At 70.3% G+C, this 43,741-nt stretch carries 41 protein-coding genes (1 of these 41 only partly in view); 12 read left to right on the top strand and 29 right to left on the bottom strand.

What is annotated here, in order from left to right:
• The 4 genes from AB0M83_RS12905 to AB0M83_RS12890 form a co-directional block, all read right to left on the bottom strand.
• The coding region (locus tag AB0M83_RS12905) for a hypothetical protein (RefSeq protein ID WP_364516393.1) at positions 1 to 1,213 on the bottom strand (1,213 nt) is incomplete at its 3' end.
• A gap of 10 nt (positions 1,214 to 1,223) precedes the next feature.
• Positions 1,224 to 1,805: a DUF3558 family protein gene (locus AB0M83_RS12900; RefSeq protein WP_364516391.1), complete on the bottom strand. Its 582-nt coding sequence runs from the start codon at positions 1,803 to 1,805 to the stop codon at positions 1,224 to 1,226.
• Between the two features lie 4 nt (positions 1,806 to 1,809).
• Entirely contained in the window at positions 1,810 to 2,256 is a 447-nt protein-coding gene (locus AB0M83_RS12895) for a hypothetical protein (protein ID WP_364516389.1), read from the bottom strand.
• A 130-nt stretch (positions 2,257 to 2,386) separates the two neighbouring features.
• The gene (locus AB0M83_RS12890) at positions 2,387 to 3,151 is read right to left on the bottom strand and encodes an ESX secretion-associated protein EspG (protein ID WP_364516387.1); all 765 of its coding nucleotides are present in this window, start codon (positions 3,149 to 3,151) and stop codon (positions 2,387 to 2,389) included.
• 99 nt (positions 3,152 to 3,250) lie between these two features.
• On the opposite strand from AB0M83_RS12890, the gene AB0M83_RS12885 reads away from it, so the two are divergent.
• Positions 3,251 to 3,496 carry a hypothetical protein gene (locus tag AB0M83_RS12885; protein ID WP_364516385.1) on the top strand — a complete coding sequence of 82 codons (246 nt, stop codon included), beginning with the start codon at positions 3,251 to 3,253 and terminating at the stop codon, positions 3,494 to 3,496.
• A 53-nt stretch (positions 3,497 to 3,549) separates the two neighbouring features.
• Here AB0M83_RS12885 and AB0M83_RS12880 read toward each other — a convergent pair whose 3' ends face one another.
• Together AB0M83_RS12880 and AB0M83_RS12875 are read right to left on the bottom strand one after the other, a co-directional pair.
• Positions 3,550 to 5,469: a glycosyltransferase gene (locus tag AB0M83_RS12880; RefSeq protein ID WP_364516383.1), complete on the bottom strand. Its 1,920-nt coding sequence runs from the start codon at positions 5,467 to 5,469 to the stop codon at positions 3,550 to 3,552.
• Between the two features lie 8 nt (positions 5,470 to 5,477).
• Complete coding sequence (locus AB0M83_RS12875; RefSeq protein WP_364516381.1) at positions 5,478 to 5,945, bottom strand: GtrA family protein; 468 nt, start codon at positions 5,943 to 5,945, stop codon at positions 5,478 to 5,480.
• A gap of 125 nt (positions 5,946 to 6,070) precedes the next feature.
• Here AB0M83_RS12875 and AB0M83_RS12870 point away from each other — a divergent pair, with 125 nt between their 5' ends.
• The 4 genes from AB0M83_RS12870 to AB0M83_RS12855 all read left to right on the top strand — a co-directional run bounded on the left by AB0M83_RS12870 (position 6,071) and on the right by AB0M83_RS12855 (position 9,571).
• Entirely contained in the window at positions 6,071 to 7,444 is a 1,374-nt protein-coding gene (locus AB0M83_RS12870) for an FAD-binding oxidoreductase (protein ID WP_364516379.1), read from the top strand.
• Entirely contained in the window at positions 7,441 to 8,196 is a 756-nt protein-coding gene (locus tag AB0M83_RS12865) for a decaprenylphospho-beta-D-erythro-pentofuranosid-2-ulose 2-reductase (RefSeq protein WP_364516377.1), read from the top strand. Before AB0M83_RS12870 ends, AB0M83_RS12865 begins: the two co-directional genes overlap by 4 nt.
• 89 nt (positions 8,197 to 8,285) lie before the next feature.
• Positions 8,286 to 8,900 (top strand): VC0807 family protein, encoded by a 615-nt coding sequence (locus AB0M83_RS12860; protein WP_364516375.1) that lies wholly within the window; start codon positions 8,286 to 8,288, stop codon positions 8,898 to 8,900.
• 50 nt (positions 8,901 to 8,950) lie between these two features.
• Positions 8,951 to 9,571 (top strand): VC0807 family protein, encoded by a 621-nt coding sequence (locus tag AB0M83_RS12855; RefSeq protein ID WP_364516373.1) that lies wholly within the window; start codon positions 8,951 to 8,953, stop codon positions 9,569 to 9,571.
• On the opposite strand, the gene AB0M83_RS12850 is transcribed toward AB0M83_RS12855, so the two are convergent.
• The 5 genes from AB0M83_RS12850 to glf form a co-directional block, all read right to left on the bottom strand.
• Entirely contained in the window at positions 9,553 to 11,070 is a 1,518-nt protein-coding gene (locus AB0M83_RS12850) for a hypothetical protein (RefSeq protein WP_364516371.1), read from the bottom strand. The genes AB0M83_RS12855 and AB0M83_RS12850 overlap by 19 nt on opposite strands.
• A 126-nt stretch (positions 11,071 to 11,196) precedes the next feature.
• The gene (locus AB0M83_RS12845; RefSeq protein ID WP_364516369.1) at positions 11,197 to 11,844 is read right to left on the bottom strand and encodes a hypothetical protein; all 648 of its coding nucleotides are present in this window, start codon (positions 11,842 to 11,844) and stop codon (positions 11,197 to 11,199) included.
• A gap of 108 nt (positions 11,845 to 11,952) precedes the next feature.
• The gene (locus AB0M83_RS12840) at positions 11,953 to 12,948 is read right to left on the bottom strand and encodes a decaprenyl-phosphate phosphoribosyltransferase (RefSeq protein ID WP_364516367.1); all 996 of its coding nucleotides are present in this window, start codon (positions 12,946 to 12,948) and stop codon (positions 11,953 to 11,955) included.
• Complete coding sequence (locus AB0M83_RS12835; RefSeq protein WP_364516365.1) at positions 12,945 to 13,463, bottom strand: phosphatase PAP2 family protein; 519 nt, start codon at positions 13,461 to 13,463, stop codon at positions 12,945 to 12,947. Before AB0M83_RS12835 ends, AB0M83_RS12840 begins: the two co-directional genes overlap by 4 nt.
• Entirely contained in the window at positions 13,456 to 14,679 is a 1,224-nt protein-coding gene (gene glf / locus AB0M83_RS12830; protein ID WP_364516363.1) for a UDP-galactopyranose mutase, read from the bottom strand. Before glf ends, AB0M83_RS12835 begins: the two co-directional genes overlap by 8 nt.
• 79 nt (positions 14,680 to 14,758) lie before the next feature.
• Between glf and AB0M83_RS12825 the strand changes: the two genes are divergently transcribed.
• Positions 14,759 to 16,768, top strand: a complete 2,010-nt coding sequence (locus AB0M83_RS12825; protein ID WP_364516361.1) for a DUF6541 family protein — start codon at positions 14,759 to 14,761, stop codon at positions 16,766 to 16,768.
• A gap of 147 nt (positions 16,769 to 16,915) precedes the next feature.
• Here the strand turns inward: AB0M83_RS12825 and AB0M83_RS12820 are convergent, their stop codons facing one another.
• A complete protein-coding gene (locus tag AB0M83_RS12820; RefSeq protein WP_364516359.1) occupies positions 16,916 to 17,812 on the bottom strand; it encodes an LLM class flavin-dependent oxidoreductase in 897 nt (298 codons plus the stop codon).
• A 96-nt stretch (positions 17,813 to 17,908) separates the two neighbouring features.
• Here AB0M83_RS12820 and AB0M83_RS12815 point away from each other — a divergent pair, with 96 nt between their 5' ends.
• Positions 17,909 to 18,706, top strand: a complete 798-nt coding sequence (locus AB0M83_RS12815; RefSeq protein WP_364516409.1) for an HAD family hydrolase — start codon at positions 17,909 to 17,911, stop codon at positions 18,704 to 18,706.
• Here the strand turns inward: AB0M83_RS12815 and AB0M83_RS12810 are convergent.
• From AB0M83_RS12810 to AB0M83_RS12800, 3 genes are all read right to left on the bottom strand, one after another.
• Positions 18,703 to 19,431 (bottom strand): lysophospholipid acyltransferase family protein, encoded by a 729-nt coding sequence (locus AB0M83_RS12810; RefSeq protein ID WP_364516357.1) that lies wholly within the window; start codon positions 19,429 to 19,431, stop codon positions 18,703 to 18,705. The two genes, AB0M83_RS12815 and AB0M83_RS12810, sit on opposite strands and share 4 nt — an antisense overlap.
• 1,176 nt (positions 19,432 to 20,607) lie before the next feature.
• Positions 20,608 to 22,194: a hypothetical protein gene (locus AB0M83_RS12805; protein ID WP_364516355.1), complete on the bottom strand. Its 1,587-nt coding sequence runs from the start codon at positions 22,192 to 22,194 to the stop codon at positions 20,608 to 20,610.
• Positions 22,191 to 23,930, bottom strand: a complete 1,740-nt coding sequence (locus AB0M83_RS12800) for a hypothetical protein (RefSeq protein ID WP_364516353.1) — start codon at positions 23,928 to 23,930, stop codon at positions 22,191 to 22,193. The genes AB0M83_RS12805 and AB0M83_RS12800 overlap by 4 nt, the downstream gene beginning before the upstream one ends.
• A 164-nt stretch (positions 23,931 to 24,094) precedes the next feature.
• Here AB0M83_RS12800 and AB0M83_RS12795 point away from each other — a divergent pair, with 164 nt between their 5' ends.
• Positions 24,095 to 25,981, top strand: a complete 1,887-nt coding sequence (locus AB0M83_RS12795; RefSeq protein WP_364516351.1) for a DUF6541 family protein — start codon at positions 24,095 to 24,097, stop codon at positions 25,979 to 25,981.
• An 827-nt stretch (positions 25,982 to 26,808) separates the two neighbouring features.
• Here the strand turns inward: AB0M83_RS12795 and AB0M83_RS12790 are convergent.
• From AB0M83_RS12790 to AB0M83_RS12760, 7 genes are all read right to left on the bottom strand, one after another.
• The gene (locus tag AB0M83_RS12790; protein ID WP_364516349.1) at positions 26,809 to 27,786 is read right to left on the bottom strand and encodes a lysylphosphatidylglycerol synthase transmembrane domain-containing protein; all 978 of its coding nucleotides are present in this window, start codon (positions 27,784 to 27,786) and stop codon (positions 26,809 to 26,811) included.
• Positions 27,787 to 27,893: 107 nt separating this feature from the next.
• Positions 27,894 to 29,135 carry an acyl-CoA reductase gene (locus AB0M83_RS12785; protein WP_364516347.1) on the bottom strand — a complete coding sequence of 414 codons (1,242 nt, stop codon included), beginning with the start codon at positions 29,133 to 29,135 and terminating at the stop codon, positions 27,894 to 27,896.
• Positions 29,132 to 30,184 carry an acyl-protein synthetase gene (locus AB0M83_RS12780; RefSeq protein ID WP_364516345.1) on the bottom strand — a complete coding sequence of 351 codons (1,053 nt, stop codon included), beginning with the start codon at positions 30,182 to 30,184 and terminating at the stop codon, positions 29,132 to 29,134. The genes AB0M83_RS12785 and AB0M83_RS12780 overlap by 4 nt, the downstream gene beginning before the upstream one ends.
• Positions 30,181 to 31,575 carry an AMP-binding protein gene (locus AB0M83_RS12775; RefSeq protein WP_364516343.1) on the bottom strand — a complete coding sequence of 465 codons (1,395 nt, stop codon included), beginning with the start codon at positions 31,573 to 31,575 and terminating at the stop codon, positions 30,181 to 30,183. Before AB0M83_RS12775 ends, AB0M83_RS12780 begins: the two co-directional genes overlap by 4 nt.
• Positions 31,572 to 32,303 carry a glucose 1-dehydrogenase gene (locus AB0M83_RS12770; RefSeq protein WP_364516341.1) on the bottom strand — a complete coding sequence of 244 codons (732 nt, stop codon included), beginning with the start codon at positions 32,301 to 32,303 and terminating at the stop codon, positions 31,572 to 31,574. The genes AB0M83_RS12775 and AB0M83_RS12770 overlap by 4 nt, the downstream gene beginning before the upstream one ends.
• Positions 32,296 to 32,541, bottom strand: coding sequence for an acyl carrier protein (locus AB0M83_RS12765; RefSeq protein WP_284744421.1), 246 nt, complete (start codon positions 32,539 to 32,541; stop codon positions 32,296 to 32,298). The genes AB0M83_RS12770 and AB0M83_RS12765 overlap by 8 nt, the downstream gene beginning before the upstream one ends.
• A gap of 10 nt (positions 32,542 to 32,551) precedes the next feature.
• Positions 32,552 to 33,271 carry a UDP-N-acetylglucosamine acyltransferase gene (locus tag AB0M83_RS12760; RefSeq protein WP_364516339.1) on the bottom strand — a complete coding sequence of 240 codons (720 nt, stop codon included), beginning with the start codon at positions 33,269 to 33,271 and terminating at the stop codon, positions 32,552 to 32,554.
• A 149-nt stretch (positions 33,272 to 33,420) separates the two neighbouring features.
• On the opposite strand from AB0M83_RS12760, the gene AB0M83_RS12755 reads away from it, so the two are divergent.
• Positions 33,421 to 34,527 (top strand): DegT/DnrJ/EryC1/StrS family aminotransferase, encoded by a 1,107-nt coding sequence (locus tag AB0M83_RS12755; RefSeq protein ID WP_364516337.1) that lies wholly within the window; start codon positions 33,421 to 33,423, stop codon positions 34,525 to 34,527.
• Positions 34,524 to 35,480, top strand: a complete 957-nt coding sequence (locus tag AB0M83_RS12750; RefSeq protein ID WP_364516335.1) for a Gfo/Idh/MocA family oxidoreductase — start codon at positions 34,524 to 34,526, stop codon at positions 35,478 to 35,480. Before AB0M83_RS12755 ends, AB0M83_RS12750 begins: the two co-directional genes overlap by 4 nt.
• Here AB0M83_RS12750 and AB0M83_RS12745 read toward each other — a convergent pair.
• Genes AB0M83_RS12745 through AB0M83_RS12735 form a run of 3 tightly spaced genes read right to left on the bottom strand, consistent with a single transcriptional unit; the run spans position 35,477 to position 38,149 of the window.
• Positions 35,477 to 36,868 carry a M20/M25/M40 family metallo-hydrolase gene (locus AB0M83_RS12745; protein ID WP_364516333.1) on the bottom strand — a complete coding sequence of 464 codons (1,392 nt, stop codon included), beginning with the start codon at positions 36,866 to 36,868 and terminating at the stop codon, positions 35,477 to 35,479. The two genes, AB0M83_RS12750 and AB0M83_RS12745, sit on opposite strands and share 4 nt — an antisense overlap.
• Positions 36,869 to 36,923: 55 nt before the next feature.
• On the bottom strand, positions 36,924 to 37,640 hold the full coding sequence (locus tag AB0M83_RS12740; RefSeq protein ID WP_364516331.1) for a hypothetical protein: 717 nt from the start codon (positions 37,638 to 37,640) through the stop codon (positions 36,924 to 36,926).
• The gene (locus AB0M83_RS12735; protein ID WP_364516329.1) at positions 37,637 to 38,149 is read right to left on the bottom strand and encodes a SigE family RNA polymerase sigma factor; all 513 of its coding nucleotides are present in this window, start codon (positions 38,147 to 38,149) and stop codon (positions 37,637 to 37,639) included. The genes AB0M83_RS12740 and AB0M83_RS12735 overlap by 4 nt, the downstream gene beginning before the upstream one ends.
• Positions 38,150 to 38,297: 148 nt before the next feature.
• On the opposite strand from AB0M83_RS12735, the gene AB0M83_RS12730 reads away from it, so the two are divergent.
• Entirely contained in the window at positions 38,298 to 38,882 is a 585-nt protein-coding gene (locus tag AB0M83_RS12730; protein WP_364516328.1) for a hypothetical protein, read from the top strand.
• A 1-nt stretch (position 38,883) separates the two neighbouring features.
• Here the strand turns inward: AB0M83_RS12730 and AB0M83_RS12725 are convergent, their stop codons facing one another.
• The 4 genes from AB0M83_RS12725 to AB0M83_RS12710 all read right to left on the bottom strand — a co-directional run bounded on the left by AB0M83_RS12725 (position 38,884) and on the right by AB0M83_RS12710 (position 42,856).
• Positions 38,884 to 39,507 (bottom strand): acyltransferase, encoded by a 624-nt coding sequence (locus AB0M83_RS12725; protein ID WP_364516326.1) that lies wholly within the window; start codon positions 39,505 to 39,507, stop codon positions 38,884 to 38,886.
• Positions 39,494 to 40,690 carry a glycosyltransferase family 4 protein gene (locus tag AB0M83_RS12720; protein ID WP_364516324.1) on the bottom strand — a complete coding sequence of 399 codons (1,197 nt, stop codon included), beginning with the start codon at positions 40,688 to 40,690 and terminating at the stop codon, positions 39,494 to 39,496. Before AB0M83_RS12720 ends, AB0M83_RS12725 begins: the two co-directional genes overlap by 14 nt.
• A gap of 70 nt (positions 40,691 to 40,760) precedes the next feature.
• The gene (locus AB0M83_RS12715; RefSeq protein WP_364516322.1) at positions 40,761 to 41,690 is read right to left on the bottom strand and encodes an NAD-dependent epimerase/dehydratase family protein; all 930 of its coding nucleotides are present in this window, start codon (positions 41,688 to 41,690) and stop codon (positions 40,761 to 40,763) included.
• A gap of 23 nt (positions 41,691 to 41,713) precedes the next feature.
• Positions 41,714 to 42,856 carry a DegT/DnrJ/EryC1/StrS family aminotransferase gene (locus AB0M83_RS12710; RefSeq protein ID WP_364516320.1) on the bottom strand — a complete coding sequence of 381 codons (1,143 nt, stop codon included), beginning with the start codon at positions 42,854 to 42,856 and terminating at the stop codon, positions 41,714 to 41,716.
• Positions 42,857 to 42,983: 127 nt separating this feature from the next.
• On the opposite strand from AB0M83_RS12710, the gene AB0M83_RS12705 reads away from it, so the two are divergent.
• Positions 42,984 to 43,741: the start of a BTAD domain-containing putative transcriptional regulator gene (locus AB0M83_RS12705; protein WP_364516318.1), read on the top strand. It continues 2,341 nt past the right edge of the window; only the first 758 of its 3,099 coding nucleotides appear in the window; the start codon lies at positions 42,984 to 42,986; the stop codon falls past the right edge of the window.

Raw genomic sequence — 43,741 nt, 5'->3', positions numbered from 1 at the left:
CGGCGCCGCCCGAGCCGCCGGGGCCGAAGCCACCGCCGCCCCCGCGGCCGGCGCCCCCGCCGACCTTGGAGTTGTAAGCCTCGTCGCCGCCGAAGTTCATGCCGCCCATGGGCATCGGGCTCATCGGCGGCATGCCGCCGAAGGACTGGTTCGGGTTCGGCGTCGACCCACCCGGGATCGAACCCGGCGTGAAGCCGGACGGCGTGGTCGTCCCGGCCGGGAGCAGACCCGCGCCGGTGGTCGACCCGGGACCGGAGAACTGCGGCGTGCCGGTGGTGCCGGGGATGTTGCCGGTGGTGAAGTTGTTGGTGCTGCCGCCCGGCGTGTTCACCGAGTTGGAGCCCGGCATGTCCACCTTGGAGGGCGTGTTGATGCCGTTCTTGTCATCGGGCCCGTTGGGATCACCGGTACCACCGCCGGTGCTGAAGCTGGGCGGCGGGGCGAAGGCGGGCTGCTTCGACGCGGCCTCGTAGAGGTTCTTGTCGTAGGTCGACATGACGCTGGCGGCCTGGTCGTGCGCCGCCTGGCTGTCCTGCTGCTTCTGGAGGGACTTGTCGACGTTGTCCGGCAGGCTGAACGGGTTCGACGTCGCCCAGGACTTGAACTCGTCACCCCAGGAGAACGGGATGGGGGCCGGCATGGAGTTCTTCGCCGTGGCGGCGGCTTGGCCCTGGTCGTAGATGGTCTCCGAGGCGAGCTTCGCGTTCTGCGAGTTCGCGTCGGACCACTTGCCGAGGCTGGTGAAGTACTGCTGGGCGTTGGTCGCAGCGGTGCCTTCCCAGGTGCCCTTGGAGGCGTTGACCGCGGTGTTCATCGACGTGGCGAACTTGTCGAAGACCTGGTGGACCTTGTGGTAGGCCGTCGAGACCTCGGACACCTGCTCGACATCGAGATTGCTCTCCAGGTACGCCTGGAGCTGGGTGTGCTCGTTGCCCTTGTAGTCCGCGTTCGGCGCGTTCAGGCCTTGGACGTACTCGACGTCGCGCCCCTTGGTGGCGTCGGCGACGTTCTTGTCGCCGAGCTCCTGGGACTGGTTCTTGGCCTTCTGCTGGGCCATCCACTGCTGGAGCGGCCCGAAGAGCCAGTTGCCCGGGTCGACACCCTCGTCGGCCTTCTGCTGCAGGTAGGCATCGCGCTCGGCGGGCGCCATGTCCTGGACTTCCTGGGGCGTCTTGTCCGCGGTCTTCGGCGGCGGACCCTGTCGCGTCGTCATCTGGGTTCCCCTATCCCTTCGGCAACCGCGGTTCGACAGCGGCCTTGGCGACCGCTTCCGCAATCTGGCAAGCCTCGTCCGCCGAGCCGACGCCGATCACCGCTACGTCGACCCGCGACGATTCGCCCACCGGCAGCGCGAGCGTGCACCCGTCGACCGAGCCGCCGCCGGGCGCCTCCTTCGCCTGCCGCCCGTTGATGTCCTTGTCGATGACTCCGCCACCCGTGTCGTTCACCTGCGCGACCGACGCGGTGTCGCGGATGTTGGCGCCGATCACCATGGACTTGTCGCTCGCGGAGGCGATCTTCTTCTGGTACTTGCAGCTGCGCGCGCCACTGATCGTCTGGCTCTGCGGTGGGTTGAACTCGCCGTAGCTGCTGAGGTCGCTCGTCTCGATGAGCGAGCAGGCATCGGTGATCGACTGGGTCCCACCGCCGGCCGAGGACGACGAAGAGGTCTCCGGGGCCCCGGATTCACTGGCCGAGGGCGGCTGGGCGGGAGACGCCGTGCCGCCCTGGGTGCTGGTGCACCCGGCCAGGAGGGCCCCGCCGGCGAGGAGCGGCAGTACGACTCGGAGGAGAAGTTTGGTCATTACCTCAGGCCTGCTTGGTCTGGAGCGCGGCGAAAGCGTCGTTCTCGGTGCCCTTGTACAAGCCCGCGGCCCTGGCGAGTGCTTCGTCGGCCTGCTGGGCGACCTGCCTGAGCTTTGCCAGGACCTGAGTGGCCGAGCCGTCGGCCTCCGAGGCGCTCTTCTGGTCGTGCGAAGCGACGGTGTGCCCGTAAGGGTGGTTGCCGAGCTTCGGGGCCTGGTCAAGCGCCATCGTGTCGAAGCTGAGGTTCGCGAGGTCGTTGACCAGCTCGGTCAGCGCGTCCCGCAGCGGCTTCACACCTTCGGGGGTGATCTTGAAACCGCCACCCTTGGCCGCGTCGACCAGCTTCTGCGTCTCCGCCGTGACGCTCTTGACCGCCGCGCTCATACCGGCGGAAGAAAGCGGGTTGACGATGTCCGACATCGAGCCGCCGCCGCCGTCAGCTATCAACATCGCTGTTCCACCCCGAATCGCTTCGCCCGTGCGTGTGCACCCGGGAGTCTACTAGCCGGGCACCCTGCGCAACGGCTGTTCACCGATCTTCACTTTTGGACGTCGCAAGCCCACGGCGGGTTCCCGACCGTCAGAACTGGCCTTCGAGCTGGGCGTACAGCTGCTGGGCCAGGCGGGCGTTGTCGGCCGGGGCGTAGGTGATCCAGCGCTGGCCGTCCGCGGCCGCGCGGGAGGACATCAGCCAGCGGCCGGACTCCGTGTCGAACCAGGCCAGGGGCGGGAACGTGCCGCCGCGGGTCTGGGCCGTGAACTGGCCCACGCGCTTCTTCGGCTCCTGGAACACCCGCTCGATCATCCGGAGCTGCGGGCCGCCGCCGCTGCTCGGGGAACGCGGGCCGCTCACTCCCGCGAACGGGTCGTACGCGTCGTCGCGGCGCTGGTGGCGTGGCTGGGCGGCCGGGCGCGAGATGGTGACCGACTGGCCGGGCGCCGCCGGGGTCAGCGGGAGGAGGTCGACGATCGCCGGGACGATGCCCGTCGGGCGGACCTCCTCGAAGACGATCAGGTTTTCGTCCTGGCGGGCGAGCACCGCGAACTGGCCGTCGGACGCCACCCGCGCGAAGAGGTGGCGGTCGCCCAGCTCGGCGGCCGCGTTGATCACCACGCTGCCGCGGACGAACGTGGCCAGCGCCAGCTCGGCGTCCGCGTCGAGCCGGCCGCGGCTCCACAGCCCGCGGCCGGTCAGGTCGCGGACGACGGCGTCCCGGATCATCGCGCGCTGCTCGACGGTCGTGCCCACGTGCGGGACCTCGAACGGCGTCGGCGCGCGGCCGAATCCCAGGTGCTCCAGCAGGATGTCCACCGCTGCCAGTGACAGCGAGAACGAGTGCGGCATCGCTTCCATCCCCCGTTTCGTCGGCCCCACGGTAGACCACGGCTCCGCCCTCAGCGAACCCGCTTGCCGCGGCAAGATCGCCGCTGGTCCGATGGACGCATGGCCGACCCGAAACCCGCACTCGTCCTGCACCTCGCCACCGGCGGGGAACCGCTGCTGTTCGCACTGAAGACCGAAGGATCCGCCGAGCTGGCGGGCAGGCTCGCCCAGCTCGTGCGGACCGGCGCGGTCGAGACGGTGACCACCAAGGACCACTCGGAGGTCGCGATCAACTTCGCCCACGTGGCCGCCGCGTACGTCGACGACCTCACCCGGAAGAGCACGGTGTTCGGCATGCACGGCTGACGCACGAAGGCCGCCTCACGACGAGCGTGAGACGGCCTTCGCGGAGCCTGGACTCAGAGCTTGTAGAGGCGCTGCCAGTTCTCACGCGACGTGAGCTCCGGCATGGCGCGCTTGTACTGCTCCTGCACCGCCGCGCCTTCCTTGCGCAGCCGCTGGACCACCTTCGCGCCGCGCTTGGCCAGGTCGAACATCTTGACCTTGTCGTACGAGCGGACGCGGACGCCTTCCTGGTTCGCGTCGGTGACCACCGCGGTGTCGAACAGGGCGATGTGCCACCAGTTCGCCTCGTCGATCGGCACCGCGCCGAGGCCGAAGCGGCTGCGGCCGAGGACGCGGTCGAGGACGCGCTTGATCAGCACCAGGCGCTGCATGCTGGGCCGCGGCGCGCTGTTGATGATGCCGATGTCGTTGGACGCGATACCCGGGACGTCGGTGGCCTTGTGGCGCTTGGTCTCCGGGTACTGGTCCCGGATCCGGCGGATCTCCTGCATCGCCTCCACCCCACCGTCACGCAGGATCTCCGGGCCTTCGAGGAAGTCCTCGACGGCCTTGATCAGCGTGGCCGACAGCCCGTACTGCATGCCGAGCAGGTAGCGCACCAGCTGGGCCAGCAGGACCCGGGAGAGCAGGTTGAGGTTGAACGGCGAGTGCAGCGCCGCGGTGATGATCGAGTTGCGCAGGTTGAAGTACCGGTGCCACTCGTCCCAGTCCTTCATGTGGAAGTCCGCGTGCCACACCCCCGCACCCGGCAACGTCACCGTCGGGAAGCCGTGCGCGCGGGCGCGGTAGGAGTACTCCGCGTCGTCCCACTGGAAGAAGAACGGCATCGGGTAGCCGGTGGCCTGCACCACCTCATACGGGATCAGGCACGACCACCAGCCGTTGTACCCGGCATCGAGGCGCCGCTCCTGCCGGTTCGGCTTCAACGTCTCCTCGTCCACGCCGAGCAGGTCGGCGGTGGTGAGGGAGTGCTCGACCGGCTGACCGGGTTCGAGGGTGTTGAGGCGGGCGTATTCGGCGCCGACGTGCAGCTGGTTGGGGTGGAACAGGTTCAGCATCTGGCCGCCGACGATGATCGGGTTGGCGGCGCGGTTGGAGAACGCCGTCATCCGGATCACCAGGTCTGGCTCCAGCAGCACGTCGTCGTCCATGAACAGCACGTTGGCGTGTTCGGTGGTGGTGTGCCCGGCCACCTCGTACAGCCCGCGGGTGAACCCGCCGGCACCGCCGAGGTTGGGCTGCTTGATGTAGTGCAGCTTGTCGCCGAGGTCCTTGGCGACCTGCTCGAACCCGTCACGGGACTCGACGAGGTCGGTGCCCTGGTCGGCGACGTAGATCGCGTCCAGGGTTTCCAGCGACGACACGTCCGCGGCCAGGGCTTGGAGGTTTTTGAGGCAGTCGTCGGCGCGGTTCATCGTGCAGATGGTGACCGCGGTCGGGCGGATCTTCTCCGGCGCTTCGACCGTCCAGCGGACCTGCTCCACCCGCAGCGTCTGCCCACCCTCGGTTTCCAGGTCGAGCCAGAGGGCGCCGCCGTCGTAGAACTTGTCCAGCTTCGACGTCAGCGTGACCTTCGCCTGCTTGGCGTTCGCGACCTGCTCGGCCTCGACCACGCGGGGTTCGCCTTCGACGTCGGAGGCGCCCATCGACAGCAGGCCGGTGCCGGTCACGACGGCCTCGACCGACACCTCGGTGACGGTGGACCAGCGCTGCCAGTAGGAGGCCGGGAAGCGGCCGAAGTACGTGTTGCCCGACACCTTGGAGGCGGGCTCCAGGGTGATCACCGCACGTTCCCGCACGGCCGAGCCCCACTCGAGCTCGGCGTAGAGGTCCTTGCTCACGATCGGCGCGGGGCCGGCGTAGAGCCCGCGCTGCGCCGTCAGGCGGCCCTGCGGAGTGTGCTCGGTGAACCGCGTCTCGGCGGCCGCGCCGGCTGTGGTGGTCGGCGCCGGGGTGGCTGTTTTACCGGGCATCAGGTTCCTCAGTTCTCCTCAGTCGACGGCTCGCGGAAGACGACCCACTTGAGCATCACGAAATTGATCACCGTGGCAGTCGCCTGCGACACGGCCCAGCACAGGGTGTGCTGCCACGCGGACTCCGGCAGCACCTGCAGCATCAGCTGGTTCACCCCGACCGCGACGAAGAACGTCACGGTGTAGAGCAGGACGAACGAGCCGACCTGCGCCTTCCCGTCGCGCCGTCCGCCGGAGAAGGTGAACTTGCGGTTCAGGAAGAACGCCGTGGTGGTGCCCACGATGAAACTGATAGCGCGAGCGACGTCGACCCACGGTGAAGTGGCCATCCCGGCCACCTGGGTGAGCAGCGTGTACGTGCCCAGGTCGACCAGGGCGCAGAAGCCGCCGATCAGGGCGAAGCGAATGAGCTGCCCCAGCAGTCCGATGGACGGCTGCGCAGCTGCTACGTCGGCTTGCGGATCGGTCGCCACCACTGCTTTACCTCGTTGCCTGAGTCATGGTCACCCGCGCGGGCGCTTGTGCCTTGATGCGCAAAGTGTAGAAGCGAGCACTTCAGGGTCACGTTCCGGGCGTCGTTCGGCGTGGCTACCCTGGTCGGGTGACCCAAGCACCCGACACACAGCGTCGCACGCTCACGGGCTGGGCGCGGACGGCACCGACCACCGCCGACGTGCTGAGCACCGCGGACGTCGAAGTCATCGCACGCGCCGTCACGCAGGCCGGCGAGCGCGGCGTCATCGCCCGCGGGCTCGGCCGCTCCTACGGCGACCCGGCGCAGAACGCAGGCGGCCTCGTCGTCGACATGACCGCACTGAACCGGATCCACTCGATCGACCCGGACAGCGCGCTCGTCGTTCTCGACGCCGGCGTGAGCCTCGACCAGCTGATGCGGGAGGCGCTGCCGTACGGCCTGTGGGTCCCGGTCCTGCCCGGCACGCGCCAGGTGACCATCGGTGGCGCGATCGCCAACGACATCCACGGCAAGAACCACCACAGCGCGGGCAGCTTCGGCAACCACGTCGTGTCGATGGACCTCATCACCGCAGACGGCAACGTCCGCACGCTGACGCCGGAGGGCCCGGACGCCGAGCTGTTCTGGGCGACCGTCGCCGGCATCGGCCTGACCGGCATCATCACCCGGGCCACGATCCGGATGAAGAAGACCGAAACCGCCTACTTCTCCGTGGACGCCGACCGCACGGCGAACCTCGACGAGACGCTCGGGCTGTTCACCGACGGCTCGGACCTCGGGTACGACTACTCGATGTCGGTGCCGGACCTGATCTCGTCCGACGGCCGGCTTGGCCGCGCCACGTTCTCGCGGGGCTCGCTGGCGACGGTGGACCAGCTGCCGCCGAAGCTGCGCAGCCAGCCGCTGAAGTTCGACGCGCCGCAGCTGCTGACCCTGCCGGACGTCTTCCCGAACGGCCTGGGCAACAAGCTCACCTTCGGGTTGATCAACGAGCTGTGGCAGAAGACCGTGCCCAAGAAGGGCGCGCGCGGCAAGATCCAGAACCTGACGCAGTTCTACCACCCGCTCGACATGATCAGCGAGTGGAACCGGGCGTACGGCTCGAAGGGTTTCCTGCAGTACCAGTTCTCGGTGCCGTTCGGCGCCGAAGACCAGCTCAAGGCCATCTGCCGCAAGATCTCCACGTCCGGCAACTACTCGTTCCTGAACGTGCTCAAGCGGATGGGCGACGCGAACCCGGCACCGATGTCGTGGCCCTCGCCCGGCTGGATGCTCAGCGTGGACTTCCCGATCAAGGACGGCCTGAGCCGCTTCTGCCAGGAGCTGGACGAAGACGTGCTGGCCGCGGGCGGGCGGCTGTACACCGCGAAGGACTCGCGCACCTCGCCCGAGACGTTCGCGAAGATGTACCCGCGGCTCGAAGAGTGGCGCAAGGTGCGCGCCGCCGTTGACCCCGAAGGCGTTTTCGCCTCTGACATGAGCCGGAGGCTCGAGCTGTGATCGACGCTGTTGGCAACCCCCAGTCCCTGCTGCTGCTCGGCGGCACGTCCGACATCGCCCTGGCGATCGCCGAGAAGTACCTGGCCGAGAAGCCGCTGCGGGTCGTGCTCGCGGCCCGTCCCTCGCCGCGGCTCGACGCGGCCGCGCAGCGCCTGAAGGACAAGGGCGCCGAGGTGTCCACTGTGGACTTCGACGCCAAGGACACGGCGTCGCACCCGGCGGTGCTGGCCAAGGCGTTCGAGGGCGGCGACATCGACGTGGCGGTCGTCGCGTTCGGCTTGCTCGGCGACCCCGAAGAGGTCTGGCAGGACCACGCGAAGGCCGTCGAGCTGGCGACCGTGAACTACACCGCCGCGGTGTCGGTCGGCGTCGCGCTGTCGGAGAAGCTGAAGGTCCAGGGCCACGGCACGGTGATCGCGCTGTCGTCGGTGGCCGGCGAGCGCGTCCGGCGGTCCAACTTCGTCTACGGCTCGACCAAGGCCGGTTTCGACGGCTTCTACCTGGGTCTCGGCGAGGCCCTCGCGCCGCACGGCGTGAAGGTGACCGTCGTCCGCCCGGGTCACGTCAAGACGAAGATGACCGAGGGCCTCAAGGACGCTCCCCTGGCGCAGACGGCCGAGCAGGTCGCCGAGATCGCCGTCTCGGCCGCGCGCTCGGGCAAGGACCTGGTGTGGGCGCCCGCGCCGTTCCGGCTGGTGATGTCGGCGCTGCGGCACGTCCCGCGGCCGATCTTCCGCAAGCTCCCGATCTGAGGTCTCAACCCCGGGGTTGACGCGCAGTTCCATCCGGGACCGGTCCGGACGCCGATGTGGCCGCCCGGCAGTCGCCACAGACTGTCACCATGACGACCACTACCGGCGACCGCGGCGGGCTCATGATGCTCCTCCGCGACGTCGCGCTCCCGATGGCCCTGTACTACGTCCTGCGCTCCTTCGACGTCGACGCGTTGTGGGCGCTGCTGGCCGGGGCCGTGCTGCCGCTGCTGCGGACCGGGTACGTCCTGGCGCGGCACCGGCGGATCGACCCGGTCAGCGCGTTCGTGCTGGCCGTGCTGCTGGTCAACAGCGCGGTGGCGGTGTTCTCCGGCGACGCCCGGCTCTTGCTCGTCCGCAGCGCCTGGATCACGCTCCCGCTCGGCGTGGTGATGCTGGTGAGCCTGCTCGCCGGGCGGCGGCCGCTCCTGTTCCGGGCGGTGTGCACCCTCCAGCCCGCCCGCGCAGGCGACCTCGAACGGCTGTGGGGCGTTTCCGCGCCCTTCCGGCAGCGGTGGCGTTCGGCGACGCTCTGGTGGGGCGCCGGCTGTGTCCTGCTGGCCTGCGCCGTCGTCGTGATGGCGTTCACGCTGCCGGTGGACATCGTCCCGATCCTCGACACCGCGCTGACCGTCGGAGCCGTGGTGGTCGGCGTGAAGCTCACGCGGCAGCGGATGGGCATCCACCGGACGGTTGATGCGTAAGAGCCAGGTCGACGATGTTCCCGGCGGCGCCGGTCGCCCATGCTCGGGGCATGCTCGGCACGCTGCTCTGCGACATCGCCGCCCCGGTCGGCGGCTACTACCTGCTGCGCGCGTTCGACGTGGCGCCGATCTGGGCGCTGACGCTGAGTGGCCTGCCGCCGGCGCTGCGGGTGCTGTACCTGGCGGTGCGGCACCGGCGGGTCGACGGCATGGGCGTGTTCGTGCTGGCCATCGTCGCGATGGGGTTCGCGACGTCCCTGCTGACCGGCGACGCGCGGCTGCAGCTGGTCCGCGGCGCGTGGTTCAGCGTGCTGATCGGGGTGTGGATGCTGGCGAGCCTGCGTCTCGGCCGCCGCCCGACGACGTACCAGGCGACGCTGGCCCTGCTGCCGGGCCGGGCGTCGACGCTGGAGGCCCGCTGGGCGGACACGCCGTCGTTCCGGCGGGTGTGGTGGGTCCTGACGGTCGTGTGGGGCGTCGGCGGGCTGGTGCACAGCGCGGGGAGCATCGCGATGGCCTACACGCTGCCGGTGGACGTCGTGCCGGGACTCGACACGGCGTTGTCGATCGGCAGCTTCGTGGTGCTTCAGGTGATCACGCAGGTGCTGCTGGCCCGGGAGGGGACGATGAACCGGATGTTCCGCGGCGGTGATCAGCTGCCGGCCGCGTGAGCGGGCATCAGGTACAGGTTCTGGGCGCCCATCCACGGGGAGTCGATGCGCCAGGTCGCCAGTGCTGTCGGGGGCGGGGTCCGGCGGGTCGTCGCCAGGACCAGGTCGGGGCTGATCGGGACGACGCTGTGGTCGAAGTTGTGGAAGTTGGCCTCCAGCAGCGCACGGCCGAGGTCGCCGCTGCGGCGCTTCGTCTCCGTGATCGCCGGGTCGACCGCGCCGCGGTCGGAGAACTCGTCCACCAGCTCGCAGTCGCACGCGTACGCCAGCGCGCCGACTTCGCCCGCCGTCTCGACCTTGCGGCCGTGCGCGATCGAGGCCAGTTCCTGGCCGATCTCGCGGTACTCCGTCGTCGACGCGTGGTTGCTCGTGATCGGCGCGAACTGCCGAGGAAGGCCCGGCAGCGCGTAGACCACGACGCTCGCCACGAGGACGCCGCCGGTCAGCGTCCACGTTCCGCGGCGGACGCGTTCCGGCACCGCGCACGCGCACGCCGCCAGGAAGATCGTCGCGCCGATGATGCTCGGCGCGTAGTACCAGTGGTACGGCGGCACGCCGAGCCGGCTGTAAGCCACGTAGTGCAGAGCGCCCGCGACGGCCAGCGCCGCGAACGGCGTCAACCGGCGGGCGACGTCCGAGCCGCGGCGGTACTGGACGATCCACAGCACGCCCACCAGGCCGGCGAGGGGCAGCGGGAAGAACGACAGCGCGGCCTCGGCCGGGAAGTTGCGCCAGTACAGGAGCGGGCCGTTGGTGAAGCTGAACGGGCCCCACGACTGCTGGCTGATCTTGATGACGAGCGTGTCCGGCACGGCCGAGCCGAGCACGATCCAGCTGAACCCGAACCACGGCAGCGTCACCGCGAGGGCGGCGAACGCCGTGCGCCAGATGCCGGTCCAGAACTCGCGGCGGGCCGCGAACAGGACCGCCGCGATGAGCAGCAGGTCGATCCGGACGAGCGCGAGCAGCCCGATCACGACGCCGAGCCGGCCCGCCTTCCGCTCCCCCGCGTAGACCAGCGTCCAGACGACGCCGGTGGCACCGAGCGCGACCTCCAGCCCGACCGACGACAGCAGCAGCGGGTTGACCAGCAGCAACGCGAACGTCACCGGCGCGAACGCCGGCGGCAGCCCGGTGCGCTCGCCCAGCCGGTGCAGGCCGGCGACGAGCAGCACCTGCGCGGCGACGAACACGATCCCGGCGGCCAGCACGGCGTCGCGGACGAAGAACGTGACGGCGGCCAGGGCCAGGACGTTCAGCGGGGACGTCGCGGTGTTCGCCGTCCCCTGCTCGATCAGGCCCCAGTGGCCGTGGAAAGCGAGGTTCTTCGCGTAGGACAGCGTGATGTAGGTGTCATCGATGAGATGGTTGCTGACCAGGGCGAACACCAGCGCGGAAGCCGCCGCGGCCCCCGCCGGCAACGCCCACGAGCGGGCAACGGGCACAGCCGCCGACAGGGCGGTGACGGCCTTGGGGAGTTCTGCGGAGGCGCTTCGCATCCCGGACACGGTACCTCGCCCGTGATGCTTCTGTGATCTGAGCGAGGTACGGGTGGCTCAGACCACAGCGCACTTTCCCGTGAAAGTGCGGGCCCAGGGCGGACCTTTCACGGGAAAGTTCGGCTTCTAGATGCCATTGCCGGAGCCGGAATTGCTCGAGTTGCCGGAGTTGCCGCCGCCGCGGCCGGGGAAGCCGCGGCCGTCGGGGCCCTGGTTGTGACCGTTGTACTGGCGGTGGATGCCCGGATGGTCGCCGCGGGGACCGTGGCTGGTCGCGGCGGCGATCCCGCCGACGATGCCCCCGCCGATCAGCAGACCGAGGACGCCGACACCGACGAGCTGGGTCGCGCGGTGGCCGACGAACCGCCGGAAGCCGCCGGGCTGCCGTGGGGCGGCCTGAGGCGGGCCCCAGGCGCCGTAGGCCTGGCCGGGGCCGGGCTGGGAGAGCTGCGGAGTCGGCGGAGCCTGAGCCGCACTCGCGGCGGCCGGCGGCGCCTGCTCCTGCGCGGCGTTCGGCAGGGCGGTGGTTCCGGCGGGTCCCTGCGCGGCGGGCGGCTGCCGGCCGTGCACGGCGGTCTGCTCGGCCGCGCCGGGCTGCTGGGTGGCCGGCTGCTCGGCCGCGGGCTGAGCAGTCGGGGCCTGAGCAGTCGGCTGCTCGGCCGCGGGCGTGGCCGGCAGTTGCGTGGTGGGCTGGTCGGCCTGCGCCGTGGGCTGCTCGGCGGTCGGGTGGTCGGTCCCCTCCGGGGCCTTCTCCTCGCGCGGCTGGTCGTTCATCGTGGGCTCCCGTGGTCACGGGGACGGGCGCAGTGCCCGCCCCCACCACCTCAGCCTGCGCCGGTCAGCTGTGCGTCAGCTGAAACGAACCTGTCGATCCGCCATGAGTCACAGGTAGAAGGCCAGGAACAGCGTGATCACCCAGGTCGCGCCGAGGACCTGCAGGATGCGGTCCTTGAGCGCGATCTCCTCGGGCTCGCCCGCGATGCCGCCGTCTACGTCGACCGCGTAGCGCAGCACCGCCACCACGAACGGGACCATCGAGATGAGCGCCCACACCGAGTTGTGCTCGGTCTGGCGGATCTCGAACGCCCACAGGCAGTACGACATGATCAGGATCGCCGCCGAAGTCGCCCAGACGAACCGCAGGTAGCTGGCCGAGTACTTCTTCAGCGACGAGCGGATCTTCGCGCCGGTGCGCTCGAACAGCATGATCTCCGCGTAGCGCTTGCCGGCGACCATGAACAGCGAACCGAACGCCGTGACCAGCAGGAACCACTGCGAAAGCGCGATCCCGCCCGCGACACCGCCGGCGATCGAGCGCATCAGGAAGCCCGAGCCGACGATGGCCAGGTCGACCACCGGCTGGTGCTTGAGGCCAAAGCAGTAGCCGAGCTGGACGGCCTCGTAGACCCCCAGCACGATCGCCAGCTGCCAGCTGGCGAAGAACGACACGCCGAGACCGGCCAGGAAGAACACGACCGCGGCCCCGTACGCGACGGGGACCGGCACGATGCCGGCCGCGATCGGCCGGTTCCGCTTGGTCGGGTGGGCGCGGTCGGCCTCGACGTCGATGGCGTCGTTGATGAGGTAGACCGAGCTCGCCACGAGCGAAAACGCCACGAAGGCGACGATCGCGTCGAGCAGGAGGCCCGTGCGGTCGGTCGACTTCGAGAACGCGAAGAACGGGGCCGCGAAGACCAGGACGTTCTTCACCCACTGCCGGGGCCGCGCCGTCTTGATGACGCCGCCGGCCAGGCCGAACGGCCCACGGGTGGCGGTCACCGAAGACACCTCAGCCGTCTCCGCCGTCACCGGGGTCTCCGGTGCCTCAGGAGTCACGGCCGCTTCGTCGCTGTTGCGCTGCTCGGTCGTTTCGCTCATGGATTCTTCTTCAGCTTCCGTCGTATCAGACCACCGACGAGCCCCCCGAGAGCTGCACCGGCCAGAACGTCTGTCGGATAGTGAACGCCGAGTACGAGCCGCGAGGCGAGCATCGGCGGTACCAGGGCGGGCACCAGGTTACGCCCGGTCAATCCGGAGTAGAGCACCGCCGCCGCCGTCGTGGACGTCGCGTGCGACGACGGGAAGCTCAGCTTGCTCGGCGTGCCGACCAGGACCTCCACGCTCGGGTGGTCCGGCCGGGGCCGCCTGACCACGCGTTTCACCGCGATCGAGGCGGCGTGCGCACCGACGACGCCGGCCGAGGCGACCAGCCAGTCCTTGCGCCGCTTCTTGTCGACCATCGCACCCAGGAGTCCCAGGCCGAACCAGCCGAGCGCGTGCTCGCCGAAGTGCGACATGCCGCGCGCGGCTTTCACCGAAGCTTCACTCTTCAGAAAGCCCTGGGCCTTCGAGAGGACCGCGACCTCGCCCGTCGGGGCGCCCTTCTCAAGCATCGAGGGACCCGTCGAGCGGCGCGCCGTCGGTCAGGTGCGGGGCGATCTTGTTGTCGAACGCCGACAGCGCCGACCCGATGGCCATGTGCATGTCGAGGTACTTGTACGTGCCGAGCCGGCCGCCGAACAGGACGTTCCGCTCGCGCGCCTCGGTCTTGGCCAGCTCGCGGTAGGCCTCGAGCTTCTCGCGGTTCTCCGGCGTGTTGATCGGGTAGTACGGCTCGTCTTCTTCCTTCGCGAAGCGCGAGTACTCCCGGAAGATGACCGTCTTGTCCTTGGGGTAGTCCCGCTCCGGGTGGAAGTGCCGGAACTCGATGATGCGGGTGTAGGGGACTTCCTGGTCGTTGTAGTTGACGACCGAGGTGCCCTGGAAGTCACCGGTCTCGGCGACCTCGGACTCGAAGTCGACGGTGCGCCAGGTGAACCGGCCCGCCGAGTAGCCGAAGTAGCGGTCCAGCGGCCCGGTGTAGACGGTCGGGGTGCCCGCCGGGATGTGCTCGCGGACGTCGAAGTAGTCGACGTTCAGCCGGATCTCGATGTTCTCGTGCTCGGCCATCTTCTCGAGCCACGCGGTGTACCCGTTGACGGGCAGGCCCTCGTAGGTGTCGTTGAAGTACCGGTTGTCGAAGTTGTAGCGGACCGGCAGGCGCGTGATGATGTTCTCGCCCAGGTTCTTGGGGTCGTTCTCCCACTGCTTCGCGGTGTAGCCCTTGATGAACGCCTCGTAGAGGGGACGGCCGATCAGCGAGATCGCCTTCTCCTCGAGGTTCTGCGCGGCGCTGGTCTCGAACTCCGACGACTGCTTGGCGATCAGCTCACGGGCCTCGTCCGGCGTGTGGGACTTGCCGAAGAACTGGTTGATCAGGCCCAGGTTCATCGGGAACGAGTAGACCTGGTCCTTGACCCGCGCGAACACCCGGTGCTGGTAGTTCGTGAACTCGGTGAAGCGGTTCACGTACTCCCAGACGCGCTTGTTCGACGTGTGGAACAGGTGCGCGCCGTACTTGTGCACCTCGATCCCGGTCTCGGGCTCGGCCTCCGAGTACGCGTTGCCGCCGATGTGGCTACGCCGTTCGAGGATGAGGACCTTCTTGCCGAGCTCGGCCGCGGCTCGCTCGGCGATCGTCAGGCCGAAGAAACCGGACCCGACGATGACGAGGTCGTAACCTGCGAAATCGGCTTCAGTAACCTGTGCGGGGTTCGTGTGCGCGCTCACGGGCGTCGAGGGTACGGGGGTCGCTGACCCGGCTCGCACCCGACTATCACATTTCGGCCTACGACACACCTGGAAAGCAGTGCCTGCACCCGAGGACTTCTGGAGCTACTTCACCGCCGTGGCCACCTATCTGGCCGTGCTGGCGGTGCCTGGCGGCGTCGTCGGATGGGCCGCCGGGGTCCGCGGCTGGACGCTGGCCGGCCTCGCGCCGCTGCTCAGCTACGCCATCACCGGCCTGGCCGGCCCGTGGCTGGCGATCGCGCACGTGCCGTACGGCCCGCCGAGCGTCGCCGCCTGCACCCTGCTGCTCGCCGCCGTGCTCTACGGCCTTCGCCGGTTTTCGATCGCGCGAGGCTGGATGACGCCGGGTGCCGAGGAGCCGCCGCAGCCGTGGACCCACCGGGCGCACCTGGCCGTCGGTGCCTGCGTGGCGGTCGCCACGGCCGTGTCGATCGCTGTGGTGATCACCGGCCGCGGCGGGACGACCGCGGTGTTCCAGCGTTGGGACACCGTCTTCCACGCGAACGGCATCCGCTACATCGCCGAGACCGGCGACGGCTCGCTGACCGGCATGGGCACGATCAACTGGTACCCGGACGGCTCCTTCTACCCGAACGCCTACCACCTGGTCGGCGCCCTGGTCTACCAGCTGTCGGGAACGTCGGTCCCGGTCACGCTCAACGCCGTCACGATGCCGATCGCCGGGCTGTTCGCGCTGGCCATGGTCGCGCTGGTGCGCCAGCTCGGCGGCCGCGCGGTGTTCGCCGGCAGCGTGGCGCTGGTCGCGGGCGGCGCGACGACCGGGGCGTACGAGTCGGTCTCCAGCGGGCTGCTGCCGTTCGCGCTCGGCATCGTGCTGACGCCGCTGGCGGTGGTCGCGCTGCAGCGGTTCGTCGTGCGGCCGGGCGTCGACACGGGCGCGGTGCTGGCGCTGAGCGCCACCGGCCTGCTCGCCGCGCACTCGAGCGCGCTGTTCGGGGCGCTCCTGTTCGCGTTCCCCCTGGTCGTGCAGCGCTGGTACCGGGCGCTGCGGGCCAAGTCCCTCGACGGCGTCGCACCCGGAAAAGCGGCCTGGCGGGTCGTCGGCGGCGACGTCCTGCGGATGGTGCCGGTCATGGTGGCCGCGGGGGTACTGGCCGCGCCGATGATCCTCGGGGCGCTCACCTTCACGGCCGGGTCGTACCCGTACCACCCCTGGGGCTCGCACATGCCGGTGTGGAAGGCACTGGCGATGCTGGCGACGTTCAAGCAGGTGCTGCCGGTGCCGCAGATCTGGCTGACGGTGTTCCTGGCCCTGGGCGTGTTCACGCTGGCGCGGCTGCGGCGGATGCGCTGGGTGGTGCTCTCGGCGATCGGACTGTCCGCGCTGTTCGTCGTGGTCGCCTGCTTCGGCGGCGAAGACTGGGTGATCAGCCTGTCGCGGCCGTGGTGGAACGACCGGTTCCGGCTGATGGCGCTGGCGGCGATCCCGATGTGCCTGCTCGCCGCGCACGGCATGAGCGAGGCCCAGCAGTGGCTGGCGAAGGTCGCGAGCGGACGCGCCTGGGTGCGGGCGCGGCCGTGGCTGACCGGCCGGGTCGGGCTGGCGACGGCGGTGCTGCTGGTCGTGGCGATGGGCGTGCTGACCGGCGGGTTCTACCGCGCGGCCAACGCCAAGACGGTCTCGCTGCTGTACTACAACGGCCTGCCCGGCGAGACGGTCCCGCCGGTGAGCCAGGACGAGATCGACGCCATGGACCACCTCGGCACGCTGGGGATCCCGGCCGACCAGAAGGTGCTCAACGACCGCATGGACGGCACGGCGTGGATGTACGCGCTCACCGGCGTGCACCCGGTGGCCGGCCACTACGACGCGGGCGTGGCTCCTCCCGACGCGCTCTACCTGGCCCTGCACTTCGGCGACTACGACAGCGACCCGCAGGTCCGCGCCGCGACACAGCGGCTGAACATCCACTACGTGCTGGTCGGCAGCGGGACGATCCGCCGCGACACGCCGATCGCGCCCGGCCTGCGGCACCTCGACGGGCACGACTTCGTGCAAGAGGTCTACCGGAACCCGGGCGCCGTGATCTACCGGATCGTGAAGTAGCCCGGAGAAGACAAAACCCTCGTGGCCGCGGCGCCCCGTGCCGCGGCCACGAGGGCCTCCGTCCCCCAACCACCCCCGGGGTGATCTCTGACGTCTGCTGTGAAGGACGCCTGAGGGACGGCAATCGGTTTCCTGGTGACCCCGATGTCACCCGTTCGGACTAGCGTGCAGCTCCGGCAGCACGTCGCTCGCCACCTGCTCCAGGACGGCTTCGCGGCCTTCGTACGGCGATGACGACCGCGGCCAGTGCGCGATGACGTCGGTGAAGCCCAGCTCCCCGGCGCGGCCGGCCGCGTCGCGGAAGGCCTCGACGCTGCTCAGCGAGAAGACCGGCGACGCGTCCAGGCTCAGGTGCCGCTGGATGCCCGCCCGCTCGCGGCCCACCGCGTCCAGGCGCTGGTCGAAGACCTCGGTGAGCTGCTTGATGCCACCCCACCACTCGTCCTCGGTCGCGCCGCCCTTGCCCGTCGTGACCCAGCCCGCGCCGAAGCGCGCCGCCAGGGTCATCGTGCGGGGGCCGTTCGCCGCGACCACGAACGGCAGCCGCGGGCGCTGGACCGTGCCCGGCAGGTTGCGGGCCTCGATGGCCCGGTAGTACTCGCCGTCGAAGTCGAACTTGTCCGTCATGAGCAGCCCGTCGAGCGCCTCGACGAACTCGGTGAACCGGTCCGCGCGCTGCTTCGCCGTCAGCTCGGGAGCGCCGAGTACCGCACCGTCGTAGTGCTGGTGGTCGACACCCGCGCCGACGCCGAGGACGAATCGGCCGTCCGAGATGTCGTCGAGCGTGGTCAGCTCCCGCATGAACGGCACCGGGTGCCGCGCGACCGGAGAGGCCACGAACGTGCCCAGCCGGATGCGCGACGTCACCATCGCGGCCGCCGTCAGGGTCGGGACCGCGGAGAACCACGGGCCGTCGACGAGGTTCCGCCAGCCGAGGTGGTCGTACGTCCACGCGTGGTCGAAGCCGTACTCCTCGGCGGCGCGCCACTTCGGCTCGGCGGCCCACCAACGATCTTCCGGAAGAATCACGATGCCTACTCGCACGCTCCGGGACGCTATCGGTAACCACCGACGATCGCTCGGACGGGGACGAGGCCACCCGAACGGGTCAGGGACAATGGCGAGGTGGAGAGACCTCAGTTGATCGCGTCCGATGTCGACGGCACCCTGCTCGGCCCCTCCGAATCCCTCAGCGCCCGCACCATCGCGACCGTCCGCCGGGCGATCGACGCGGGCGTCCCGTTCGTGCTGGCCAGCGGCCGGCCGCCGCGCTGGATCGCGCCCGTGGCCAAGCCGCTCGAGCTGACCGGCTACGCGGTCTGCGCGAACGGCGCCGTCCTGTACGACTGCGGCCGCGAGGAGGTCGTCGCGGTGCACGGCCTGCTGAAGCCGGAACTGCTGCACGACATCGCGCACGCGCTCGACAAGGCCCTGCCCGGCTGCCGGCTGGCCGCCGAACGCGTCGGCACCGACGCCGACCACGAAATGCGCAGCTTCGTGATCGAGCCGAACTACCACAACCCGTGGGGCGACGGCGAGGGCCGCACCGCGCCGCGCGCCGAGGTGCTCGGGCACCCGGCGATCAAGCTGCTGGTCAGCCACCGCGGGATGTCGTCCGACGAGATGTCCGAAGCGATCAACGCGCTCTTCGACCGCGACGTCGACGTCACGTACTCGTCGTCGGGCGGCCTGGTGGAGCTGTCCGCGCACGGGATCACGAAGGCGACCGGCCTCGCCGACGTCGCCGAGCGTTTCGGCGTCGACCGCGAGCGGGTGATCGCGTTCGGCGACATGCCCAACGACGTCGAGATGCTGCGCTGGGCCGGCCACGGCGTCGCGATGGAAAACGGGCACCCGCGGGCGCAGTCCGTGGCCGACGAGATCACCGGCCCGGCCGGCGAAGACGGCGTCGCGCAGGTCCTCGAGCGCTGGTTCTAACTCCGGTCGAGTTCGGCCGCTTCGGCCGGGGTCGGGGCGGTTCCGCCCAGGTGGGCGGGCAGCCACCAGCGTTCCTCGTCGGAGGCGGGCCGGTCCGGGTACTCGGCCTGGGCCCGGTCGAGCAGCGCACTCATCCGCGTGCGCAGCTCCTTCGTCACGACGTCCCAGTCGTCGCCCTTGGCCGGGTGCATCGGCTCGCCGATGAGGATCGAGATCGGCACGTGCCGGCGGGTCAGGTCCTTCGGGCGGCCCTTCGTCCAGAGCCGCTGCGTGCCCCACAGCGCCATCGGCACGACCGGGACGTTCGCCGCCGCGGCCATCCGGACGGCGCCCGACTTGATCTCCTTGACGGTGAACGACTGGCTGATGGTGGCCTCGGGGAAGACGCCGACGACCTCGCCGGCCTGCAGCTTTCCGAGCGCCTCGCGGTAGGAGGCCAGGCCGGCGGAGCGGTCGACGGAGATGTGGTGCATCCCGCGCATCAGCGGGCCGGCGATCTTGTTGTCGAAGATCTCCTTCTTCGCCATGAACCGCGTCAGCCGCTTGGCCGGGCGCGCACCGAGGCCGCAGAAGATGAAGTCGAGGTAGCTCACGTGGTTGCACGCGATGACCGCACCGCCGCGGCGCGGGATGTGCTCCGCGCCGTCGACCCGGATGCGGTTGTCCAGTACCCGGAACATCGTCCGGGCCGCCGCGATCACGGGCGGGTACACGAGGTCAGCCATCACGCCAGGTTACGGGACCGTAGGTTCTTGACCGCTGTTCAGCGGTGAAGGCCACAAACCGGGCGAAGCTCACCGCCGCCGCACGCCCACTAGGCTTCGGGGCGTGTTGCCAGTGATCGAGGAACCCGGCTCGCCCGTCAGACGAACCGGCCACCGGGTCGCGGTGTACCTGGGCCTGGCCACGGTGACGCTCCTCAACCTGATTTCCTACGCGCCAGTGCAGCCGAACGCGCACGAGAAGGCGTGGGGCGACGCCGCCGAGTACTACGCGATGTCGGTGCAGACCGGCGCGCAGGTCGACAACCCGTTCGCCCTGCGGATGCTCAGCCCGTGGCTCGTCCACACCGTCAACCGGTTCACCGGCGTCTCCCTCGACTCCGTGTGGCTGGCGTTCACGTTCGCGCTGGTACTCGCCGCGGCGATCGTCTTCTTCGAGTTCCTCTGGATCCGCCTGGACCTGCGGCTGTACACCTCGGCGCTCGCCGCGACCGCGCTGGCCTGCACGTTCTGGTACGCGCCGTACGCGTTCAGCAACCCGTACCTGGTCGACCCGCTGAACAACCTGCTCTACCTCGTCGCGCTGTGGCTGCTGTTCGACCGGCGGCTGATCTGGTTCGCGCTGGTGATCGTCGTCGGCACGATCAACAAGGAGACGACGCTGCTGCTCGCGCCGCTGTACCCGCTGGCGGCGTGGACGCGGTCGCGGTCGCTGCGCGACAAGCAGGTCGTCGGCGGGCTCGTCGCCGTCGTGGTCGCGGCCGGGCTGTACTTCGCGTTCCGGCTGTGGGCCCAGGCGCTGATCGGCGGCGACTACGGGTTCGGGGCCGGGCAGGCCAACAGCGGCCTGCTGAGCAACATCCGCTTCGCCCTCTCGTCGAACAAGGGCGTGGACCAAGCGGCCCTGTACAGCACGTTCGGCTTCTTCTGGCTGATCTTCGCCTACGGCCTCTACCTCGAGTACCGGCGCAGCGGCACCCGGAGCCTGCTGCTCGTGTCCAGCGTCTGGCTGGGCTTGTGCTGCCTGGCCGGGCGGATGGTCGCCACGGACACCCAGCGCGTCTTCGTGATGCTCGCGCCGCTGGTCATCGGGCTGGTCGCCGTCGTGCTCGACCGGCACCGCGGCGACGCCCGGCGCATCTGGGTCGGCGTGGTGTTCTTCCTGTACTTCGCGGTGAACTACAAGCTGGCGTCGTCGTCGACGATCTTCCTGGTGGGCTTGGCCGGGCTGCTCGTCTTCGTGCTGCTCGAGGTGCCGCCGTTCTGGCCGAAACCGCCGGCGAAGCGGGACCCAGTGGCCGACGACGGCCCGCCGACCGAGGAGTTCCTGCCCCACCGGGGCTCGCTCGACCGCGACTGAGGCAGTGCCGCCAGCACCAGGGCCAGCAGGATCGTGAACAGCGCGACGGACTGGTGCTTGATGCCCTCGATGCCGTCGCCGAGGGCCGCGGCGCCGAACTGCGTCAGCGAGACGGCGAACAGGAACGCCAGCACCACGCCCAGTGCGCCGCGGCGCTGCGTCCAGGCCCTGACCAGCACGAACAGCCAGATCGGGACCACCGCGAACAGGCCGAGCGGGCTGAGCAAGCCGGTCAGCCACGACACCACCGGCACCCGGTACTCCTGCGCGTGCGGTGCGAAGCCCGCGTCCTGGTCGAAGCTGCCGAGGTAGTCCGGGCGTGCGGTGAGCTGGTCGGTCGCGGCCCGGTTCAGCACCTCCAGGGTCCGGCCGGGGTGGCTCGCGAAGTACGCGACGACGTTTTCGCGGGTCAGCTGCCCGCGGTACCGCGCGTAGAGCGGGTCCATGGTCGCCGGGTGCGGGTGCCACCAGCCGTTGCCCGCGTACTGCGCGAACGACGGCGGCAGCCCGAGCGCGGCCAGGTCGGCCTGGGTGTCGTGCTTCCCGTCGACGATGTTCAGGAAGACCGAGTTGAACACGTTGATCTCACGCGAGTCGTCGCCGGGGAACTCGCTGTACGTGCCGTCCGGCGCCCGGGCGGGTTCGACGCTCTGCTGCGCGGACAGCGTGACGGCGCCGAGAGCGCCGACGATCAGCACCGCCGCCGCCCACCGCTTCGGCCCGCGCAGCGTGCCTGGCCGGATGAGGAACACGGCGAGCGCGAGGATCGGCAGGATCGTCAGCGTCTGGACCTTGGCGTTGACCGCCAGGACGCCTCCGGCGAGCGTCACCGCCATGCCGGCGTAGCTCCACCGGCCCTCACGCGCGGTCAGCAGCAGGCCGCCGACGACCAGCAGCAGGCCGAGGAAGGCCGCACCTTCGCCGAGCACCGCGGCGAAGTACCCGAAGAACGCCGAGTCGGCCACGACCAGCAGCAGCCCCGCGGCCACGGCCAGCCGGGCGCGCCGGGAGCACGGCAGGCCGAGCACGATCGCGGCGATCGCCGCCGCGGCGATGACGGTGCTCAGCAGGCCCAGCACGACCAGGCTGAGCGTCCCGGGCAGGCCGATCAGCCCGCCGATCCGGACGGCCAGGTCCGCGAGCCAGCTCTGCGTGAGCAGGTAGGTCGGCCGGCACGGCGGCGCGCCGGGCGCGGGCGTGTAGGCGAGGTGGACGAAGGCCTCCGGCAGGCCTTTCCAGGTGATCCCGGCGCCGCACAGCACGCGGCCGCCGTCCCCGTTGTTGGACATCGCGACCGGGCGCGGCACCAGGAACCGCAGCACGAACAGCGCGAACGACGTCCCGAAGACCCCGATCCCGAGCTTCGCTTCGGCGCCGAGCCGGCGTTTCGGGACCTCGAGCTTCACGAAGGACAGGGTACGTAGCGGAAGTCCGGGCCCTTGTCGAGGTTCGTCACCACCGACTTCGCCTGCTCCGCGCGCGGGTACACCGAGACCCAGTAGGGCGTGCCGACGCGGCGGAAGGTGGCGACCTCGTACTTGCCCGCGTAGACCGGGTCGATCGCGCAGTGCTGGCGGTCGGCGAACCCGCTGTCGGCGGGCACGGCGACGGTCGGGCGGCGGCCGTTGACGACGTAGTCGTAGTCGGTCGTGACGCCGGCGTCGTGCCGCCCCTCGCGGGCGATGTGGTCGTCGGTGCGGCCGAGGACGTCGATGATGAGCAGCTGCCCGCCGTGGGCCGCGAGGGCCCCGGGAGCGGCGGCGCTGACGACCGACCCGGGCGGCAGGTACCGGCCGAGCCAGCCGCCGATCTCGGTCAGCTCGGTGCCGTGCGCGCGCCAGTCGCGCACGCGGTCGAGCATGTCGGGGCTGAACACCGAGACGAGCACCGCGATGCCGGCCAGCCCGCAGGCGGTCACCGGGACAAGCCGGGTCGCGGCGGACCACGCCATCGGCCGCGGTGACGGCTTCGCGTCGGCGTCCACGGTGAGCACGCCGTACGCGCTGACGGCCGCCACCGCGATCAGCGGCGGCACCGGGGCCAGCAGCCGCCACGACGGCCCGGGGTCGCCGCCGATCAGCACCGCGGCGGCGGCGACCGTGGCGGCGACCGCGAACAGCAGCCAGATCAGAGCGCGGGCCTCGACGGCTGTGACAACCGGGGCTTCGCCCCGGGCCGGGGGCTCCGCCACCCGGAACCCCCGAAACGCGGGTTCGGTGACGACCGGGGCTTTGGCGGGTTGGGTGCGACGCAGCAGCAGCGCGACCGCGGCGACCAGCCCGAGCAGGAGGAAACCCTGGTGCGCCAGGGCGAATCCGGACAGGTACGGCCAACCCGCGGCCACCTGCGAGCCGAACGGCCCGCCGAGCTTCGCGGCCAGCGGCGCGGGGAGGAAGTGCTGGTAGAACGTCGCGCGCCAGGCCAGCCGCGGGATCAGGAACACCAGCGCGCCCAGGACGTAGCCCACCGGCGCCCACCAGCTGTGCTTCTTCCGCAGCGCGGCGCCGGCCAGCCAGAGGCCGCCCAGCACGGCGACCACCAGTCCCTCCGGGCTGGTCATCACGGCGAACGCGACGAGCACCCCGGCGACCACCGGGCGGCGCGCCGCGAGCGAGTAGCAGACGGCGAGCAGGAGCAGCACGAACAGCGGGACCTCGGAGCCGGACGGCCCGTAGACGGCGAGGCCGCCGGCGCTCGCGGTGAGCACCGCGGCGGCGATGCCGATCGCCGGGCGTGGTTCGGCGCCGGCGCCCGCGACGATCCGGTTCACCAGGAGGTAGGACAGGAGCACGCACCCGAGCGCGGCCAGGACGCCGAACACGACAGCGGTGGTCTGCACGTCGGCGCCGAACGCCGCCCGCGGCAGGGCGATCAGCACCAGCCACAGGAAGTTCGTGTACCCCTCGACGCGTTCTCCGGGATTGAAGACCGGGCCGTTTCCGTCGGCGATGTTCTGCGCGTAGCGGAAGGAAACGAGGGCGTCCTCGGTGACCGTCGCGAACAGCAGCTGGTGCAGCAGGGAAAGGCCGAGGGTGAGCGTGAGGACGAAGCCGCGCCAGCCGCGGTCGGTGTCCAGCCGCCCCCAGGTCAGGACCACGATCGCGGCGAGGACCAGCCACGCCACCACGACCGCGTAGACCACCCGGCCCCCTTGTGAAGATCTCTCCGCCCGGCGTCAGTCAAGCAGGGAAACGCACGCGTCAATATAACCCGTTCGGGTATCGCGAAGGGACATTCGCGAATCCGTCCCGTTCGGACTGCTCACCCCGGGGCGTTCCCCTGATCGTTGTCGGCTTAGTCTCCAGCGTGCTCTCCGTCTGCGTTGCCGTTGCCGTCATCGCCGTCCCGGGCCTCCTGACGGCACTCGCCGCGGGAGTGCGCGGCTGGGCCCTGGCCGGCTTGGCGCCGTTGCTGAGCTACGCCATCGGCGGCCTGACCGGCCCGTGGACCGCGGCGGTCGGGTGGAAGTTCACGCCGGTGACCTACGCGGTTTCGACCGTCGTCTTCGCCGCGATCGCTTACGGTGTCCGGAAACTGACCGTCCGGCGTTGGGCACCCGAGCCGGAACCCGGGCTGTGGGACCGTCGCGGGCACTTCGCCGTGGGCGCGTGCCTGCTGTTCGGCGCGGCGGTGGGTTTTTATGCGACACTGCGCGGCCTGGGCCACATCGGCGCACTGCCGCAGGGATTCGACGCGGTGTACCACGGCAACGCCGTCCGCTACATCGCCGACACCGGCGACGGCAGCCTGTTCGGCACGGGCCACGTGAACTGGTACGGCGACGCGGCGCCGGTGTTCTACCCCAACGCCTACCACCTGCTGGCAGCGGTGACCAACCGGCTCAGCGGGGCGTCGATCCCGGCCACACTGGACGCGAACACGCTGCTGCTGCCGGGTTTGCTGGCACTGTCCTTGGTGACCTTGGTCCGCGAATTCCGCGGACGCGCGGTGCTGGCGGGCGCGGTGGCGCTGACGGCGGTGGCGCCGGTGGTCGGCGTCTACGAGTCGATGGACCGCGGGCCGCTGCTGCCGTTCGCGCTGGGCGTGGCGCTGACCCCGCTGGCGGCGGTGGCGGTGCGGCGGTACCTGGAGCGCGTCGCGCCGGACACGGGTTTCGTGCTGCTGCTGGCGGCGGTGGGCCTGCTGTGCATCCATTCGTCGACGTTGTTCGGCGGGATCCTGTTCGCCGGCCCGCTGCTGGTGCAGCGCTGGCTTTCGGGCTGGCGCCGGATCGGCCGCGACCTGCTGGCGCTGCTGCCGATCGCGGTGGTGGCGTTCCTGGTGGCGTGGCTGCAGTTGTTCGGGGCGCTGGGCCTGGCCCAGAGCGACCTCCCGTACTTCGGCTGGCCGAGCGAGTGGCGCGCGTCGACGGCGCTGGGAGCGTTGCTGGGGTTCCAGCACTTCGAGGCGCATCCGCAGGTGTGGCTGTCCGTGGCGCTGTTCCTCGGCATCGTGTTCTTCGCGCGAGCGGGCGCGCTGCGCTGGATCGGGCTGACGGCGGGGGTGACGGGCCTGGCGTACATGGCGGTGGCGTCGTCGAACGCGCCGCTGGTGATGGCGCTGTCCCGGCCGTGGTGGGACGACCCGTACCGGTTCTTCTCGATGGCGGCGATCCCGCTGTGCGTGCTGGCGGCGCACGGTTTGGCGTCGACCCAGGCGTGGCTCCGCGAACGGCTGCCGGCGCGCGTGCCGGCGGTGGCGATCGCGGTGGTGGTGCTGCTGGGTTTCGTGGCGCTCACGAACGGCTTGTACTTCCGTTCGAACGGCGCCCGCGTGTACACGGGTTACCAGGCGGCGGACCCGTCGAAGCTGCACGTGACGCCGGGCGAGGAAGCGGCGATGGCGGAGCTGGGCAAGCTGGCGGCCCCGGGCGAGTGGGCGATGAACGACCGTTTCGACGGGACGGCGTGGACGTACGCGCTGTCGGGAGTTCGCACGGTGGCGGCGCATTACGACCAGACTTCACCACCTTCGGACGCCGTGTTGCTGGCGCAGCGGTTCCGGGATTATCCGACGGATCCGGCGGTGCGGGCGGCGGTTCAGCGGCTGAACATTCGTTGGGTGATCCTGGGCGTGCCTTTGCCGGCTCCGGAGCAGCCTTATCAGCCGGGGTTGGTCGGATTGGCCGGGGAGCCGTTCTTGAGGGAAGTTTGGCGCAATTCGGACGCGGTGATTTACCGGCTGGTCAGCTGAGGCGGCCCTTGGCAGGATCTCGGCACGTCGGGGTTCCCAGCGGGTGTCTTCGGGGCGCAGGTTTGTGGCCCGGCCCGGCCCGGCCCTTCCCTGGCCTGGCCTGGCCTGGCCTGGCCTGGCCTGGCCTGGCAGGGCCTCGGCAAAGTCGGTTGCCGGCCCCGCGCCAGTCGCCTTCGGTGCAGTGAATGACTCATTCCTGTCGTCCAGCGCCAGGAATGAGTCATTCACTGCACCAAGTTCAGGTCTGCGCGACCGGCTTGGGTACTGGGAGCGGGAGTGGGCGCTGCTGCGCCGTGCGGAAAGCATGTTCGCCGGTGCTGCAGTGTTGAGAACGGCCCTTGGCAGGGTCTCGGCAGAGTCAGTTCCCGATGGCTGTCTTCGAGGGCACAGGCCCGAGCGAAGCAGCGCGCCCCCGCCCTTCCACTGGGGGGCGTCCCCTTGGCCAGTCTATCGGTGGAGGCCGACAAAACCTTGAGTTGAGCTCGGGTTGGCCAGAGTTGTCCACATGTGCGTAACGCCTGTGGACAAGTTGGATACAGGTCGTGGACAACCTGCTCGGCGTTCCGGATTGGGTGGGGCGAGCGCCCGCCATCGGCTCACGCGGCGGGCGAGGTGCGTAGGACCTGAGCAGGTCGGGCAAGGTGTGGCCACCGGGCGGGTTGAGCAGGCCGGGTCGGCGGGCAAGGCACCGCGGGGGGGCCCAGGTGACATGCGGGATCTGTTGGGCCCGCCGCACGGTGGGCGTCGGCAGTTGAGCAGACCCAGGTCACGCGGGCTCAGCAGGCCCGGTCAGGTGGCCGAGAACTCGGCCTTGCCGGGACAACCACTCAGGCGGGCGTGACCGCCGGGCGGGTTGAGCGGGCCGCTATCGCTGCCAGGCCCGCCGTCAGCAGGTCCGCCACCGTGAACATCACCCGGGATGCCACCGCGAACGCCGTTGCCTGGCCGACCGTCAGGCCGCTGGCCGTCAGGACCGCTACCTGGGCCACCTCGCGGACGCCCACTCCGCTCGGGAGGATGAACGCGAATGTGCCCACCGTCATGGCCACCGCCATCGCGCCCACGCACAGGACGAAACCGCTGAAACCGGGCGTTCCCACCGAGTTGGCCAGGAGCCACAGGTGGATGCCCTGGAGGCACCACGCCGCCGTCGAGGCGCCGAAGACCTTGCCGATCACGCGCCAGCTCAGGGGGTGGGCCAGCGGGGGGCGGCGGAGGATTCGCAGCACCAGGGACGTGCCCCACGTCAGGATCTTCGGGTGCAGCATCGCCAGGCCGACCGGGATCAGCACGAACAGCCACAGCGCGCGGGGGCTGTTGCTGAACACCGCCGGCGCCGCCAGGAGCGACACCACCAGCGCCGACACCACGCCCACGCCCAGCTGGATCAGCGAGCCCGTGAAGATGCGGGCACGCGCCAGCCCCGCCTTGCGGCCGAGCTCCATCTGCAGCAGGTACGCCCAGACCGAGCCCGGTACGTACTTGCCGAGCGAGCCGACCAGGCAGATCTGGGCTCCCCGGGCGTAGCCGATCGGCTTGCCCAGGTCGTCGACCATCACCTGCCAGCCCCAGGTCGACACCATGATCGCCGCGACCAGGGCTACCAGGCTGAGCAGCGACGACTGCCACGCGACGTCGCGCAGGGTGTGCCAGAACTCGCCCCAGTTGGACGCCAGCTGCTTCGCCGCGAAGCCGATGACCAGCAGGATCGCGACCCACCTGACGACGTCGAGGATCTTCGCCTTGGTGGACTTCCGCTGCTTTCCGGCAGCCGGGAGCTCCTCCGGCGTCTCAACTGTCGTCATCGACGGTCTCCTCAGGTCTGAGGCTTGTTCTGGTTAGGCCGCCGCGGCCCGCCCGCACAGTGCTGATCACCGCAGAAGTCATGCGGCGGCCGACGGCTGAACAAGCCTCATTGCACCGTGACCAGGCGGCTGAATTCGGCCAGCAGATCGTAACCGTCCCACACCGCGGAGAACGTCAAGGCCGAACCGAACGGCACGATCCGGTCGACGCCGCGGCCCGCCAGCTCGTGCGCGAACTCCGTCAGCTCCTCGGTCGTGAAGCCGAACTGGCTGACCGTCTGGTCCTTGCGCAGGACGATCGGCACCAGATCGGACAAAGTGGACACCTGCGCGTTCGCGAACGTGCCGGCGCCGAGCCACTCCCGCGGCAGCACCGCCGGATCCGCCAGCTCCAAGGTGGCCAACCCGTTTCCGTCGAACGCGATCTCCTTGACCAGCCCGTCGACCGCCGCGCCGTACGCCGAGACGCGCTTCTGGACCGCCATCGCCGGCTCGGTGACGTGCTGTTTCGTCTCCAGGACCGCCGCCAGCAGGGTGCGGAACTCCTGGCCGGCCTCACGCGCCCCGGACTCGTCGCCGACCCAGAACACCGCGCGCGGTGACGAGCAGGCGGCCTGGTCGAACCAGTACGAGTCGTTGTAGAAGCCCTCGGCGGCCGCGCGACGCTCCGCTTCGGACGCTCGCTGCCAGCCCGCCACCGAGGCGACGGCGAACGACGAGCGGTCCGGGAACGTCAGGTCACGCGCGTGCGGCGCGAGCGGGTACTTCCGCAGCGCCGCGACCGAGCCGTCGCCGCCCCAGATGACGCGCAGGTCGGCGGCCAGCGACAGGGCGCCGCTCACCTCGTCACTGCGGTCGTACGTCACCATGCGCTGGGTCGCCCGGACGACGTCGGCCACCGCGGAGTCCACTTCGGACAGCGCCGCGTTCAGCGCCTCCAGCACCGCCTCGGCGGCGCCGGCCGAGCGCGACGACACCCGCACGACGTTGTGGTTGCCCGCCAGCGCGGACAGCGCCCACGAGTAGACGAAGATCGTGTCGACGTTCGCCGGCGGCACGTGGAACACCAGCCCGCGCGGGAACCGCAGCGAACCGGACGAAGTGTCCAGAGTGGACAGCGCCTTGGCGATCTCGCCCTTGCGCAGGAAGAACCCGAGCGACGCCAGTTCCGGGAACCGGCGCGCGGTGGCCGGGGCCAGTAGCTTGCGCGCGAACTTCGTGATGAATTCGACGATCCGCGGGTCACCGACGCGCAGCCGGCCGCCGGGCGGCGAGGCGCGCAGTTCGGAGACCAAGTCATCCACCGAAACCGCATCCGACAACGGGAAACGCTGATTCAGAGTGGTCACGCCGCCGCTCCCGAGAACGTGTCCGAGCAGCCGCGGGCCTCGGCCTTGGGCAGCCGGCCGAGCACGGAGAAGTGCTTGCCCGGCCAGTCGCCGTCGTCGATCCCGTTGTAGACGCCGAGATCTTCGGTCAGCAGCACGTGCCCCGGGTACGACCGCGGCAGCGTCGAGACGACCTCGATCACGCCCGGCTCCCCGACCGGCTGCTCTTCCCACGTCTCCGGGTTCCGGATCACGACGTCGGCGAAGTCCGGGCAGTACAGCGAGTTGCCGGACGGCCCTTCGAGGAACACCGTGCCGATCTGCTCGATCATGCCGTAGTAGTTGTGGATCCGGGTGAGCCCGGTGTCTTCCTTGAACCGCCGCCGGAACTCGGTGTTGTCCACCGCGCGGTCGATCAGCTTCTTCCAGCCACCGCTGTGGATGAGGATGCCGTTCGAGAGGTCCAAGCCGTGGTCGCGCGCGACCTCGTACAGGTACTGCCACACCATGAACGTGAAGCCGAAGATCAGGAACGGCTTGCCGCCGTACTCGGCCAGGAACTTCTTGACCGCTTCGACGTCCGGCTTGTCGTTCTCGTCGAGCACGTACGTGTGCTTGCGACCGAAGTTCGCCATGCCCAGCACGCCCGCGCCGCGCGCGGAGAACGACCGGCGGTTCTTGATGATGCCGATCGTGTCGACCATCAGCATCGGCAGCCGTTCGCCGCCGAGGACCTCCTGCAGCGTCGCGCCCAGCTGCTTGGTCTGCGCGCCCGCGGCCTCCTTGTCGAGGTAGATCCGCGACGCGCCGGCGCCGGTGGTGCCGGACGACGTGAGGGTCTTGAACACCTCGCTATCCGGGACCGACTTCAGGTCGTGCGTCTTGAACATCCGCACCGGCAGCCACGGCAGGTCGGCGATCGTGCCGAAAGTGGCGTCCGGCGCGATTCCCAGCGACGACAGGATCCGCTCGTAGCCTTCGGAGTTCGCGCGGTGGTGTGACGTCAGGGCGGCGAGCTCAGGCAGCAGCAACGCCTCCCGGTCGGCCTGCGACCGAGTGAACACGCTCATACCTTCGCCTCCAGTGACCGGTAGTCGATCTTGCCGCTGGCCAGCAGCGGCACGGTGTCGATCGGGCGCACGTCGAACCCGCTCGAGTGCAGGTGCAGCCGCTCGGACAGCGCCTTCGACGCGTCCTTGCAGATCGCCTTGTCGACGCCCTCCGCGAACAGCACGACCTTGTCGCCGGCGGGCACCGCCGCCACGACGTCGATCCCGACCGCCGCCGCGCGGGCCGCCTGCTCGAGGTCGTCGAGGCTGACGCGGTTGCCGAACACCTTGCCGATGCGCTTGAGCCGCCCGGTGATGAACAGGTACCCCTCTTCGTCGAGGTACCCGAGGTCACCGGTGGCGAGCACGCCGCCGCATTCGTCGCCCTTGGCCAGGCCGGACTCGTCGTCCGCGTAACCCAGCATCACATTGGGCCCACGGTAGACGACCTCACCGACAATTTTCGGGTGCGTGGTCTCCGAGCCGTCGTCGCGGCGGACCGCGAACTTGCCGCCCGGCAGCGCCGGCCCGGCGGAACCGAGCTTTTCGGCCAGTCTTTCGGCGGGCACCGTCGTCATCCGCGGCGCGGCCTCGGTCTGGCCGTACATGACGTACATCCGGCCGCCGACGGCCAGCATCTTGGCGTTGAACTCGGCGATCAGGTCGTCGCGCAGCTTCCCGCCGGCCTGCGTCAGCGTGCGCAGCGTCGGGTACTTCGCGGGGTCGAACTTGAGCCGCCGCAGCATTTCGTAGTGGTACGGGACGCCCGAGAGGGACGTGACGCCGTACGTGTTCACGGCGTCCCAGAAGCCGCGGCCGAGCACGCCGGAAGGCTCGATCACGATCGTCGCGTCGCGCACCAGGTGCGAGTTCAGCACCGACAGGCCGTAGCTGTAGTGCAGCGGCAGGCACGTCGGCGCGACCTCGTCGGCGTCGATGTCCAGCACCTGGGCGATGGCGTCGGCGTTGGCCAGGATCGCCTGGCGCGACAGCCGGACGAGCTTGGGGTTGCCGGTCGACCCGCTGGTGGGGAGCAGCACGGCCAGGTCGGGGTGGGGCTCCACGCCCTCGGCCGACGAGCGAACCCAGTCGGAGCCGCGGGTGACGTACCCCGCGGGCGCGTCCCCCGAAGCCGACAGCACGGCCGCCGGCCGGAAGCGCGAAACCAGTCCGGCCAGCACGTCGGCGTCCAGCGCCGGATCGATCAGCGCGATCGCCCGGCCGGATTCGAACGCGCCCAGGTAGGTCAGCACGCTCGGCAGGTCGACCGCCATCCGCGCGAAGACCACACCGACCGGGAGCCCGGCGAGCGACTCCATCGAGCGGCCGACCTCGGCCGACAGTTCCGCGCCCGCCAGCGTGCGGCCCCCGGCCACGTCCACCAGCCGAGCTCCCGCACCCAGCAAAGTCACAGCACCAAGCCTCCGTCGACGCCCAGCACCTGTCCGGTGACGAAGGACGCCTCGTCACTCACCAGGAACCGGATCGCGTTCGCCACGTCTTCCGCCCGGCCGAGGCGCCCGAGCGGCGTCCGGCTCGTGTTTTCGGCCTTCGCGTCCTCGCTCAGGCCCGCGGTCAGGTCCGTCTCGATCACGCCGGGCGCGACCGCGTTGACCCGGATCCCGGACCGGCCGAGCTCCTTCGCCGCCGAACGCGCGATGTTCGCCACCGCCGCCTTCGACGCCGCATACACCGTCTGACCAGCGCTTCCGTACTCGCCGACGATGGAGGCGAGCACCACGATGGCGCCGGTCTTCTTCCGCATCATCGCCCGGGCCGCGGCCTGGACGGTGTGCAGCGTGCCGGCGACGTTCGTGCTCAGCGTCGTGTCGACGAGCTCCTCGCGGATCATCCCGAGGAGCGCGTCCTCCATGATCCCGGCGTTCGCGACGACGATGTCGAGCTTGCCGTGCTCCTTCGCAACACCCCTGACCAGCGAAGACACGGCCTTGGCGTCGGTGACGTCCAGCGCGAGCCCGGCCGCGGCGCCCGCTGACGAAGCGGCTTCCTTCGCACGAGCTTCGTCGCGGCCGGTGAGCACCACCGTCGCGCCCGACTCCACCAAAGCGCGCACGGTGGCCAGGCCGATCCCCCGCGTCCCGCCGGTGACGAGCGCGACGCGACCGGACAGATCAGTCATTCTTCGCCTGCAGCTCGGTCACCATGTCCACGGCGACCTTGAAGCTCGACATGTCGATCACCTGGTCGGTGTCGAACTCGACGTCGAACTCGTCCTCGATGGCCGCGACCAGCGCCATGTGGCCGACCGAGTCCCACGCCTCGAGGTCGCGGTACTTGAGGTTCTCGACGTCCACGTCACCGTCGAGGTCCAGCGCCTCGACGAAGACCTCGCGCAGCTTGGGGGCGACTTCCGACATCAGACAGCTCCTAGTGCTCTTCGCGCGGGCGGGCGTCCCACGCCTTTACCAAGGTAGAGAGGTCGCCGGGCAGCGTGGCGTCCGGGAGACCTTCCTTGCCCTTCAGCCACGGCCCGAGCGCCTCGATCGTCGCCTCGTCGACGCCGCGGCGGGACAGGCCCACGACGTTGACGCCGGTGACACGGGCCGGGTTGCCGACGGCGATGGTGAACGCGCCGATCTCGCGCCGCACCGCCGAGCCCATGCCGATCATCGCGCCGGGGCCGATCACGACCTTCTGGTGCAGGATCGCGCCCATGCCGAGGTTGACGCCGTCCCAGATGTGGCAGTGCCCGCCCGTGACGGCGTTGGAGGCGATCGTCACGCCGTCGCCGACCAGGCAGTCGTGCGCGATGTGGGAGTTGCGGAGGAAGTAGCCGTCGCTGCCGATCGTCGTCGTCCGCCAGGTCCCTTGGTGGACACTCACGTACTCGCGGATGCGGTTGCGGCTGCCGATGACCACGCCGTGGCCGTCGTGATCCGGGTCACCGGACGGCGGCTCGCTCCAGGCCGCCGGGTGCGGGCGGCCGCGGTCCTCGCCGGGGGTGCCGATCGTCACGTGGGGGCCGATCCAGTTGCCGTCGCCGATCCGGGCCGGCCCGACGATCACGGCGAACGGCCCGATCACGTTGTCGTCGCCGAGTTCGACGCCTTCGCCGAGGACGGCGGTCGGGTGGATGCGGTTGGCCACGGGCGGGTATCCGTTCGTCGGCGGCTGGGTACTGGGCGTGCTACCGCGCCCGGTAACGTGTGGCCCGCGTTCATGCAGGGCGGCCGGGCGCAGAACCGGCGGCTCACTGTACCGGACGCGCCGAAATCGCCTGCCGAGAGAGACTGCCCATGATCCCCATCACTGTGGTCGACGTCCGCGACGCGGAGGACCTCGTCGTCGAGGTGCTGCGCTCCGGCGCCATCGCACAGGGACCGATGGTCAAACGCTTCGAAGACGCCTTCGCGGCGGTCTCCGGGACGAAGCACGCGATCGCGGTCAACAACGGGACGACCGCGCTCGTCGCGTCGCTCCAGGCGCTCGACCTGAAGCCGGGCGACGAGGTCATCACCTCACCGTTCACCTTCGTCGCGACCCTGAACGCGATCCTCGAGGCCGGCGCGACGGTCCGGTTCGCCGACATCCGGCGCGACGACTTCGCGATCGACCCCGACGCCGTGGCGAAGGCGGTGACCGGCCGCACGAAGGTGCTCATGCCGGTGCACCTCTACGGCCAGACCGCGGACATGGGCAAGCTCGCCCCGCTGGCCGCCGAGCACGGCCTCCAGGTCATCGAGGACTCCGCGCAGGCCGTCGGCGCGTCGTTCGAGGGCAAGCAGGCCGGCTCGTTCGGCATCGGCTGCTTCTCGCTGTACGCGACGAAGAACATCACCACCGCCGAGGGCGGCGTCATCACGACGGACGACGACGCGCTGGCCGACAAGCTGCGCGTGCTGCGCAACCAGGGCATGCGCGCCCGCTACCAGTACGAGGTCGCCGGGCACAACTACCGGATGACCGACCTGCACGCGGCGGTCGGCATCCCGCAGCTGGCGAAGCTCGACCAGCTGACCGCGGCCCGCCAGGCGAACGCGAAGCGGCTGTCGGAGGGCCTCGCCGGCACGCCCGGCCTGGACATCCCGCAGGTGCTGCCGGGCCGCGAACACGTGTGGCACCAGTACACCGTGCTGGTCGGGCCGCACGCGTTCCTCTCGCGCGACGAGCTGGCCGCGGCGCTCACCGAGCGCGGCATCGGCAACGGCATCTACTACCCCAAGATCGTCTTCGACTACGAGTGCTACGCGGGTCACGACCTGATCCCGGGCGCGCGCGTCGAGGACGTCCCGGTGGCGCAAGCGGTCGCCAACCAGGCGCTTTCGCTGCCGGTGCACCCGCACCTGACCGAGTCCGACCTGGACACCATCATCGAAACCGTTCGCGAGGTACTGGGCGCATGACGCATCGGATCGCTCTTGTCGGGACCGGGAACATGGGTTCCCTCCACGCCCGCGTGCTCGCCGGCAACGAACGCGTGGACCTCGTCCGCGTGATCGATCCGCGTGAAGAAGCGGGCAAGGCCGTCGCCGAGCGGTACGAGACGAAGTGGACGCCGGAGCTCGGCTCACTGTCCGATGTGGACGCCGTCGTGCTGGCCTCGGCCACCGAGGTCCACTACGACCTGGCGCAGGAAATCCTCGGCCAGGGCAAGCCGATGCTGGTCGAAAAGCCGGTCTGCAACAGCTTCGAGAAGTCGCAGGAGATCGTCGCGCTGTCGAAGAAGCAGGGTGTCGCGCTGATGTGCGGGCTGCTCGAGCGCTACAACCCGGCGGTCATGACCGCGCGGGCGCTGGTGCAGGAGCCGATCCACCTGATGGCCCGCCGCCACGGCCCGTACGCGCCGCGGATCAAGACCGGTGTCGCGTGGGACCTGCTGGTGCACGACGTCGACCTGGCGATCCAGTTCTTCGGCGGCGCGACGCCGTCGCGCGTGACCTCCGGCGCGGGGTACTTCCACCCGTCGTCGGTCGAGGGCGCCGAGGACACCATCGAGACGGTGCTTTCGTTCGACACCGGCCTGGCGACGGTTTCGGCGTCCCGGCTGGGGCAGCGGAAGGTCCGATCGCTGGTGGTGTCCGAAATCGACCGCTCGATCGAGATCGACCTGCTGCGTCGCGACGTCACGATCTACCGGCACATCTCGCACGACTCCGTCACCCCGGACGGCCTCGGCTACCGGCAGCAGACGGTGATCGAGATCCCCGAGCTGATCACCGCGCGCGAGCCGCTGGCTTCGCAGCTGGACCGGTTCTGCGACCTGCTGGAGGGCAAGATCGACGCCGACACCGAGCGCGACCTGATCCTGCCTTCGCACCACGTCGTCGAGCAGGTCCTCACGCAGGCCGCGGCTTAGCTGACCGGCGCCGGGAAGGCCGCCGGGCTCCGGCGGCCGTCCGGGCCCACCGCGCGGACGGCGAAGAAGACGTTGTCCTTGGACAGGTCGACCTTCGCCGTCAACGCCGGGCCGGCGTCGATCGCGTGGGTCCAGTCCGGCGCCGTCGTTTCGCGCCAGAGGACCTCGTAGCCCACCGCGCCCGGCGTCGCGTCCCACAGCAGTTCCGAATCGTTCGTCAGGGCCGCCGTGCGGATCTTGACGCCCTTGGGCGTGCCCGGCGCCGTCGCGAGCGACCACAGCGCGGCGCCGTTCACCCGCGCGACCCGGGCGATGAACGGGAAGTCGCAGAACTCCGGCAGGTCGCCGTACTGGACGCCGTCCTCCACGCGGACGTCCTGGTGCTGGTGCGCGAAGTCCTCGGCGGGCTCGGTGAACCGCGCCGCCGGGTAGCCCTGCTCCAGGAAGCCGATGTGGTCGCCGCCGCGCAAGTAGCGGTCGCGGCGATAGATCACGCGGACGTTCATGCCGGTCGCATCGTTCTCCGCCACGGACTTCACGAACCGGGCCAGCTGCCGCGGCGGTGAGTCGTTCTCGCCGCCGATGCTGCGGCGCAGGTTCGCCTCGGCCGGCGTCTCCGCGGTCGGGACGCCCTCGGCGAACAGGCGGATCGTCACCGGGTCCCGCGTGCCGTCGTCCGCGCGGCTGGAGCCGACGATGTCGTCGGTGAACATCGCCTGGACGTCGGTGCCGGCGGCCTTGAACTGCCGCGCCAGGTATCGCGCGCCGTAGAGGCCCTGCTCCTCGCCCGCGACGGCGGCGAAGACGATCGTCGCGAGCGGCTGCCGGGTCGAGAGGACTCGCGCCAGCTCCAGTGCGACCGCGACGCCCGAAGCGTCGTCGTCCGCTCCCGGTGCGTCGCCGGTGAAGTCCATGACGTCGCTGCGGCGCGAGTCGTAGTGCCCCGAAACGACGTACACGCGGCCGGGTTCGGTGGATCCGTGCAGCGTCGCGACGACGTTGGTGATCGTCGTCGGCACCGGGATCCGGTCGGCCGGCGGCTGCACGTACGACTGCAGCTCGACCGTCAGCCGGCCTTCGGAAGCGGCCGCGACCTGCTGGAACTGCGCGTACAGCCAGTCGCGCGCGGCGCCGATGCCGCGGGAAGGGTCGTCTTGGGCCGAGAGCGTGTGCCGGGTGCCGAACGCGGCCAGCCGCCGCACGGTCGCCTCGATCCGCCGCTCGTCGACCTGCCGGAGCAGCACCCGCAGGTCCGGGCCGGGACGCTGCGGCCGCACCGGGCGGCCCGGCCCGCGGTCCCCGAGTTCGGCGGCACCCGCCGGGACACCGGCCGCGGAGACGGCCCCCAGCACGGCTGAAGCGGTCAGGAACGCCCGTCGCGAAGTCACGGTTGCCGTCTTACGCCCGTGCGGGGCCACCGTGTACCGCCGACCGGCTGTCCGGCTACTTGGTGAGCCGCTTTCCCTCGCCGTCGTAGGCGATCAGCGGGGTCAGCGACGCCGAGTCCGGCACGACGACCGGGTCGAACCAGAAGAACACGACGTTCGGGTCCTCGGTCCACTTCGTCAGGTTGGCCTCGATGGTCTTGCCGTGCACCGTCGTGGTGATCCGCGCCGCCGGGCCGGCGAAGTAGCCGAAGACCGGGATCAGCTGGTCGCTGACGAACTCGCCGCCGTCGGTGGCGTGGAAGCCGAACGACCGGTCGGAGCCCTGGACCTCGTTCGTGGCCAGCGCGGCCTGCAGGGACGTGCCGGAGCGGAAGCCGGCGACCAGGCCGAAGTGGATGTCCGGCAGTATCTGCGGTTCGTCGACCGCCCGCGCGAAGAAGACGATCTCGCCCGCTTTCGTCAGGATCCCCGTGCCGACGACGTCGCCGATCGGCGGCCGTTCGGGCGGGGCGCTGGTCGACGTCGACGCGGACGACGTCGGCGGGGCAGGCGGCTGCGCGACCGGCACGGGCGCGGGCTGCCGCAACTGGACGGCGAACACGACCACCAGCACGACGGCGGCCGCGGCCGCGATGCCCCCGGTGGTGGTCAGCACGCGGCGGCGACGCCGGATGCGCGTGCCGTCGGCCATGATCGCGGCCAGGTCGGGTTCGGCGAAGGGTTCGTCGGGCGGCTGCCGGAGGGCGGCGCGGAAGTCGTCGAGGTCGTTCATCGCCCGCTCCCTCCGATCAGCGTGTCCTCGCCGGTGCCGGCCTCCACGCGCAGCTTGGCCAGCGCGCGCGAATTCGTGCTCTTCACGGTACCCAGCGAAACGCCGAGTTCACGGGCCACGTCGGCTTCGGGCAGGTCGAAGAAGTGGCGCAGCACGACGACGGCGCGTTCGCGGGCGGTCAGCGTCCGCAGCACGGCGGTGAGCCACGCGCGCTGGGTGACGGCCTGGTCGACGTCGAGGCGGTCCTGCCGGTCGGGCATCGCCTCGGTGGCGTACTCGCGGATGGGGCGCCGCCAGCCGTCGATGACGTGGTTCACCAGGACGGTGCGGGCGTAGCCGTAGGCGTCCTTGTGCCGGACGCGCGACCAGGCCGCGTACGTGCGGGTGAAGGCGGTCTGCGCGGCGTCCTCCGCATGGTGGCGGTCACCGGTGAGCAGGTAGGCGGCGTGGGTGAGCCGGGCCGAGGACGCGCGCACGAAGTCCGCGAACTCGTCGTCGCCGCGCGCCATGCCTCACCTCGTTCCGTTTCTCCCAGCGACGGCCGGGCCGCGGAAAGGTTGCTCCCGACCTTTCGAGCGTACGCTCGTCTTGGGACGCGACCGAAACGTTGTGTAACCGCAATCCTGCGCTCGGTTACGAAGTACTACATTGTCAGGCGTGCGCTTCACAGGGGGATTCTTCGCCGCCGCATGCCTGCTGACCTGCATCACAGCGTGTTCGGGCGGCTCCACGACGGCGGCGCCGGCGACGACGTCGGTGCCGCCGTCATCCACTTCTTCGGTGAGCAAGCCGAAGACCACGGCGCCGACGTTCACGCCGGCCGCCTCGCCGGCATCGTTGAACGCGGCCTGCCCGTTCCTGAGCTCCGAGGAAATCATCCAGGCGCTCGGCCGGTCGGTCAGCGGCGGTTCGAAGGAGGCCGAGCCGGCGCAGACGAAGGTCGGTACGGCCTACGTGTGCGAATACGGCGGCGGGCAGACCGCTTACCTCTTCGTCGGCCCGGACACGTCGGTGGCCCGGTTCGTCGCGGGCGCGAAGTCGTCGTGCAAGAACACGGCGACGATGGCGGGCATCGGCGAGGCCGCGCTGCACTGCGAGTCGACGAGCCCGGGCGGCGGCACCACGGTCGCGGTCGCCAAGCACAGCCACGGTGGGGTGCGCACCGCGCAGTTGTACCTGTACGTGACAGGCAGCGAAGACAGTTACGCCAAAATCGGGAAGCTGCTGGCGGACCGGCTCTGACCTACTCCGAGAAGTCCCCGGACGGCGCTCCCCAGCCGGGAGCCTGACCGCGTTCCTCCGCGATCTCGCGGCGGCGGGCGTTCTCCGCCCGGACGCGGTCCACTTCGGACTGGATGTACTCCTCGTCGTACCGCTGGAACACCCGCGCCGGGTTGCCCGCGACCAGCGTCCGCGGCGGGACGTCCTTCGCCACCACCGAGTTCGGCTGCACCGTCGCGAAGTCGCCGATCGTCACGCCCGCCATGATCACCACCAGGCCGCCGATGAAGCAGCCCTTGCCGATCTTCACCGGCTTGCGCTCGATCAGGTCGCTGCCCGAATGGTTCTGCAGCGTCATGTTCGCGAGCCAGCTCGAGTGCGTGAAGATCAGCGTGTTCAGCCCGATGCTGGTGTGCTCGCCGATCTCCAGGCCACCGCTCGCGTCGAGCGCCGCGCCTTCGCCGACCCAGCAGTGGTCGCCCATCTTCAGGTTCTCGGGGCTGATGATCTTCACGCGCTCACGGACGCGGCACGTCGGCGGCAGCCCGTAGAACTGCGCCCGCTCGGCGTCGTTCATGTACTGCGAGACGAGCTCGGTCAGGATCTGCGGACGCAGCCGGTGGCTGCGCTCGTCATCGAAGAACATCCGCTTCCGACACCAGTTTCTCGAACGTGCGAAGGTGTTCCTCGGCGACGACGTCGAGGCCGAAGTTCGACCGGACCAGCTCGCTCTCGCGCTGCGCGATCAGCGCCCGCTTCTCCGGGTCGTCGAGCAGGCCGATCACCGTCGAGGCCACGGCTTCGGCGTCGTCGGGCCGCACCAGCAGGACGTTTTCGCCGTTGCGCAGCTCGATGCCGGGGTAGTTGTCCTCGGTGACCGACGCGATCGTCGCCGTGCCGGACAGCATCGCCTCGAGCGACGCCGTGCCGCAGCCGCCGTTGAGGTCGTGCGTGACGATGTCCGCCGCCGCGAAGTACGCCGGGACGTCCGCCTTCGGCACCGCGCCCGTGACGACCAGCGCGTCCGAGACGCCCAGTTCCGCGGCCCGCTTCAGGAACGCGTCGTGGTAGACGCGGCCGACGACCACCACCCGGGTGCCCGGGTGCTTGGCCAGGATGGCCGGGAGCGCCTCGATCAGCGGCAGCCGGTTGCGCAGCGGGATGACGTGCCCGAGCGAGACGATCAGCGGCGCGTCACCGATCTCGTGCTCCGCGCGGACGTCCTTCGTCACCGGCTTCGCGAAGTGACCCGTGTCGACCGCGATCGGGAAGTACTCCGAGTTCGCGTCGCTGGTGCCGTAGCGCTCGACGCAGTAGTCGACGCCGAGCTTGTCGAGGATGACGTAGCGCGGCCGGATGTAGCGCAAGATCGGCTTCACCAGCACCGCGTCGAGCATCCGGAACACGCCGCCGTACAGCTTGTTGTCGCTGATCAGCAGCGTGTGGATGGTCAGCAGCACCGGGATGTTCCGCCGCCGCGCGTAGCTCCCGGCCAGCCACGACAGGTCGAAGAACTGGCCGTGCAGGTGGATCGCGTCCGGCTTGAACTCGTCCAGCAGCTTCCACAGCCGCCGCCAGTTGCCCGGCCGCAGCGACGCGAAGCTCATGTCGAAGTCGATCGACAGGCCGACCTGCGGCATCTTCACCGCCGGGAGGCGCACGACGCGGTAGCCGTCGCGCTCCTCCTCGGCGGGGGCGTCGGCGTACGCGGCCGTGATCGCCAGCACCTCGTGGCCGGCCTCGACGAACTGCGCCGCCAGCGAAGCCGACATGTGTGCGCTCCCGCCCACCCGGGGCGGGAAGAAGTTGTTGACCACCGCGATGCGCATCGCACGTCCTCGGGCAGGGCCCGCGGTGGCTGCGTTCATGACGCCTCCGCGGGAAAGAGCACGTCGGCGTTCACTGAGAGTCCTCGACCAGCTGCCGCATGCCTTCTTCGACAGTGATCCGCGGCTCCCAGCCGAGCACCTCGCGGGCGCGGGTGATGTCGGCGGCGCGGCGCGAGACCAGGACGTCACGCTCGTTGAACAGCGGCTCGACGTCGACGCCGACGGCCTCGATCAGGATCTTGGCGAGCGCGGCGATCGAGGTGTCGATGCCGGTGCCGATGTTGATCGGCAGGTTCGCCCGCTCCGACTCCAGCGCCGCGACGACGGCCCGCGCCAGGTCACTGACGTGCACGAAGTCCATCGACTGGTCGCCGCGGCCGTCGATGATCGGCGGCTGGCCGGCGCGCAGGCGCTGGATGAAGTGGTTGATCACCGACGTGTAGTAGGCCTCGATCTTCTGGCCCGGGCCGTACACGTTGAAGAACCGCAGCGCGTTCCAGGACAGGCCCTTCTGGCGCTCGTAGAAGCCGAGCATGTCCTCGCCGGCGCGCTTCGAGATGCAGTACGGCGTGAGCGGCTTGAGCTCGTCGTCCTCGTGCATCGGCAGCCGCTTCGGCTCGCCGTAGACCGACGCCGTCGACGCGAACACCAGGCGCTCGACGCCTTCGTCGGCGGCCGCGGCGAACACGTTGTGGTTGCCGGTCATGTTGATGTCGAACGACTCGTGCGGGTCCGCGATCGACTTGTTGATCGACACCGTCGCGAAGTGGATGACGTGCGTGCAGCCGCGCATGGCCTCGCGCACCGCACCGCCGTAGCGGACGTCCTTCTCGACGAGCTCGACCTTGCCGGTGGCGACGAACTCGTTGACGCGGGCGCGGTCGCCGCGGGTCATGTTGTCGAAGATCCGCACCGTGTAGCCGCCCTCGATGAGCAGCGGGATGACGTGCGCGGCGATGAACCCACCCGCCCCGGTGAAGAGCACCTTCTTGTCGGACACCAATTTCTCCTCGGTCGGCGGGGTCAAGACAGGGACTGCACGGCTTCGCGCACGACCTCGCCGACGCGCGTCACTTCGGCGTCGGTGAGGTTCGCGTGCATGGGGATCGCGAGCTGACGCGCGAACGCGTCGGCGGAGACGGGCAGCGGGGTCTGGGGCCCGTAGATCGGCTGGAGGTGCGAGGCGTAGGTGCCGAAGTTGCACTGGACGCCCCGCTCGCGGACCCGCAGGGCGAGCGTGTCGCGGCTGACCTCCGGCGCGACCGTGAGCAGGTAGGCCTGCCACGGGTGCTCGCGATCGGGGAGCTCGACGGGGACGGTCAGCGCGCCTGTGTCCGCCAAGTCCGCGAACGCCTCGTGGTAGCGCTTCGCGACCGAACGGCGGGCGGCGAGCAGGTCCGGCAGCCGGTCGAGCTGGACGTTCATGATCGCGGCCTGGACGTCCGACATGCGGAAGTTGTAGCCGAGCTCGTGGAACTCCGGGATCGGCAGCGTGTTCGAGCCTTCGCGGCTGATCGCCGGCTCGATGCCGTAGGTGTGCAGCTTGCGGGCGTGCGCGATGAGGTCTTCGCGGTCCGAGACCAGCGCACCGCCTTCGCCCGCGGTGATGCCCTTGCGGCCGTGGAAGGAGAACGCCGCGAGGTCGGCGAGGCTGCCGGCCGGGCGCGTCTTGTACGTCGCGCCCGCGGCACAGGCGGCGTCCTCGAACAGCCAGAGGCCGTGCTTGTCGGCGATCGCGCGGTACTCGTCGAAGTCACCGGGCTGGCCGGCGACGTCGACGACGAGGATGCCGACGGTCTTCGGGGTGATCAGGGACTCGACGTGGGCCGGGTCGGCGCTGAAGACGTCCGGGCGGATGTCGGCGAACACCGGGGTCGCGCCGGCCTGCACGACGGCGTGGCCGGTGGCGGGGAACGTGTAGTCGCCGACGATCACCTCGTCGCCCGGCCGGACTCCCAGCACCTTGAGGCCCAGGAAGAGCGCGGAACCGCAGTTCGCGGTCGTCAACGCGTGCGCGGTGCCGGTGACCTGCGCGAACCGTTCTTCGAAGCGGCGGCAAGCCGGTCCGGCGCCGGCCAGCCAGCCGGATCTGAAGACCTCGGCCACGGCGGCGAGCTCTTCTTCGCCGACGGTCGGCTGACCGAGGGCAATGCTGTCGGTCGACATACCTCTCCCATTGCGTGGGGACCCGGCGAAGTGTATATACGCTCACTCAGGTGATTCACAGGCCCACGCCGAAGACCACTTTCGAGTGACAACTTCCCCAGGTCGGCGACCGTCTTAAGCTGAGGTCATGCGATTCGGGGTGCTGGGGGCCGTCGCCGCGTGGGGTGAAGACGGTACGCAGGTCGCAGTGGGCGGCCCGCGGTCGCGGACGCTGCTGGCCCTGCTCGCCTTGGAGGCCGGGCGGTTCGTGCCCGCCGAGCGGCTGATCGACGGCATGTACGGCGAATTCCCGCCGGACGGCGCGGCGAACGCCCTCCAGTCGCAGGTCTCCCGGCTGCGGACGGCGTTGAAGGACTTGGCGCCGGTCGAATTCACCGCGGCGGGCTACCGGCTGGCCGTCGAACCGGACGAAGTGGACGTTCACGTCTTCGAACGCCTGGCGCGCGAAGGCCGTCTACTGCTGAAGAACGGCGAGTACGCGCGGGCGGCCACTGTCCTCAGTGAAGCGATGGCGTTGTGGCGCGGAGCCGCGTTCACCGACCTGGCCGACGCACCGTTCGCCGCCGCCCAGGCCGCCCGCCTGGAGGAGCTGCGGGCCGACGCCGCGGACGACCACGTCGAGGCCCGGCTGGCCCTGGGGCAGGCCGAAGACGTCCTCGCCGAGCTGCGGGAGACCGTCGCCGCGCAGCCGTTGCGGGAACGGCCGCGCGCGCAGCTGGTCCGCGCGCTCGCCGCCGCGGGCCGGCCGGCCGACGCGCTGGCCGCGTTCGAAGACGCCCGCCGCACGCTGGCCGACGAGCTGGGTGCCGACCCTGGTCCGGATCTCGCCGAAGCCCACCTCGCGGTGCTGCGCGGCGAAACCGAGAAGCCGGCGATCTCCGCGCT

The organism is Amycolatopsis sp. NPDC051106 (assembly GCF_040682775.1).
Classification (GTDB): Bacteria; Actinomycetota; Actinomycetes; order Mycobacteriales; family Pseudonocardiaceae; genus Amycolatopsis.
Note: the sequence above shows the minus strand (reverse complement) of the source record. Positions and strands in the feature narration are given on the sequence as shown.

What these genes read in the sequence shown, in the direction of transcription:
- AB0M83_RS12885 (WP_364516385.1), top strand. Translation starts at nt 3,251, where the DNA reads ATGGCCGACCCGAAACCCGCACTCGTCCTGCACCTCGCCACCGGCGGG.
- AB0M83_RS12835 (WP_364516365.1), bottom strand. Translation starts at nt 13,463, where the DNA reads ATGCTTGAGAAGGGCGCCCCGACGGGCGAGGTCGCGGTCCTCTCGAAG.
- AB0M83_RS12890 (WP_364516387.1), bottom strand. Translation starts at nt 3,151, where the DNA reads ATGCCGCACTCGTTCTCGCTGTCACTGGCAGCGGTGGACATCCTGCTG.
- AB0M83_RS12750 (WP_364516335.1), top strand. Translation starts at nt 34,524, where the DNA reads ATGACGCATCGGATCGCTCTTGTCGGGACCGGGAACATGGGTTCCCTC.
- AB0M83_RS12765 (WP_284744421.1), bottom strand. Translation starts at nt 32,541, where the DNA reads ATGTCGGAAGTCGCCCCCAAGCTGCGCGAGGTCTTCGTCGAGGCGCTG.
- AB0M83_RS12840 (WP_364516367.1), bottom strand. Translation starts at nt 12,948, where the DNA reads ATGAGCGAAACGACCGAGCAGCGCAACAGCGACGAAGCGGCCGTGACT.
- AB0M83_RS12880 (WP_364516383.1), bottom strand. Translation starts at nt 5,469, where the DNA reads ATGCCCGGTAAAACAGCCACCCCGGCGCCGACCACCACAGCCGGCGCG.
- AB0M83_RS12790 (WP_364516349.1), bottom strand. Translation starts at nt 27,786, where the DNA reads ATGACGACAGTTGAGACGCCGGAGGAGCTCCCGGCTGCCGGAAAGCAG.
- AB0M83_RS12740 (WP_364516331.1), bottom strand. Translation starts at nt 37,640, where the DNA reads ATGAACGACCTCGACGACTTCCGCGCCGCCCTCCGGCAGCCGCCCGAC.
- AB0M83_RS12710 (WP_364516320.1), bottom strand. Translation starts at nt 42,856, where the DNA reads ATGTCGACCGACAGCATTGCCCTCGGTCAGCCGACCGTCGGCGAAGAA.
- AB0M83_RS12770 (WP_364516341.1), bottom strand. Translation starts at nt 32,303, where the DNA reads ATGACTGATCTGTCCGGTCGCGTCGCGCTCGTCACCGGCGGGACGCGG.
- AB0M83_RS12810 (WP_364516357.1), bottom strand. Translation starts at nt 19,431, where the DNA reads ATGGCTGACCTCGTGTACCCGCCCGTGATCGCGGCGGCCCGGACGATG.
- AB0M83_RS12845 (WP_364516369.1), bottom strand. Translation starts at nt 11,844, where the DNA reads ATGAACGACCAGCCGCGCGAGGAGAAGGCCCCGGAGGGGACCGACCAC.
- AB0M83_RS12895 (WP_364516389.1), bottom strand. Translation starts at nt 2,256, where the DNA reads ATGTTGATAGCTGACGGCGGCGGCGGCTCGATGTCGGACATCGTCAAC.
- AB0M83_RS12900 (WP_364516391.1), bottom strand. Translation starts at nt 1,805, where the DNA reads ATGACCAAACTTCTCCTCCGAGTCGTACTGCCGCTCCTCGCCGGCGGG.
- AB0M83_RS12725 (WP_364516326.1), bottom strand. Translation starts at nt 39,507, where the DNA reads ATGTTCTTCGATGACGAGCGCAGCCACCGGCTGCGTCCGCAGATCCTG.
- AB0M83_RS12735 (WP_364516329.1), bottom strand. Translation starts at nt 38,149, where the DNA reads ATGGCGCGCGGCGACGACGAGTTCGCGGACTTCGTGCGCGCGTCCTCG.
- AB0M83_RS12755 (WP_364516337.1), top strand. Translation starts at nt 33,421, where the DNA reads ATGATCCCCATCACTGTGGTCGACGTCCGCGACGCGGAGGACCTCGTC.
- AB0M83_RS12860 (WP_364516375.1), top strand. Translation starts at nt 8,286, where the DNA reads ATGACGACCACTACCGGCGACCGCGGCGGGCTCATGATGCTCCTCCGC.
- AB0M83_RS12720 (WP_364516324.1), bottom strand. Translation starts at nt 40,690, where the DNA reads ATGCGCATCGCGGTGGTCAACAACTTCTTCCCGCCCCGGGTGGGCGGG.
- AB0M83_RS12850 (WP_364516371.1), bottom strand. Translation starts at nt 11,070, where the DNA reads ATGCGAAGCGCCTCCGCAGAACTCCCCAAGGCCGTCACCGCCCTGTCG.
- AB0M83_RS12780 (WP_364516345.1), bottom strand. Translation starts at nt 30,184, where the DNA reads ATGAGCGTGTTCACTCGGTCGCAGGCCGACCGGGAGGCGTTGCTGCTG.
- AB0M83_RS12855 (WP_364516373.1), top strand. Translation starts at nt 8,951, where the DNA reads ATGCTCGGCACGCTGCTCTGCGACATCGCCGCCCCGGTCGGCGGCTAC.